Source organism: Streptomyces sp. NPDC001828, assembly GCF_042892175.1.
Classification (GTDB): domain Bacteria; phylum Actinomycetota; class Actinomycetes; order Streptomycetales; family Streptomycetaceae; genus Streptomyces.
In genome coordinates this window covers 227,940-285,113 of sequence record NZ_JBIATV010000008.1, presented here as the reverse complement: position 1 = coordinate 285,113, position 57,174 = coordinate 227,940, and the positions used below count along the sequence as shown (strand labels likewise).

At 71.1% G+C, this 57,174-nt stretch carries 48 protein-coding genes, 1 pseudogene and 2 riboswitches (2 of these 51 running past the window's edge); of the genes and pseudogenes, 26 read left to right on the top strand and 23 right to left on the bottom strand.

Going from position 1 to position 57,174, the window contains the following annotated elements; translation table 11 throughout:
• From ACFYZA_RS23350 to ACFYZA_RS23340, 3 genes are all read right to left on the bottom strand, one after another.
• Positions 1-874, bottom strand: partial view of a phosphotransferase gene (locus ACFYZA_RS23350; protein WP_388492515.1) — the 5' portion only. 155 nt of this gene lie to the left of the window's left edge; the window shows 874 of its 1,029 coding nt (coding positions 1-874); it begins with the start codon at positions 872-874; its stop codon lies beyond the left edge, outside the window.
• A gap of 295 nt (positions 875-1,169) precedes the next feature.
• Entirely contained in the window at positions 1,170-2,237 is a 1,068-nt protein-coding gene (locus ACFYZA_RS23345) for a DUF4344 domain-containing metallopeptidase (RefSeq protein WP_388492513.1), read from the bottom strand.
• Positions 2,238-2,772: 535 nt separating this feature from the next.
• Positions 2,773-3,885: a tyrosine-type recombinase/integrase gene (locus tag ACFYZA_RS23340; protein ID WP_388492706.1), complete on the bottom strand. Its 1,113-nt coding sequence runs from the start codon at positions 3,883-3,885 to the stop codon at positions 2,773-2,775.
• A gap of 763 nt (positions 3,886-4,648) precedes the next feature.
• On the opposite strand from ACFYZA_RS23340, the gene ACFYZA_RS23335 reads away from it, so the two are divergent.
• From ACFYZA_RS23335 to ACFYZA_RS23315, 5 genes are all read left to right on the top strand, one after another.
• On the top strand, positions 4,649-5,221 hold the full coding sequence (locus ACFYZA_RS23335; protein ID WP_388492512.1) for an EF-hand domain-containing protein: 573 nt from the start codon (positions 4,649-4,651) through the stop codon (positions 5,219-5,221).
• A 119-nt stretch (positions 5,222-5,340) separates the two neighbouring features.
• Positions 5,341-6,120, top strand: coding sequence for an HAD family hydrolase (locus tag ACFYZA_RS23330; protein ID WP_388492510.1), 780 nt, complete (start codon positions 5,341-5,343; stop codon positions 6,118-6,120).
• Positions 6,104-6,712, top strand: a complete 609-nt coding sequence (locus ACFYZA_RS23325) for a hypothetical protein (RefSeq protein ID WP_382586237.1) — start codon at positions 6,104-6,106, stop codon at positions 6,710-6,712. Before ACFYZA_RS23330 ends, ACFYZA_RS23325 begins: the two co-directional genes overlap by 17 nt.
• Before the next feature lie 20 nt (positions 6,713-6,732).
• Positions 6,733-7,827, top strand: coding sequence for an NAD(P)-dependent alcohol dehydrogenase (locus ACFYZA_RS23320; RefSeq protein WP_388492705.1), 1,095 nt, complete (start codon positions 6,733-6,735; stop codon positions 7,825-7,827).
• A 79-nt stretch (positions 7,828-7,906) separates the two neighbouring features.
• Entirely contained in the window at positions 7,907-9,100 is a 1,194-nt protein-coding gene (locus ACFYZA_RS23315) for a cytochrome P450 (protein ID WP_388492509.1), read from the top strand.
• 46 nt (positions 9,101-9,146) lie between these two features.
• Here ACFYZA_RS23315 and ACFYZA_RS23310 read toward each other — a convergent pair whose 3' ends face one another.
• The 4 genes from ACFYZA_RS23310 to ACFYZA_RS23295 all read right to left on the bottom strand — a co-directional run bounded on the left by ACFYZA_RS23310 (position 9,147) and on the right by ACFYZA_RS23295 (position 13,659).
• On the bottom strand, positions 9,147-11,375 hold the full coding sequence (locus ACFYZA_RS23310) for an MMPL family transporter (RefSeq protein WP_388492508.1): 2,229 nt from the start codon (positions 11,373-11,375) through the stop codon (positions 9,147-9,149).
• 167 nt (positions 11,376-11,542) lie between these two features.
• Positions 11,543-12,091 carry a DoxX family protein gene (locus ACFYZA_RS23305; protein WP_382586229.1) on the bottom strand — a complete coding sequence of 183 codons (549 nt, stop codon included), beginning with the start codon at positions 12,089-12,091 and terminating at the stop codon, positions 11,543-11,545.
• A 234-nt stretch (positions 12,092-12,325) separates the two neighbouring features.
• Positions 12,326-13,267 carry a M56 family metallopeptidase gene (locus ACFYZA_RS23300; protein WP_388492506.1) on the bottom strand — a complete coding sequence of 314 codons (942 nt, stop codon included), beginning with the start codon at positions 13,265-13,267 and terminating at the stop codon, positions 12,326-12,328.
• On the bottom strand, positions 13,264-13,659 hold the full coding sequence (locus ACFYZA_RS23295; protein ID WP_382586223.1) for a BlaI/MecI/CopY family transcriptional regulator: 396 nt from the start codon (positions 13,657-13,659) through the stop codon (positions 13,264-13,266). Before ACFYZA_RS23295 ends, ACFYZA_RS23300 begins: the two co-directional genes overlap by 4 nt.
• Positions 13,660-13,784: 125 nt before the next feature.
• On the opposite strand from ACFYZA_RS23295, the gene ACFYZA_RS23290 reads away from it, so the two are divergent.
• The 3 genes from ACFYZA_RS23290 to ACFYZA_RS23280 are packed head-to-tail and all read left to right on the top strand — an operon-like array spanning position 13,785 to position 15,732.
• A complete protein-coding gene (locus ACFYZA_RS23290; protein WP_388492503.1) occupies positions 13,785-14,459 on the top strand; it encodes a DedA family protein in 675 nt (224 codons plus the stop codon).
• The gene (locus ACFYZA_RS23285) at positions 14,459-15,040 is read left to right on the top strand and encodes a phosphatase PAP2 family protein (RefSeq protein ID WP_388492501.1); all 582 of its coding nucleotides are present in this window, start codon (positions 14,459-14,461) and stop codon (positions 15,038-15,040) included. The genes ACFYZA_RS23290 and ACFYZA_RS23285 overlap by 1 nt, the downstream gene beginning before the upstream one ends.
• Positions 15,037-15,732: a phosphatase PAP2 family protein gene (locus ACFYZA_RS23280; protein WP_388492499.1), complete on the top strand. Its 696-nt coding sequence runs from the start codon at positions 15,037-15,039 to the stop codon at positions 15,730-15,732. Before ACFYZA_RS23285 ends, ACFYZA_RS23280 begins: the two co-directional genes overlap by 4 nt.
• A gap of 70 nt (positions 15,733-15,802) precedes the next feature.
• Here the strand turns inward: ACFYZA_RS23280 and ACFYZA_RS23275 are convergent, their stop codons facing one another.
• Both ACFYZA_RS23275 and ACFYZA_RS23270 read right to left on the bottom strand, forming a co-directional pair.
• Positions 15,803-16,003, bottom strand: a complete 201-nt coding sequence (locus ACFYZA_RS23275) for a hypothetical protein (RefSeq protein ID WP_382586212.1) — start codon at positions 16,001-16,003, stop codon at positions 15,803-15,805.
• Positions 16,004-16,347: 344 nt separating this feature from the next.
• Positions 16,348-17,583 carry a hypothetical protein gene (locus ACFYZA_RS23270; RefSeq protein WP_388492498.1) on the bottom strand — a complete coding sequence of 412 codons (1,236 nt, stop codon included), beginning with the start codon at positions 17,581-17,583 and terminating at the stop codon, positions 16,348-16,350.
• A gap of 304 nt (positions 17,584-17,887) precedes the next feature.
• Here ACFYZA_RS23270 and ACFYZA_RS23265 point away from each other — a divergent pair, with 304 nt between their 5' ends.
• From ACFYZA_RS23265 to ACFYZA_RS23255, 3 genes are all read left to right on the top strand, one after another.
• Positions 17,888-18,892 carry an SPFH domain-containing protein gene (locus ACFYZA_RS23265; RefSeq protein ID WP_388492497.1) on the top strand — a complete coding sequence of 335 codons (1,005 nt, stop codon included), beginning with the start codon at positions 17,888-17,890 and terminating at the stop codon, positions 18,890-18,892.
• Complete coding sequence (locus ACFYZA_RS23260) at positions 18,889-19,788, top strand: hypothetical protein (RefSeq protein WP_388492496.1); 900 nt, start codon at positions 18,889-18,891, stop codon at positions 19,786-19,788. The genes ACFYZA_RS23265 and ACFYZA_RS23260 overlap by 4 nt, the downstream gene beginning before the upstream one ends.
• A 97-nt stretch (positions 19,789-19,885) precedes the next feature.
• Positions 19,886-20,143: a hypothetical protein gene (locus ACFYZA_RS23255; RefSeq protein WP_382586200.1), complete on the top strand. Its 258-nt coding sequence runs from the start codon at positions 19,886-19,888 to the stop codon at positions 20,141-20,143.
• Between the two features lie 24 nt (positions 20,144-20,167).
• On the opposite strand, the gene ACFYZA_RS23250 is transcribed toward ACFYZA_RS23255, so the two are convergent.
• The 3 genes and pseudogenes from ACFYZA_RS23250 to ACFYZA_RS23240 all read right to left on the bottom strand — a co-directional run bounded on the left by ACFYZA_RS23250 (position 20,168) and on the right by ACFYZA_RS23240 (position 22,202).
• Complete coding sequence (locus tag ACFYZA_RS23250) at positions 20,168-20,992, bottom strand: SAM-dependent methyltransferase (RefSeq protein WP_388492494.1); 825 nt, start codon at positions 20,990-20,992, stop codon at positions 20,168-20,170.
• Between the two features lie 126 nt (positions 20,993-21,118).
• Positions 21,119-21,331, bottom strand: a pseudogene (locus tag ACFYZA_RS23245) (hypothetical protein); the annotation flags it as partial.
• A 7-nt stretch (positions 21,332-21,338) separates the two neighbouring features.
• Positions 21,339-22,202, bottom strand: coding sequence for an ABC transporter substrate-binding protein (locus tag ACFYZA_RS23240; protein WP_382586194.1), 864 nt, complete (start codon positions 22,200-22,202; stop codon positions 21,339-21,341).
• 360 nt (positions 22,203-22,562) lie between these two features.
• Between ACFYZA_RS23240 and ACFYZA_RS23235 the strand changes: the two genes are divergently transcribed.
• Complete coding sequence (locus ACFYZA_RS23235) at positions 22,563-23,075, top strand: hypothetical protein (protein ID WP_388492493.1); 513 nt, start codon at positions 22,563-22,565, stop codon at positions 23,073-23,075.
• Between the two features lie 62 nt (positions 23,076-23,137).
• On the opposite strand, the gene ACFYZA_RS23230 is transcribed toward ACFYZA_RS23235, so the two are convergent.
• Complete coding sequence (locus tag ACFYZA_RS23230) at positions 23,138-23,812, bottom strand: chaplin (RefSeq protein WP_388492492.1); 675 nt, start codon at positions 23,810-23,812, stop codon at positions 23,138-23,140.
• Between the two features lie 297 nt (positions 23,813-24,109).
• On the opposite strand from ACFYZA_RS23230, the gene ACFYZA_RS23225 reads away from it, so the two are divergent.
• Complete coding sequence (locus ACFYZA_RS23225) at positions 24,110-24,910, top strand: hypothetical protein (protein WP_388492491.1); 801 nt, start codon at positions 24,110-24,112, stop codon at positions 24,908-24,910.
• A gap of 15 nt (positions 24,911-24,925) precedes the next feature.
• On the opposite strand, the gene ACFYZA_RS23220 is transcribed toward ACFYZA_RS23225, so the two are convergent.
• Together ACFYZA_RS23220 and ACFYZA_RS23215 are read right to left on the bottom strand one after the other, a co-directional pair.
• Positions 24,926-25,645: an MgtC/SapB family protein gene (locus ACFYZA_RS23220; RefSeq protein WP_388492489.1), complete on the bottom strand. Its 720-nt coding sequence runs from the start codon at positions 25,643-25,645 to the stop codon at positions 24,926-24,928.
• Between the two features lie 109 nt (positions 25,646-25,754).
• Positions 25,755-27,278: a helix-turn-helix domain-containing protein gene (locus ACFYZA_RS23215; protein WP_388492488.1), complete on the bottom strand. Its 1,524-nt coding sequence runs from the start codon at positions 27,276-27,278 to the stop codon at positions 25,755-25,757.
• Positions 27,279-27,914: 636 nt separating this feature from the next.
• Between ACFYZA_RS23215 and ACFYZA_RS23210 the strand changes: the two genes are divergently transcribed.
• From ACFYZA_RS23210 to ACFYZA_RS23200, 3 genes are all read left to right on the top strand, one after another.
• Positions 27,915-31,211, top strand: coding sequence for an RHS repeat-associated core domain-containing protein (locus ACFYZA_RS23210; protein ID WP_388492703.1), 3,297 nt, complete (start codon positions 27,915-27,917; stop codon positions 31,209-31,211).
• A 16-nt stretch (positions 31,212-31,227) separates the two neighbouring features.
• Positions 31,228-31,356 carry a hypothetical protein gene (locus ACFYZA_RS23205; protein ID WP_382586174.1) on the top strand — a complete coding sequence of 43 codons (129 nt, stop codon included), beginning with the start codon at positions 31,228-31,230 and terminating at the stop codon, positions 31,354-31,356.
• Between the two features lie 78 nt (positions 31,357-31,434).
• Positions 31,435-31,626: a hypothetical protein gene (locus ACFYZA_RS23200; protein ID WP_382586172.1), complete on the top strand. Its 192-nt coding sequence runs from the start codon at positions 31,435-31,437 to the stop codon at positions 31,624-31,626.
• Positions 31,627-31,677: 51 nt separating this feature from the next.
• Here ACFYZA_RS23200 and ACFYZA_RS23195 read toward each other — a convergent pair whose 3' ends face one another.
• Positions 31,678-32,289, bottom strand: coding sequence for a class I SAM-dependent methyltransferase (locus tag ACFYZA_RS23195; protein ID WP_382586169.1), 612 nt, complete (start codon positions 32,287-32,289; stop codon positions 31,678-31,680).
• An 82-nt stretch (positions 32,290-32,371) separates the two neighbouring features.
• Here ACFYZA_RS23195 and ACFYZA_RS23190 point away from each other — a divergent pair, with 82 nt between their 5' ends.
• A complete protein-coding gene (locus tag ACFYZA_RS23190; RefSeq protein ID WP_388492486.1) occupies positions 32,372-33,061 on the top strand; it encodes a TetR/AcrR family transcriptional regulator in 690 nt (229 codons plus the stop codon).
• A gap of 29 nt (positions 33,062-33,090) precedes the next feature.
• On the opposite strand, the gene ACFYZA_RS23185 is transcribed toward ACFYZA_RS23190, so the two are convergent.
• The 6 genes from ACFYZA_RS23185 to ACFYZA_RS23160 form a co-directional block, all read right to left on the bottom strand.
• Positions 33,091-34,701: an FAD-dependent oxidoreductase gene (locus ACFYZA_RS23185; RefSeq protein WP_388492485.1), complete on the bottom strand. Its 1,611-nt coding sequence runs from the start codon at positions 34,699-34,701 to the stop codon at positions 33,091-33,093.
• A 66-nt stretch (positions 34,702-34,767) separates the two neighbouring features.
• Positions 34,768-35,736, bottom strand: a complete 969-nt coding sequence (locus ACFYZA_RS23180) for a diiron oxygenase (RefSeq protein WP_382586160.1) — start codon at positions 35,734-35,736, stop codon at positions 34,768-34,770.
• A 65-nt stretch (positions 35,737-35,801) separates the two neighbouring features.
• Positions 35,802-37,319, bottom strand: a complete 1,518-nt coding sequence (locus tag ACFYZA_RS23175; RefSeq protein WP_388492482.1) for a flavin-containing monooxygenase — start codon at positions 37,317-37,319, stop codon at positions 35,802-35,804.
• Between the two features lie 270 nt (positions 37,320-37,589).
• Positions 37,590-39,203: a Na+/H+ antiporter gene (locus ACFYZA_RS23170; RefSeq protein ID WP_388492481.1), complete on the bottom strand. Its 1,614-nt coding sequence runs from the start codon at positions 39,201-39,203 to the stop codon at positions 37,590-37,592.
• A gap of 109 nt (positions 39,204-39,312) precedes the next feature.
• Positions 39,313-39,756, bottom strand: a complete 444-nt coding sequence (locus ACFYZA_RS23165; protein ID WP_388492701.1) for an STAS domain-containing protein — start codon at positions 39,754-39,756, stop codon at positions 39,313-39,315.
• Between the two features lie 85 nt (positions 39,757-39,841).
• Positions 39,842-41,251 (bottom strand): hypothetical protein, encoded by a 1,410-nt coding sequence (locus ACFYZA_RS23160; RefSeq protein ID WP_388492480.1) that lies wholly within the window; start codon positions 41,249-41,251, stop codon positions 39,842-39,844.
• A 131-nt stretch (positions 41,252-41,382) separates the two neighbouring features.
• Positions 41,383-41,458, bottom strand: a riboswitch (cobalamin riboswitch).
• Between the two features lie 52 nt (positions 41,459-41,510).
• Positions 41,511-41,668, top strand: a riboswitch (cobalamin riboswitch).
• 99 nt (positions 41,669-41,767) lie between these two features.
• Between ACFYZA_RS23160 and ACFYZA_RS23155 the strand changes: the two genes are divergently transcribed.
• The 9 genes from ACFYZA_RS23155 (at position 41,768) to ACFYZA_RS23115 (ending at position 56,264) form a co-directional block, all read left to right on the top strand.
• Entirely contained in the window at positions 41,768-44,551 is a 2,784-nt protein-coding gene (locus tag ACFYZA_RS23155; RefSeq protein ID WP_388492479.1) for a prenyltransferase/squalene oxidase repeat-containing protein, read from the top strand.
• Positions 44,548-45,462, top strand: coding sequence for a hypothetical protein (locus ACFYZA_RS23150; RefSeq protein WP_388492477.1), 915 nt, complete (start codon positions 44,548-44,550; stop codon positions 45,460-45,462). Before ACFYZA_RS23155 ends, ACFYZA_RS23150 begins: the two co-directional genes overlap by 4 nt.
• Positions 45,463-45,466: 4 nt before the next feature.
• Entirely contained in the window at positions 45,467-46,663 is a 1,197-nt protein-coding gene (locus ACFYZA_RS23145; RefSeq protein ID WP_388492476.1) for an energy-coupling factor transporter transmembrane component T, read from the top strand.
• Positions 46,660-48,342 (top strand): ABC transporter ATP-binding protein, encoded by a 1,683-nt coding sequence (locus tag ACFYZA_RS23140; protein ID WP_388492474.1) that lies wholly within the window; start codon positions 46,660-46,662, stop codon positions 48,340-48,342. Before ACFYZA_RS23145 ends, ACFYZA_RS23140 begins: the two co-directional genes overlap by 4 nt.
• Before the next feature lie 68 nt (positions 48,343-48,410).
• Positions 48,411-49,181, top strand: a complete 771-nt coding sequence (locus ACFYZA_RS23135; protein ID WP_388492699.1) for an ECF transporter S component — start codon at positions 48,411-48,413, stop codon at positions 49,179-49,181.
• An 83-nt stretch (positions 49,182-49,264) separates the two neighbouring features.
• Positions 49,265-49,744 (top strand): DUF4430 domain-containing protein, encoded by a 480-nt coding sequence (locus ACFYZA_RS23130; RefSeq protein WP_388492473.1) that lies wholly within the window; start codon positions 49,265-49,267, stop codon positions 49,742-49,744.
• Between the two features lie 300 nt (positions 49,745-50,044).
• Positions 50,045-50,980 carry a tyrosine-type recombinase/integrase gene (locus tag ACFYZA_RS23125; protein WP_388492471.1) on the top strand — a complete coding sequence of 312 codons (936 nt, stop codon included), beginning with the start codon at positions 50,045-50,047 and terminating at the stop codon, positions 50,978-50,980.
• Between the two features lie 655 nt (positions 50,981-51,635).
• Complete coding sequence (locus ACFYZA_RS23120; RefSeq protein ID WP_388492470.1) at positions 51,636-52,883, top strand: hypothetical protein; 1,248 nt, start codon at positions 51,636-51,638, stop codon at positions 52,881-52,883.
• A 327-nt stretch (positions 52,884-53,210) separates the two neighbouring features.
• A complete protein-coding gene (locus ACFYZA_RS23115) occupies positions 53,211-56,264 on the top strand; it encodes a hypothetical protein (RefSeq protein WP_388492468.1) in 3,054 nt (1,017 codons plus the stop codon).
• Between the two features lie 268 nt (positions 56,265-56,532).
• Here ACFYZA_RS23115 and ACFYZA_RS23110 read toward each other — a convergent pair whose 3' ends face one another.
• Positions 56,533-57,174 carry the 3' portion of a hypothetical protein gene (locus tag ACFYZA_RS23110; RefSeq protein WP_388492466.1) on the bottom strand. It continues 501 nt past the right edge of the window, so 642 of the gene's 1,143 nt are visible here — the last part of the coding sequence; its start codon lies beyond the right edge, outside the window — the gene reads right to left on this strand; its stop codon occupies positions 56,533-56,535.

The following is a 57,174-nucleotide window of genomic DNA, read 5'->3' as shown; positions in this document are numbered from 1 at the left end:
ACAGCCGCTCCACACCGTCCGCCAACTCCTCGGCGGTCAGAGGGAGGAGCGAGCGGTAGCCGGCTACGAACGCGGCGACGCGCTCCAGGTCGAACCGGCCGTCCACGCCGAACTGCACCTGTGCCGTGCGCGCGACCTCCTCGGCGTAAGGGCGTACCGCAAGCCGGTCCCAGTCCAAGATCGCCACCACGTGGGCGTCGTTCCACAACAGATTGCGGTATTGGAAGTCGCCGTGTGTCCATCCGTACGGGCCAACCGGCACGCTGCTCACCGGTCGTGCATCTGCGTGCTTGTCCAAGAGGATCTTGCGCTCCTGCAGAGCGTGGGCTGCCGCCTGGTCGAACGAGTCGGCCGAATCCTGCGGGATCAGCGTCAGCAGGCGATCGGCGGCTGCGGCGGCCTGGTCGGAGGCGGTGACCTTCGCCGTCGGCGACTGCTCCGGCAACGGCCCGGGCCCATGCCCCTTGAGACTGTCGTGGAGCCGAGCCAGCAGCACACCCAGCTCGTGAGCCTGCCCGGCAGCCAAGGCGATACCCGGCATGTGGACACCTTCCACCCACGGAAGTACGCAGTAGTGGTGGTCTGCGACCTCCACCACATGTTTTCCATCCAAAGTGGAGAGCGGCGCCGGGACAGGCAGTCCGTCGGCCGCCAGGTGAGACAGGACGCCCAGGTTCCGTCGCACCTTCGCCACGGGCATATCCGTGATCCGCTTGACCGCATAGCTGGCTCGCTCGGTGTCGATGCGCCAGTTGAGATTCATCAACCCCTCGGCCAGGAACCAGTGTTCGCGCACCTCGGGAAGGTCGAATGCCGCGGCAAGGTCCGGGAGAGCGCCGAGGAGAACGCGGTCGTGAAGTGTCTCGTCCGTCACCCGGCGCACCCTACGCCAGACCGCGCGGCCGTCTGCCGCATTCCACCATTCAGCCGCCGGCACCCCACGCCGCTATCCGCGGGATGCAGAGCACCAGCGGGCCTGGAACAACGCGGTATGCCTGCCCGGCCCACGCCATGAAGCTCAGGGCAAGGGCTACCTCCGACGTAATCAGCACCCACTGGACGACCACGCCAACAGCGACTTGCCGCGTTCGGCCACAGTGCCGCCCGGGGCTGCTCTGCGGACAGCAATAGCTGGGTGACTTCGTAGCTGTCGCAGGTGATTATCGCCCCTACTCCGGCTCCTCTCGCAGGAGGGGCTGCAGGCGGGTCATCCAGGCTGTGCGAGCCTCGGCCCATGCCTGTGGGCATGCGGTGGCGCGTGCGGAGGGCAACCGGCCCATGATTGTGAGGTCTTTGTTGTGGTCGGGGGCAAAGCCATAGAGGTAGCAGAGGTGATTTGCTGCGCGTACCGGGTTGGGGGAGTGCTCGTCTTTGCTGTCGGTTTGGTCTTCCGTGGCGGTGGTGAGTTCGTATGCTTCGGCGGCGGTGCGGAGCTGGCGTTCGCCGGTGGGATCGGTGCGCAGGAGCATGAGGGCGGCGAACTGGTCGGCGGCGTCTTCTTCCTGGCGGTTGGTGAGGGGCAGGTCCAGGAGGTCGATGAGGGCGTGTCCGGCTTCGTGGTAGAGGGTTTCGGTGGCGATGGCGGCGGTTTCGTCGTCGGCCGGGTGCCGTCCGGCGCTCTGGAAGAGGGCGCGGTCTTCGGTGGTGTCGTCGTAGCAGAGTTCGATGGTGTGGGTCTGCGGGTCGTAGGCGGACCCTTCTCCGTTGCAGGAGCGGCTGGCCACGATTATCAGCTGGTTGAGGGTGAGCAGGGTGTTGAGGGCATCTGTGGCGGTGGCGGCAATTTGTCGGTCGCGAAGGAATGACGCGGATGGCCGGTCGGCGGCGGTGGGTTCCTCATAGCGGATGGTGAAGCCGCTCCCGCTGGGACGGGCGGCCTCGGGGGCACGTCTGTCGCCGCCGTTCGTCGTGCAGGAAAGCAGGAGCGTCGCGCTCAGCCCTGCTCCGAGGATGTGCCGTATGCCTCGTGGTGCCATGACCGCATTCTCGGGCACGGCCTTGAAGTCCTCTACCAGCTTCCCCTTACGTGGAGTTGGCTGTGGTGGGCTGACTTGCGCATGGGGTGAAGACGTTTGTGCACCCTTCGACTTCGTGAGGAACTCCTGGAGCTGACCCACCAGAGCATCACCGAATACCGGCTCCCCAGCGCCGGCGAAGTCATGCCCCCTGCTGCAGGTCGCACCCTCCAAGACCGACAGCGAACGACTCCTGCTGGTCAGCCCGGAACTGGCGGACATCCTTTCCACCATCATCCGCCGCCTGCGAGGAAGCAGCCGCGCGATCCCGCTGGTCGCCTCCTACGACGTCCACGAGCGGGTCTGGAACCCGCCGATGCCGCTGCTGTTCCAACGCGATATCGGCACCGAACACCGCGCTTTCACTCCGACCGCGCTCCGCAAGCTTCTGATCAACGCGCTGGCCACCACGGGCCTGACCGATGCCGGCGGCGAACCGCTCGTCATTCCCCGCACGACTTCCGCAGGATCTGTGCTGGCAGCACGAGGGCGGGTGCGAGGGCGAGGACAGGTCGCCCTTCCAGGTGATACGAGCCCGAAATCTGGCCCGGGTCACCGCCGAGGGGCTTCCGCACGATCTACGATGCGATTGCGGCTTGACCACCGCTCCCCGGAGGCGATTCGGCCCTTGTACCGGCACTCCGAAGGCCAGCAGACGTGCTCTCGCGCGAGCGGAATCCCGCCATCGCCCCGCTTGGACCACCCCCACACCGACGGCCCCTCCGTCGGTTGTCCGGCGAGGCCGAGGAGCGACGAATCAAGCCGCTTCCCAGAGGCCGGCATCCAGAATACGGGCGGCCTTGGTGATGCTTCCCGGCATCAGGTGCCGATACGTTCGGTAAGTCTCCTCGATGGACTTGTGGCCCATCCACTCCGCCACGTCGGTGATGGGTATGCCGTTCCCAAGCGCATTCGAGGCGAAATAGTGCCGGAAGCTGTACATACCGACGCCATTCTCCGCGGGGAGGTCTGTGAAGAGCTTCTGCACACGACGGCGTTCCATCGGCTCCGTGTAGTGGCCGCTTGGGCCGCGTAGCAGGTAGCCGTCCTTGGTGGTGCCGTGCTGCTCCTCGTAGCGTTCCAACGCCTCCTTCACCGAGCGCGGGAGCGGAACCTCCCTGAACTCGCCCGCCTTGCGGTGCTTCAGCTTCGCCGGCTTGTGCGTGTTGGAGTGGATCTGCTCGTGCACCCGGTAGACGTCGTCCGCCACAACGTTGTTGACGTTCACCGCCCGGGCCTCACCGTTGCGCAGGCCGCAGCCGACCATCATGACGATCTCAAGCGCGAGGTGCTCGTCGGCGACAGTCAGCGCCTTCTTCACATAGGCGAGGGACGGGATAACCACCTTCTCGCGAACGTACTCCGGCTCTTGGACGCCCTTCACCGGGTCGTCTGCCATGGCACCTTTGCCGTAAGCGTCTCGCAAGATGGCCTTAAGGGTGCGGAATATGTTCACCTGATTCCCGCGACCGACCTTGTCGGCCTCCAGTACGTCCAAGAAGCGCTCGACGACGATCGGCGTGACCGAGTTCAGCTTTCGCGATCCGAGGCGGGGAACGATGTGCACATTGATCGAACTGTCGACGTGCTCGCCGGTGGAGTACTCCGTCATCTTGCGCTGCCGAGGTCGCCACTGCTTGGCGTATTCCTCGACCGTCTGCTGGCCCAGCTCGCGGCGGGCCTCGGCGACGGACGGCGCCGTGCTCTTCTTCTCTTTGTAGACCTCCGTGAGACGCTCGATCGCGTCGTCCTGCGTGTCGTACCCAGACTCTTCGCGCTGCTTGCCGAGCGCGTCCCTGAAGCGAATCGTGTACGGGTGCGGGCAGCGGGTGGGCTTGGCGCAGTCACATTCCTTGAAGAAGGAGCCCATGCCGCGGGCGAGCTGTCGAGCCACGTGTCGAACCTTCCGAGCGGGAGCGAGGAACCATGCACAGGCGCTGCGCGGAGGGCGGAAGGTCAGCAAGCGGAGACAGGGCTGCGACGCAAGCTGACCTTTTACTGACCTGAGGGCCCTCTACCATACCCCTGACCTGCACAGACGTCTAAATGCTAGATCTTGGACTTGAACATGGTGCGCAGCACTGTGGACTCCCGTATGACGGCTCCCCGCTAGCTTTCTGCAGGTCAGGGGCGTCGGTCACTGTACCTCGGCGTGCCTTGGAATCGAAGACTCCGTAGCACATCGATCGCCTTGGCGAACGGGACCCTCACCCTTGCCGCCGCCGGGGGCGCACGGGACGGGAACGGGACACCGGCCCGGCGTCCGCCGGCCTGTCACCGGGATCGTCCAGCGATGCGGCATCAACACACAGGTTCGGCAGCCGGCTTGCCGCTATCCAGCCAGGCCGCACCACGCGGAGCGTCTCTCCGGACCGGCCCGTGCACCGGCGGCCTGCGGCGGTCGCGGTCATCGGGTGGAGGAGCTGGACGGGGAGCAGTCGGGATTCGGCCAGGAATGGGCTTATCCGTTAGGTATTCCCTGGATCGTACGCTTTCCATTCGTTCGAGCTAACAGCCCTCCGCGAGTGCGTGGGCGGGCGGCGTCCATCCCTACGCTGACGTGGTCCGCCCTTGATCCAGACGGCCGCCCGGCAGGCGGCCGTCCCCCTGACGCACCCGAAAGGCGCCCACCCATGACCTCAGCAGTCCAGAACGACCTCCAGGACCACAAGTTCGACATGTGTTTCGGGCACGCCGACCAGAACAAGGACGGCGTGGTCGACTCCGCCGACATCCTCACCTTCGCGGCCCGCGTGATCGCCGCGGTCAACGAGCCGTTCGACAGCCCCAAGTCCACGGAAATGCTGCGCGTGTGCCAGAACTGGTGGGAGGGGATGGCCTCGGCGCTCGACACCAACCAGGACGGGAAGATCGACCCCCAGGAGTACCGCGTCGGGATGCGCCGGCTCGTCGGTTCCAAGTCCGCCTTCGAGGCCGCGAGCCGGCCCGTGGCCACCGCCATCTGGAAGCTCTGCGATCGCGACAACGACGGCGAGGTGACGGCCGAGGAGTTCAGTGCCGTCCAACTCGCCTTCGGCACCACGCCGGAGAACGCCCGCATCGGCTTCGAGAAGCTCGACCTCAACGGCGACGGTTCGCTCTCTGTCGATGAACTCACCATCGCCTTCCGCGACTTCTACACCAGCACCGACCCCAGCACCAACGGCAACTGGCTCTTCGGCGCGGACTTCCAGACCGCTCGGTGACCCGCTGACCGAGCACCGACGGGCATCCGGTTCCTGCCGCGTGCCCGTCGCCCTCTCCTCGCCCGCCCCGCGCGGCGGGCATCCACCTCAGACCCATGCGGCGGGACCGGGAACACCGAATGAAGCTTGCGGCATTGGACGTCGACGGCACGCTCTACGACGGGACGCTCGGCTTCGCCCTGCTCGACGAACTGCGGGCCGGCGGACTCGTCAGCTCCTCGGCCGTGCGGCACGTACGCGACACCATGCGGGAGCACCGGCGCTCCGGCGGCCGGTTCCGCGACACCACCGGCCCGGCGAGTGACGCCTACGCCCGTGCCGTCGAAGGCGTGTTGCCGCGGGACGCCGTGCTCGCCTCCTGTCGGGTCTGGCCTCGTGTCCGTCACCGTCTGCTGGCCTGCGCCGTGCCCTTGGTCGAGAGTCTGCGCGGTGCGGGCTTCACACCCGTCCTGCTCTCCGGCAGCCCCCAGGAGATGATCGACCGGGTCGCCACGGACCTGGGCATTGGCCACCGGTTCGGCATGCGGCTCGCCACCGGCCCGGGCGGTCGCTGGACGCGCCGCTTCACCAGTCTGCCGGCCGTGCCCGAGGCCAAGGCCCGGTTGCTGTGCGCACTGGCCGAAGGCCTCGGCGCCGATCTGGCGTGTGCGGTGGCCGTCGGCAACAGCGCGTCGGACCGTGCCATGCTCGCGGCCGTCGGTCACCCCGTCGCCTTCGAGCCGGACGAAGCGCTGCTGGCCGTGGCCCGGGACAGCGGCTGGAGCATCACCGACCGGCACACGCTCGTCCCGCTCCTGAGCACGCCGGCGTTCCAGTCACCCCCCGCCTCCCGGCGGGCTCCCGCGGCCTCGCCCCTTCGCACCCACTCGGAGAGAAACCTTCATGCGCACACCTCATGACCTGGGCCCCCGGCTGGCCGAACGGAAGGTCGACGTGTGCTTCGCGCACGCCGACCGCGACCAGGACGCCCTGATCGACCTCGCCGACGTGTCCGTGCTGTTCACACGGATCCTCGTCTACGTCGGAGAACCACTCGGCAGCCCGAAGGCGCGCGCGGTGCACGCCGCGTCACAAGGGTTCTGCGACCACGTGGCCTCCCTGACCGGCTGGGCCCCCGACCGCAGGATCACCCCGGCGGAATGGCGCGAGGCCATGGCGAAGGCGCTCGCCAACGGACGCGCCGACTACGACGCCCACTTCCGGCCGGTCGGCGAATCCGTCTGGGCGGCGGTGGACCGTGACGACGACGGTGTCGTACGGCGACCGGAGTTCATCGCGTTCCAGCGCGGCATGGGAACCTCCGACCCCAACGTCGAACTGGCTGCCCACCGCATGGGGCTGCACAGCGACAGTTCCGCCCTGCTGCTCGCCGATGTGCTCGACGCGCACCGGGAGTTCTACACCAGCACGGACGCGGAGTCCGCCGGGAACTGGCTGTACGGAGACGTGTGGTCGGAACAGTTCTGGGACGGCACCCGGAGCAGGGTGTGACGACCACCCCCACGAACAGCGTGAAGGCCAGGGCCGCCGTGCTGCGTTCCCGCGGCCTCCCCTTCCGTGTCGAGGACCTGTGGCTGAACGGCCCCGGGCCCGGCGAGGCACTGGTCGAGATCTCGGGTACGGGCTTCTGCCACACCGACCTGCTCCCGCGTACCGACCGTCTCGACATCGCGCTGCCGCTGGTCGCGGGGCACGAGGGGGCGGGCACGGTGGTGGCGACGGGCCCGGCGACCCAGGGCGTGACCGTAGGCGACCACGTGGTCATGTCCTTCGACTCCTGCGGGACGTGCCGGGCCTGTATCGCGGCCCGGCCGGCCGGCTGCGCGACGTTCTTCTCCCGCAACCTCACCGGCCGACGGCCCGACAACGGGCCCACCGCACGCGACGCGGCCGGGGAGGAAGTCTCGACACGCTGGTTCGGCCAGTCCTCCTTCGCCAGCCATGCCGTGGTCCCCGCGCACCTCCTCGTACCGGTGCCCGATTCCCTGCCTCTGGAACTGCTCGGCCCGCTCGGCTGCGGCTTCCAGACCGGGGCGGGCGCCATCATCAACTCCCTTGCAGTGCGGCCCGGTTCGAGCGTCGTCGTGGCGGGTGCGGGAGCTGTGGGGCTGGCCGCCGTGATGGCCGCGCGTGCTGTCGGAGCGACCACCGTCGTCGCGATCGACGTGCTGCCCGGGCGGCTGCGAACTGCCCAGGACCTCGGCGCGACCCACACCCTCGGTGGCCGCTCGGCGGATCTCACCGACCAGATCCTGGAGCTCACCGACGGCGGCGCCGACCACGCCGTCGACACGACGGGGCATCCCGCGGTCATCACCAACCTCCTTCGTTCCCTGCACAGTTGTGGAACCTGCGGCCTGGTGGGCGTCCAACAGGGGGATCTGACCATTGATCCCCTGCTCCTCGCCTCCGGGCGCACGGTCAAAGGCATCATCGAAGGGGACGCCGTACCACGGCTGTTCCTGCCACGGCTGATCGCGCTGTGGCAGCAGGGGCTGTTCCCCTTCGACCGCTTGATCCGGACCTACCCGCTCCATGAGATCGACCGCGCGGAACGCGACGCGGCGAACGGCGAGGTGGTCAAACCCGTACTGATCCCCGGCTGAGCAGCGGCGGCCGGTCCGACCGGATCCGCCCCCGGCCGCAACACACCTGTCCAGGCGCAGCAATTCCACGGAGGCTCCCATGCTCACGGCCCGCGTCGCCCTCGATCCCCACCTGGACCTCCGGGAACAGGCACGGCGGCTGAGGGCCCACGGCAGCGTTGTCCCGGCCTCGTGGCCGGGCGGCGTGGAATGCTGGGCCGTCGTCGGATACGCGGAACTGGAAGCGGTCCTGACGCAGCCCCTCTTCGCCCGCTCCCCCAGTCACTGGCGGGCCCTGCGGGACGGCGAGATCCCCGCGGACTGGCCCATGACCGACCACCTCAGCAGACAGTGGATGCTCACCTCCGACGGCGCCGAGCACTCCCGGCTCCGCAGGGCCGCGTCAGGCGCCTTCGCACCACGCCGGGTCGCGATGCTCCTGCCTTCCGTGGCCGCCGTGGTGAACCGTCGGCTCGACGGCATCGATCCTGCGGCCCACCCGGTGGACCTGCGCGAGGAGTTCGCGCTGCCCCTCGCCCTGGACACCTTGTGCGCCCTTCTCGCGATCCCCGTCGACGAGCGCCCCGCGGCCACCGCACTGGTCTTCCGCGCGCTGTCCCGCGCGGCGCTCACTCCGCAGGAGTCACAACAGCTCAGCGCGGAGATCCACACCTACCTCGACCGCTTGCTCGGCAGGCCGGTTGAACCGGGTGAAGAAGGCGGCCTGGTGGCCGACTTGAGGAGATCCGCCGACTCCGGTGACGGGCTGAGTCATCAGGAGGCCCGTGACACCCTGTGGCTGTTCCTCGCCGCCGGCTTCGACACGACGGTGGCCGCCCTCGTCAACGCGGTGCGTGCCCTGCTGGAACATCGCGGCGCACTGGACCGCGTCCGCTCCGGCGAGGTGTCCTGGGACCACGTCGTGGAGGAGGCGCTGCGCTATGACGCGAGCGTCTTCTCCCTTCCCTTCGCCTTCCCGCGCGAGGACGTCACACTCGGCGGGCGGCACATTCCCGCCGGTGACGCGCTGCTGCTGTGCTACTCGGCGGCCAACCGCGACCCCGCCCGCGAACGCGGCGACTCCTTCCAGCTCCCGGGCGAAGGCGGCCCGCACCTCGCGTTCGGGCGCGGCCCGCACTTCTGCCTGGGCGCGCCCCTCGCCCGCCTCCAGCTCCGCACCGCTCTTTGCGCCCTCTTCGCCCGCTTCCCCACGCTCCGCCTGGCGAGCCCGCCGGGACCGCCGACTCCGTCGCTGATGATCAACACGGTCACGTCGCTCCTGGTGTCGGCCTGACCTCGGCGTCGGGACGACGCCCGCCCCGGCGGCCGACGCGCGCGGCCTACGCGACGGGTTTCGGGGGCCGCGCGGGCGCGGGACCCTCCGGGTCGAGTCGGGGCAGGAGGCGGTCCAGCCAGGCCGGGATCCACCAGTTGGTGCGGCCGAAGAGGTACATCGTCGCGGGCACGAGCAGCAGGCGGACGACGGTCGCGTCGACGATCACGCTCACGCCGAGGCCGAGCGCGAGCATCTTCACCACGACGTTCGGGGAGAGCATGAAGGCCAGGAAGACGCTGGTCATGATGAGCGCCGCGCAGGTGATCACGCGTGCCGTGGCGGCGAGGCCGGTGGCGACGGCGAGGTGGTTGTCGCCTCGGTGCAGCCAGGTCTCACGGATGCGGGCCAGCAGGAAGACCTCGTAGTCCATCGAGAGTCCGAAGATGATCGCGAACATCATCATCGGCACGTAGGACTCGATCGGCACCTTCTCGCCGACGCCCAACAGGGCGCCGCCCCAGCCCCATTGGAAGACCGCGACCACCACACCGTAGGCCGAGGCGATGGAGAACAGGTTCAGCACGGCGGCCTTGAGCGCGACCAAGAGGCTGCGGAAGACGCAGAGCAGCAGCACGAACGCGGCGGCGACGACCACGCCGATGATCAGCGGCAGTTTCGCCACGAGGGTGTCGGTGAACGTCTGCCCGGAGACCGTGGGGCCGGTGACGTAGCCGGTCGCGCCGGTGCCGGAGAGGGCGTCGGGCACGGTGTGGTCCTGGAGGGTGTGGATCAGGTCGGTGGTGGCCCGGTCCTGCGGCCCGGTGGCCGGGGTGACCGTGCTGACCAACAGGGCGTGGTCGGGGCTGGGTTGGGGCGGTGTCACCGATGCGACGCCGGGGACGGCCGTCAGGTCGTGTTGCAGGGTGCCGGCGAGGGCCTGGCTCTGGCTCGGGTCGGCGGCCTGCTGACTGTCGAGGTTGGTGACGACGGTGAGCGGCCCGTTGGCACCGGGGCCGAAGCCCTGGCTGATGAGGTCGTAGGCCCGCCGGTCGGTGCTGGAGGTGGGCTGGGCGCCGGCGTCGATGTGGCCCAGGTGCATCGAGCCGACCGGAATGGCGAGGACCCCGAGCAGGACCAGGCCCGCCGCGAGGAAGAGCCAGGGGCTGCGGCCGACCCGCGCGGCCCAGCGGTGCCATACGTCGTTGGTGCCGGTGGGTTCGGCGACCGGCGTGCGGACGTGCAGGCGGTCGATGCGGCGGCCGAGCAGGCCGAGGAGCGCGGGGGTGAGCGTGACGGACGCGGCCGCCGCGACGATCACGGTCAGCCCGGCCGCGGCGCCCAGGGTGCCGATGAAGCTCATGCCGGAGACGTACAGGCCGGCGAGCGCCATGGCCACGGTCGCGGCGGCGACCAGGACGGACCGCCCGCTGGTGGCGACGGTGCGGCCGACCGCCTCGGCGGGGTCGAGGCCGTTGCCGTCGCCGTCGCTCCCGTCGGTGCCGAGCAGTGCCCGGTAGCGGGTGGACAGGAAGAGGGCGTAGTCGATGCCGACGCCCAGGCCCATCATCGCGGCCAGCGTCGGGGCGGCCTGCCCGAAGCTGAACTGGGCGGCGAGCAGGCCGAGTCCGGCCAGGCCGACGGCGAGGCCGAGCACGGCGGTCACCAGGGGCAGCACGGCGGCGGCGACGCTGCCGAAGCCGATCAGAAGCACGAGGAGGGCGACGCCGAGACCGATGACCTCCGAGGTCAGGTCGGCGGCCTTCGGCGCGGCCAGCTGCCCGAGCGGATCGCCGTATTCGACGGTCACGTGGTCGGCGCGCAGCGGCTGGACGGCGGTGTCGACCTTGCCGATGTACGAGCGGTCGAAGCCCGCGGGGTTGCTGGTGAACGTGACGCCGATCTGGGCGATGTCGCCGTGTGGCGACACGGCGCCGGGGGTGGTGAGCGGGTCGCTCACGGCGACCACGTCGGGGAGGTGCTTCAGGTTGTTCACGGCCGCCTCGACGGACGTCTGGTGGTCGGCGACCGAGCCCTGGTCGGACTTGATCACGACCGGGGCCGTGGTGCCCGACGTGCCGCCGTGGGCCTTGAGCAGGTCCGCGCCGGTCTGGGTGCTGGTGCCGGGCAGCGAGAAGCTGTCGGCGAAGCTGCCGCCCCACCGTGCGTCGGCCACGCCGACCGCCACGAGCAGGACCAGCCAGGCGACGATGATCCGCCAGGCGTGCCGGGCGCACCAGCTTCCGAGGCGGTGCAGCAGTCCGGTACCGCGCTCGGCGGCCGAGTCGTTCTTCATGGTCGTGACCCTGTCTGCCGTGCGAGGGGACCTTTGGCGCACTGTCCGGCGGGGTGGAGGGGCGGTGAAGCGGGGGGGGCGGGCCGCGCGCGAGGCTGGCCGGGTTTCGAGGGGCGTGCCGGGCGTGCTCGGCGGGACGGGCTGGGCCCCGGCCCTGGGTGCGCGCCTCAGTCGAAGCTCTCGACCCCGTCCTGCTCCTGGTCCTGCTCGCGCTCCTGGTTCCTGGCGCGGCGTCCGACCACGGCCGCGGCCGCCACCGCGCTGCCGAGGAAGGCGAGGGCGACGGTCCAGGGCTGGTCCAGTACGTGGTCCGTGGCGTGGTCGAGCGAGTAGCGCCCCGCGCCCGCGAGGCCGATCGCGGCGGCGGTGAAGCCGAGGAACGCCGGGTACTCGAAGCCGCCGCCCTGGGCGAAGAAGCCCGCCGGCGCGTGGACGGAGACGGCGCCCGCCATGGCGCCGGCGGCGGCTGCTCCGGCGGCGGGGGTGGCGAGGCCGAGGGCGAGCAGGGCGCCGCCGCCCATCTCACCGAGCCCGGCGGCCACCGCGCTCTGCTTGCCGGGCTTGAACCCCATGTGTTCCATGGCTGCCGCGGTGCCTTCGAGCCCGCCGCCGCCGAAGCAGCCGAAGAGCTTCTGGGACCCGTGCGCCATCAGGACCGCTCCGGTGCCGACCCGCAGCACGAGCAGTCCGAGGTCGCGTCGGTTGAGGCAGGTCATGGCATCTCCCTGGGCGTGCGGCGGTGGACTCGGGATCCACTCTCCGGGGCACCCGGCGCCGACCCGCAGCGTTGCTGGGCCGTACGGGTCACGGGCCCTAGTGGCGACGCACCGGCCGCACGCCTCGGCCCCCGGCCGCAAGGGTCAGGCTCTGGCGGTGACCACACCCCGGCCCCCGCCCCGGCCGCACCCGCGCGGCGCTCGGCGGCGCCTCGCTCGGGCCGCGGCTCGCGCTCAGCGAGGCGCCTCCCCCTGGGCTATCTCGATGCCTCCGTGCAGATCCGCCGCGGCTTCGACCGCCGAGATCGCCGAGGCGCACAGGCAGCCGAGCACGACGGCCGCTATGAGCCGGGCGCCGCGCGAGCGGGGCAGCCGGGCCACGGGGCGCCGGTCGAGCAGGGCCGCGACCCTGCGCGGCACCGGCCCGGCCGCGGCGGCCAGCACCGCGCGCGGCCGGCTCGCACCAGGAGCTGCGGCCCGGGAGGCGAGGGCGGCGCGGCCGATCGCGCGCGCGGCCAGCTTGCGGTCGCCCACGGCCCCGGCCGCGTACTCGTCGGCGGCCCGCTCCAGGGCGAAGGCGAGCGGGGCGCGCAGCGAGCGCAGCGACGGGTGGCAGTGCGCCGCGAGCTCGGCGGCGGCGAGGAACAGGTGGTGGCGGCCCGTGAGGTGGGCCCGCTCGTGCGCGAACAGGGCCTCCCGCTCGGCGGGCCCCAGGGCCCGCAGCATGCCGGTGGTGACGACGATCCGGCCGGGGCGGCCGGGCAGTGCGTAGGCGTCCGGAGCCGGGTCGCGCAGCACGGCCAGCTCGCCGGTGCCGGGGGTCAACTGGGCGTGGGCGCCGCGCAGTTCGGCCAGGTGGCGGCGGGCGGTGCGGACCAGGGCCACGCCCGAGGCGGCGACGAGCCCCGCCGCGGTGGCCGCGGCCGGGAAGGCGAGCCACGCCGGAAGCGCGTCCAGCGGGGACGTCAGGTCTTCGAGCGAGGCGAAGAAGGGCAGCCGCAGCGCGCCGGCCAGCGCGATCAGGCCGAGGGCGGCCGTCGAGCAGGCGGCGAGGCCGGTGGCCGCGATCGCGAGCAGCCAGGCGGCGGGCCGGGGCGGCAGTGCCTCGGCGAGCCTGCGGGCGGCGGGCGCCGCGAGGAACGGCACGAGCAGCGGGATCCAGACCGAGAAGATCATTGCCCGTCGCCTCCGGACTCGTCCAGGAGGGAGCGAAGCAACTGCTCGTCCTCGTCGCTGAGCTGGGAGACGAACCGGGCGAGGACCGTGGAGCGGTCCTCCTCCTTGGCCAGCTCGGTGTGCATCCGGCGGGCGGTGAGCCCCGGCGCGTCCTCGGTGGGGGTGTACGCGTAGCCGCGCCCGACGCGCGTGCGGGTGACGGCGCCCTTGTCGTGGAGGCGGGAGAGGATCGTGGTCACGGTGGTGCGGGCCAGGCGTCCACCGAGCCCGGCCTGGACCTCGGCGGGGGTGAGGGGCCGGTCGGCGGCCCAGAGTGCGGCGAGGACCCCGGCCTCCAGTTCGCCCGCCGGGCGTCGCGCGTCCCCGTGCCCGGCGTCTCCCGTGACAGTCATGGAACACTCCTCCCGCTTCATTCGTCTACAGTGCTGTAGACCGTCTACATCACTGTAGCCAGCCGGGCCCTGCGCGTCCCCCGTGGATGAGCGGCCCGACCACCATTATGGGAGGGCCCACTGACATGGCTGTCGTACCCCTGTTCGCGGCCGCGGCCCCACAGGCCGTGAACGTCCTCGACGCGGGATCGCTGCTGTCCGCGTTCGGGGCCCTGGGCATCGCCGTGGTGCTGTTCGCCGAGACCGGTCTCCTCGTCGGCTTCCTGCTCCCGGGCGACTCCCTGCTCTTCACCGCGGGCCTGCTGTGCGTGCCTGGCGGCAACGGGCCCGTGACGCTCTCCCTGCCGCAGGTCCTGCTCTGCTCGGTGGTCGGCGCGCTGGTCGGCGCGCAGGTGGGCTACTGGATCGGCCGTCGCGGCGGCCGCGCCCTGCTGGCCCGCAGCAGGTCCCGCAAGCTCCACGAGGGAGCGGCCCGCGCCGAGGAGCTGCTGGCCAAGTACGGGCACGCGAAGGCGATCGTGCTGGCCCGCTTCGTGCCGATCGTCCGCACGGTGCTCAACCCGCTGGCGGGCGCACTCGGCGTACCGGCCCGGGTCTTCGCGCTCTGGCAGGTCGCCGGTGGCCTCCTGTGGACCTGTGCGCTGGTCCTCGGCGGTTACGCGCTCGGCTCGTCCGTGCCGAACATCGACCGCTACCTGCTGCCGCTCGTCGCGCTGGTCGTGGCCGTCTCGCTCATCCCGGTCGCGCTGGAGATCCTGCGCGCCCGCCGCTCGCGTACGGCCCATGAGGACGCCCGCTGATGCACTTCGACGACGGCCTCTACACCTGGGTCACCGACCTCGCGCGCGGCGCGCCCGGGCCGCTGGACACGCTGATCTCGCTCTGGTCGGACTACGGTCTCGCGCTGTTCGCCGTCCTGATGGTGCTCGCCTGGTGGCGGGCCCGCCCGCTCGGCACCGTCCGCACCGCCATGGCGCTGGCCGCGCCGTTCGTCGTGATCGCGGCGTACGCGGTCAACGACCTCTTCAAGGCGGTCGTCCACGAGCAGCGGCCCTGCCAGACGCTGCACACCCTGACCGTCGAGGCATGTCCCCCGCTCGGCGACTGGTCGTTCCCCAGCAACCACGCGGCGATCGCCGCGGCGGCCGCGGCGGCGATCCTCCTCACGGACCGGACGCTCGGCGCGATCGCGGTCCCGGCCGCGCTCCTGATGGCCGCATCGCGCGTCTGGATCGGGGCCCACTACCCGCACGACGTGGTGGTCGGCCTGGCGGTCGGCGCGGTCGTCGGCCTCGCCCTCACGCTCGCCGCCCGCCGGGCCGCGCCCTTCGTGGAGCGGCTCGGCGGCACCCGACTGCGGCCGCTGGTGACCGCTCGATGACGCCGGCCCGGCGCACGGGCACCGCGGCCGGCGTGCTGCTGCTCCTCCTCGCGCTGCTCACGGCGTTCGTCGCCGTGCGCCACGGGGCGCCGCTGCCCGGCGATCCGGCCCTGCACCGGTGGCCGCTCGACCACCGCCCGCCGGTCGCCGTGGCCGCCGCCCGTGCCGTCACGGCGACCGGCACGGGGGTCTTCCCCTACGTCCTGGCCGTCGTCGCGGGCCTGATCGCGGGCCGCGACAGCGTGCGGCGCCGGTACGCGGTGGCCGGGGCGCTCGCGGTACTCCTGCTCGGCCAGGCAGTGCGGTACGGCCTGATGGTGGTCGTCGCCCGCCCGCGCCCGGCCGCCCTCGACTGGGCGACCACCGCATCCGGCCACTCCTTCCCCTCCGGTCACACCGCCACGAGCGCGCTCACGGCGGGGCTCCTGATCTGGGGGGTGCTGCTTCGCTCACGCCTTTCCGCCGCCCGGTTCACGGTCGCGCTGATCGCCCTGTGGGCGGTCGCCGTCGGTCTCTCCCGGGTCTATCTCGGGGTGCACTGGGCGAGCGATGTGCTGGGCGGCTGGCTGTTCGCCGCCCTCTGGCTCTGCCTCGCGTCCTTGGCCACGGCCCCTTACGTACGCGCCCTGCGGACGGACCCCTCCGACGTCCCGGAGGATCCGGCCGCCCCGGCGCCCACTCAACTCCCTTGAATCTCGTGCCCGTTGAGGCGCCAAGCGCCAACTTCCCTTCCCCATAGGCTCGTTCGCCCCCTCTCCGGATTCAGCAGGCGGCCATGCAGGCCCCGCAGTAGCGGTCGGTGTCGCTCAAGTCCGGCTTCGGCGGCGTCGCCGCCTCGTGGCGGTCGAGGCTGCGGCCGCACAGGGTGGTCGGGTCGTCGGCGCTCATCACGTGCCACAGGAGGGCGTCGCGCCGCTCCGCGCCCGCCCGGTCGAGAACCGCTTCCGCCCGCAGTTCACGCATGGTGTCTCCCTCCGCCCCGGGCCGCGCCGGGACCGCCTCGCGCTCTGAGTGCCGCGGCCGGCCGGTGTGCCCGGCCGCGCGGAGCCGGCGCACGCGCGCGCCGGCCGACCCGGCCGGGCCCGCTTCCCTGCACCGAGCAGACCCCGGCGCCGGGACGCCCGCCTCCCGGCGCCGCCCGAACCGCCCCGCCGAATCCGGCGTGTTGCGCTTGACGGCAGGCATCGCCGCAGGGTGCGACGGCCAGACGGCGTCGGGGCAAAGTGCGGAACAGGGCGCCCGTACGAGTGAGCACGGCCGGGCGGCCGTCAACTGGGCTCCCCGCGCGGCATCTTGACCCCCTCCGGTCAGGCCGCCTTGAAGAAGGCGTTCCAGCCGCCGGGAGGCGCCTGGCCCACTTCGAGCGAGCGCAGCCGGTCGAGCACTTTGGGGTCCTGCGCGTCGAGCCAGTCGACGAACTGGCGGAACGACACCAGGCGCACGTCCGGCCTGCCGGCCATCCCCTTCAGCGCCTCCTCGACGGCGTCCATGTAGATGCCGCCGTTCCACTCCTCGAAGTGGTTGCCGATGTAGAAGGGCGCGCGGTTGGTCTCGTACGCGCGCTTGAAGCCCGCCATGTACGAGGCGGTCGCCTGCGCCCGCCAGGCGGGATAGCGGGACGTCATGCCCTTGGTGGTGTTCTTCGACTGGTTGGCGAGGATGTTGTAGTCCATCGACAGGACGTCGAAGGAGTGACCGGGGAACGGGATGCCCTGGAGCGGAAGGTCCCATACGCCGTGACGCTTCTCCGGCCACATCTGACGGCCTCCGGGCGACGAGGCGTCGTAGCGCCAGCCCCGCCCCTTCGCGGTGGGCAGCAAGTTGTCCTGGCCGAGCAGACAGGGCGTACGGCCGCCGACGAGTTCCCGGTGGTAGTCGAACGGCAGCGGCTCCTCGTCCGCCCAGCCGGTGTTGGTGCGCCATTCGGTGACGAAGGAGACCGCCTGGTCGATCTCGCTGTTCCACTGGGCCGGGGTCCAGTTGGCGACCGATCCCGAGCCGCCGCAGAAGTGGCCGTTGAAGTGGGTGCCGATCTCATGGCCCTCCGTCCAGGCCTGCCGGGTGTACTTCAGCGTCTCCCTGACGTGCTCGTCGCTGAGGTAGCCGATGTCGGACGCGCCCACGGGGTTGTTCGGCGGCTGGTAGAGGCGCTTCTTCGACTCCGGGAGCAGATACAGGCCGGAGAGGAAGAACGTCATCCCCGCACCGTGGTTCCTGGCGAGTTCGAGGAAGCGCGGGAAGAGCCCGTTGCCGACCTCGCCCGCGCCGTCCCAGGAGAAGATCACGAACTGCGGCGGAGTCTCGCCGGGTTCGAGCCGGACGGGCTTGTCGGGCTGGTTCGGCTGCCTGCCCGTGTCCGCCGTCGAACCGTCACCGATCAGCCTGGCCTGCGACTTCGCGGGTTTGCCCGGCCCCTGTCCCTGTCCCGGCCGACTGGAGCCGGCGGAGGCGCCACCCCCCGGTGATCCGCATCCGGCGAGCCCCACCGCCGCGGCGGCCCCAAGTCCCGCGCCCAGCAATCCCCTTCGACCGATGTCCCGCATGCCAGCTCCCGTCACTCATCCCACGGACGTGAGATGTGTAGACCGGATAGTCCTTAATTAACCCGATATCCACCTACATTGAGCCGCCCGCCATGCCACAGAGACCCCGACGTCACCACGCGTAACCATCCGCCCACCCTCCGCTCGCACGTCGGACGGGACGGCCTGAATGGCACTGGCCCCGTCTCGGCGCGGACCCCCTTCAACTCGCGCCAGATCGGCCCGGCTTCCTCCCTTTCTGTCATCTTGACGATAAGAGCGTCCGGCCTCTATCGTCTAAATGACGAAAAGAAAGGGGGCCACCATGGCCGACATCTCGCGGCGCCTGGGCCGGCGTCATCTGCGGTCCGCGCCCACCTCGTACGTCCGGCACCAACGGAACGGCCGGCCGGCCCACGACGGCGTGGGACTCAGCTTCTGGTTCAGACCGCTCAGTGCCGCGCTGTCCGAAGTGCCGGTCAACGACCGGGAACTGGCCATGGCCTTCCACGCCCGCACCGCCGACTTCCAGGACGTCACCGTGCAGGCGACCGTGACCTACCGGATCAGCGAGCCGGGCACCGCCGCCGACCGCCTCGACTTCTCGATCGACCCGGACACCGGGATCTGGCGGGGCGACCCCCTGGAGCAGCTGTCGACGCTGCTCACCGAGACGGCACAACAGCACGCCCTGGACGTGCTGGCGCGCACCGACCTGTCGGCCGCGCTCGCCGACGGCGTGGCCGCGGTACGGGAGCGGATCGCGGCCGGGCTCGCCGCGGAGCCCCGGCTGCCCGCGACCGGCATCGAGGTGGTCGCGGTGCGGGTCGTCGCCATCCGCCCCGAGCCCGAGGTGGAGCGGGCGCTGCGGACCCCGGCGCGGGAGCGCATCCAGCAGGAGGCGGACCGGGCGACGTACGAACGGCGGGCCGTGGCCGTCGAGCGGGAGCGCACCATCGCCGAGAACGAGCTCGCCAGCCGCATCGAACTGGCGCGCCGCGAGGAGGAGTTGGTGGAGCAGCGCGGCACCAACACCCGCCGGGAGGCCGAGGAGGCGGCGGCCGCCGACGCGGTACGCACCGAGGCGGAGGCCGCCCGTACGCTACGGCTCGCGCAGGCGGAGGCGGCGGCCGCCCGTGCCTCGGGCGAGGCCAGGGCAGCGGCCCAGGCGGCCTGGCTCCAGGTGCACGGCGAGGCCGACGCGGCCACCCTGCACGCCCTGGCCGCGACCCGGCTGGCCGAGAACCTGCCCCGGATCGACAGCCTGACCCTGTCCCCCGATGTGCTCACCACGCTGCTCGCCCGGCTCGGACGGGGTGAGCGGCCGTGAGTCTGGCCCCGCGCGCGGTCCTGGTCCACCGCACCTCGGAGTACGAGGAGTTGCTGGCCCGGCACGGCACGCACGGCCAGGCCGACTTCTTCCTCGCCTCGCGCGGCCGGAGCATCCGCGAGGTGGCCGAGCGCCATCACCGGGCACTGCGCGCGCTGGCCGACGTGGCCGCGGCCGTTCCCTCCCAGTGGCGCCAGGCGCGGGTGGAGCGCGCCGATCTCGACCGCTTCCTGTTCGCGCCGGAGGACGTCGTGGTGGTGGTCGGCCAGGACGGTCTGGTCGCCAACGCCGCCAAGTACCTGTCGGGTCAGCCCGTGATCGGCGTCGATCCGGAGCCGGGCCGCAACCCCGGTGTGCTGGTGCGCCACCCGGCGTCCGCCGCTGCGGCGCTGCTGCCCGCGGCGGCCGCGCCCGGCTGCTCGGTCGAGGAACTCACGATGGTGGAGGCGCTCACCGACGACCGTCAGCGGCTGCTCGCGCTCAACGAGATCTACCTCGGAGCGCCGGGCCACCAGACGGCCCGTTACCGCATCGGGCCCGACGACCCGGCCGCCACCGCCGAGGCACAGGCGTCCTCCGGCGTTCTGGTCGGCACCGGTACGGGGGCCACCGGCTGGCTGCGCTCACTGTGGCAGCAGCGCGCGGACGCCCCCGTGCTGCCCGCCCGGGTGGACGCCCGTCTGGTGTGGTTCGTGCGCGAGGCGTGGCCATCGCCGGTGACCGGGACCTCGCTGGTCGAGGGGGAGTTGTCCGGCTCCCGGCGGCTGCGGATCACCGTCGAGTCCGACCGGCTCGTCGCGTTCGGGGACGGCATGGAGGGCGACGCGCTCGATCTGACCTGGGGCCAGTCGGTGAGCGTCGGCGTCGCGGACACCGCGCTCCGCCTGGTGGGTTGAGGGCCGATCGGCCGCGCGTCAGCGGGCCGTGAGCCTCGATTGTCAGTGGCATGCGGCATCGTGAACAGTGAGCCCGTACTCCGAGGGAAGGCTGCCGATGACCGCCACCGCCGTGATGACGTCCCATGAACGCTCCGCCGCCCAGGCCTATCTGCGGCTTCTGAGTACCGTGCGCGCCGCCCTCGACGCCCCCGTGGACCGGCCGGGGGCTCCCGTCTCGCTCGACGGCGTCATCGCCGAGGCGGACGAGGCGCTGGCGCGTGCCGGGCTCGCGGGCAATGAGGCGGTGTTGTTCGCCCTGGTGGGCAGCCTGCACACCGGCGGGGCGCCCGCACCGGGGCAGCCCCGCCGTTGAACGCGGCGCCGGCCGTTCGCCGGGTCAGCTCTTGAGGCCGACACCGCCGTACATCGCGACCTCGTCGGGCAGCGTGTCGCCCGCCTCCGGGCGCCAGCGCGAGCACGACACGATGCCGGGCTCCAGCACGTCGAGCCCCTCGAAGAACCCGGCCACCCGATCCGGGGTGCGCTGGGTCAGCTTCGGCGTGCCGTGCTCGTTCCAGAACGCCACGGCGGCGTCCACATCGGGCATGGCCGGGCTGGTGATGGTGTGCGAGAGCACGAGGTAGCTGCCCGGGGCCAGTTCCTTCATGAGGTCGCGCACGAGGGCGCGGGCCTCGTCCTCGTCGGGGATGAAGATGACGACGCCGAGCAGCATCAGCGCGACCGGCCGGCTCAGGTCCAGGGTCTTGGCCGCGTGTTCGAGGATGCCCGCGGTGTCCCGCAGATCGGCGTCGAGGTAGTCGGTGCGGCCCTCCGGGGTGCTGGTCAGCAGGGCGCGGGCGTGCGCGAGGACCAGCGGGTCGTTGTCGACGTAGACGATCCGCGCGTCGGGCGCCAGGCGCTGGGCGACCTCGTGGGTGTTGTCGGCGGTGGGCAGCCCGGTGCCGACGTCGAGGAACTGGCGCACCCCCCGGTCGGCCACCAGATGCCGCACGGCTCTGCCGAGGAACAGCCGGTCGGCCAGGGCGTAGTCGCCGATGCCGGGATGCAGGGCGCGGATCTGGTCGCCCACCTCACGGTCGACGGGGTAGTTGTCCTTGCCGCCGAGCCAGTAGTTCCAGATGCGGGCGGTGTGCGGCTGCGCGGTGTTGATGCGGTCGCGCACGTGGTCGGGCGTCGACGAGGGTGCGGGATTATCGGTCACGGGTGTCTCCTGGAGATGCGGCGCTGCGTCAACGGCCAATCTAGATACTCGCGTTGCGAACTGTCACAGAGAACGTGCCGTAGCGCACGGGTGTCTCATGCCGGGCAGCGCGTGCGAGTCGCCGGATCAGCGCCCGAGGCGCACCGGGATCTCCTGCCAGCCACTGGCGATGAAGGAGGGCACCTGCATCAACTCGGTTGTTTTCACCGCCAGTTCGAGATCGGGGAAGCGGTCGAAGACGGCCGGGAGTGCGGTGAGGGCCTCCACGCGGGCGAGCGGGGCGCCGGGCGGGCGTGGGCGCGGCACGGGCGGGGCCGTGCATCTCCGCACGCCCCGCCCGGCGCCTTCACACTCCTTCGAGGGCGTCCGCGACGGCGCCGAAGAAGGCGGCGTGGGCGCGGGCGCTGCAGGGGGATTCCGGGTTCCAGGCAAGGATGCGGGCGCCGGCCTCCAGTGCGCGCCACGAGGCATCGGAGTGCAGGGTGTCGAGCGGGGCCGCGTTGGACCTGACGTCGGCGAGGACGATGTCGGGCCGAAGGCCGGCCGCCGTGGCCCAGGGCGCGGTCAGCCAGTTCGCCCCCGGCCCCTCCCCCGGCTCGACCAGGTCCACGCCGTACTCGGTGAGGCCGCGCAGCTCGGGCCAGGCGCCCGGCCGGGCCAGGTGGACCTGGTCGGGACCGGCCGGCGAGAGCGCGAGGACCCGCGGTCGCGGGGTCCGCCCGGCGGCCCTGCGCAGCCGTTCGGCCGTGGTGGCGAGTGCGGTGGTGTCCTCTTCCGGCGCCCCCAACGACCGTGCCAGATCGGCGAATCGGCCGCGTATGTGCGCCAGGGAGCGGGCCTGGCCCACGTCGAGGACGGCCACCGGCACCCGCTCCTCCAGGTGCTTCGCCGTCTCGGGGTCGAGCCCGTACACCTGGCCGCCGCCGTAGCTGACGGCGACGACGAGGTCCGGCCCGGTCGAGAGCAGCGCGTCCACGGTGAGGCCGTCTCCCGCTCCCAGGTAGCGGACCTCGTCCAGCGGCAGCGCGCCGGTTTTCGCCGGGTCGGGGTCCGCCCCGTCGTGGAAGGAGCCGAACACCGCCGCCGGAAGGATGCCCAGGTCCGCCAGGGTGGCGCCGGCCTGGATGTAGGCCACCGGGCGGGACGGCGGTGCCGGCGCCGTCGACAGCTGCCCACGGTCGTCCGAGAATCGCCAGGCGCTCTGCTCCATGACGTCATCCGCCCCCAATGCGGTCGCGTTGCCGGCTCGTGCGTAGCCGTTTCCCCCGCTTGCCTGCCCAACGCCCGGGATCATCAAGCCAGTTCCCGGCACGCGACCCCAACCCGCTTCTCGTGCAGGCGCCTTGAGGAGGGCAGGGCACCAGCACGGAGTCCGCCGTTTCCGCCGGAGCCCCGCGCACGCGGCGCTCCGGCGCGGCGCCGCACGACACGCGGCCCCGTCTCCCGGCTGTACTGGGCGAATTCGCCCCCGTACGGCCCTGCCCGCCGAACCGGACAGGACCGAGCGATTCGAGCCGTACCCCGCGCGGGTGGGCGACGGCGGGCCGGGCAGCTTCTAGTCTGCGAACCCATGAACACGACGCGCCTCGCAGGTCTCGGCCTCGCCGCGGTCCTGTCATGTACCGGAGCCCTGTTGTTCTGCGTGGGCACCCCCGCGGAGGCCGACACCGCGGACCTGACGTTCAGTACGGACAGGACCGCGGTCATGCCGGGCTCCACCGTCGAGCTGACCATGACGCTCACCAACACCCAGTCGACCGAGATCAGGTTCGTCTACCAGACGATCCGCCCGACCTGGGGCACCGAACGGCAGGCGGACCTCAAGTACGCGCTGGTCTCCTGCGAAGCCGGGGGGTCCGCCTGCCAGGACACCGACCGGCTCGGCCTCGACTACGCGGTCCCGCTGGCTCCCGGCGCGAGCCGCACGGTGACCCTGACGTACCGCGTCGCCCCGGACTCCGCGTGCGGGCGGACCCTGGGCTTCTCCTCGTACCTCTACTACGAGTACGGCAGCGGCCTGTTCTCCACGAGTGATACGTACGGGAGCCCGGAGGTCAGGGTCGACTGCCCGGCCCCGCACTGAGGCGTGCCGCCGCATGGTCGTGGCCCCGGCATCGATGCCGGGGCCACGACCGCTGGGGCGCGCTATCGCGTGGCGCCGCGGAACCGGCGGTAGAGGACTCCGCCGCCGAGGAGCAGCGCGGCGGACGCGGGGACGGCGAATCCGACACCGTCGGCGCCGGTGTGGGCGAGCGCCTTCCCCTGCGGCACGGGGAGCGCGGGGGCGGCCGGGGGTGCCGGGACCGGGAGGGGCTTCGCGGGCGGCGCGGGGGCCGGCGGCGGGGCGGGGTGGTGGCGGACCGGCGGTGTGGAGCCGTTCGTCGAGGTGTTGCCGACGGACGGGTTGAGCACACCGACGACACCGATCGAGTTCCCGGAGATGTTGACGGGGAGATCAACAGGGAGCTGGAGACCGTTGCCCGTGAGCACGCCCGGCGAATCCTTTCCGCCGCCGGAGGCGGAGGCACCGCCGCCGTTGCCCGCGCGCGGGGAGCCCGCCTTGGCGCCGTGGGGGGCGCGCGAGGCATTGGCGCAGGTGTTGCCGGCGCTGGGGTTGAGCAGTCCGAGCACATCCACGGTGTTCCCGCACACATTGACGGGGAGATCGACCGGAAGCTGTACCGCGTTGCCCGCGAGCACCCCCGGGGAGGAGTCGGCGCTTCCGCCGGCGTTCGAGTCCGCGTAGGCGTAGCCGGTCGCGGCCAGTACGCCGCCCGTGGCCACCGCCGTGACCAGGCCCTTCATGGCGACCCGTCTCATTGGTTTCCTGCCTTCCGGAGTTCGTCACGGACTACTCGCCCGCACCGCCATCAACGGCGACGGGGCCGGATGGGTTATGCCTAATACGCCTTTCACCCCATCGAGTGGCCTGATTATCGATTTGAACCCCGGCGGTCACTTCTGCTCTGATTTCCGCCGGTTCGGTAACCCGCGACAAGGCGCCGCACACCAGGTCGAATGGGTCGGGGGGCGGCCCCTCTCCCCCGCGCGCCCCATGGCAAGATCCTCCGAAGGCCGGTGGGGAGTCCCTGGCCGGAGCGGGTGTGGGGGTGGACGGTGCGCGGGGACACGAAACCCCGGGAGCGGACGGGCGGGCCGGAACCGGCCCCCTCGCCGGTCCGCCATCCCGTCGTCGTCCCGACGGCCGGGCCGCCGCCCCGAGCCGAACGCCGGCTCAACCGGTTCGCACGCTTCCTCGGACGGCATCTGCTCCGCGAGTTCCGCGTCATCGTCGCCGAACCGGTGCGCACGCTCGTGCGGCGGGGCCTTCCCGGCGTCCTCCTGGCGGTGTTCACGGCCGTCGCGGTCCTGACGCTGCACCAGGTGGACCAGTCCAGGACCGGGGCGACGCTGGTGCGGCTCACCTCGCACGTGCGGGGCGACATCCCGCTCCCGCTCGTGCTGCTGCGGACCCCGCTGTCGTTGTTCGTCCCGGCCCGTGACATGCCCGCACTGCCCGGCATCCCCGTGCTTTTCCTCTGCGTCGCGCTGGCCCAGCTGGTGCTCGGGCGCACCAGGACCATCGTGGTGGCCTACGCCGTCTCGCTTGCGGGCACGCTCAGCGCCCGCGTCATGATCGCGGCGGGGCCGCGGTGGTGGGGGCTTCCCCCGGAGGCGGCGCAGGTGATCGACACGGGGGCGTCCGCCGCGGTGGTGGGGCTCTTCGCCCATATCGCCACGGTGAAGCGGGCGCCCGTCCTGTTCCTGTGCGCGGTCACCCCGACCGTGCTCAGATCCATCCACAAACCGAACCTGGCGGGCCGCGAGCACCTGGTCGCCATCACGGTCGCGGTGCTCCTCGGCCTGCTCGCCACCCGCCGCGATCGCGCACCGCGCGAGGGCCGGGGCCCGGCCTGAGCCGGGCCCTCCGGCTCACTCGTCCTCGTTGCCGCCGGGCATGACGGCCACCACGCCGGCCACATCGGCGAACCGGGCGGTGAGAACGGCCGGGTCGGCGCGGCCCACCGCCGAGATCAGCACCTCCGCCGGGTCCCCGGTGCCGCCGGCCCGCAGCATCTGAAGGCCCGCCACGCTGAACCCGGCGCGCTCGCACTGCTCCATGAGTTCGCGCAGCAGCCCCGGCCGCTGCTCGTACGCGATCCGGAAGGTCGACGCCACCGAGCGCATCTGCGGCAGCCGGTGGACCAGCGGACGCACCAGATACGCGGCGACGAAGTACGCGGCGGTCGCCAGTATCGACAGCAGCGGAAGTCCGGCCGCGGCGGCGGCGCCCACGGCCGCCGTCAGCCAGATCGTCGCCGCCGTGGTGAGCCCCTGGACCGAACCCCGGTGCACGAAGATGACCCCGGCGCCGATGAAACCGACGCCCGACACGATCTGCGCGGTCACCCGGGACGGGTCGAGCTCGATGGTCCCCGCGCTCAGCACGTCACCGAACCCGTACTTGCTGACCAGCGTGAACAGGGCGGAGCCGACGCCGACCGTGGTGTACGTCCGCAGCCCCGCGGCCTTCTGGCGGATCTCCCGCTCCAGGCCGATGGCCGCGGAGAGCAGGAACGCCAGACCGAACTCGCCCGCCTGGACCCAGCCCTGCCCGCTCGGCTCCAGCACCCCGGCCACCACCTGCGTCATCCCTGCCCCTTCCCACTCGGGCCGCGCCTTCACACGAACAGGCTCTCCCTACCCATACAGCCACATTCCATGACGCCCCGCCCCGCGCCGAAGCGCCCAGATCCCCGGGTCAGCGACAGCGCAGCGCGGCGTACAGGTCCAGCTTGTGCTCCAGGCGCGAGAGGTCGCGGCCGGTGAGGACCTCGATCCGCTGGATGCGGTAGTGGACCGTGTTCACGTGCAGATGCAGGGAGGCCGCCGTGCGCGCCCAGGACCCGTTGTGCGCGAGGAAGGACTCCAGGGTCTCCCGGAGCATCTGCGAGGAGGTGTGGGCGTCGTCGGCCAGCGGGCCGAGGACCTTGTCGTGATACACGGTCCGCACGTCGGCGGGGATGCCGGCGAGCAGCTCCTCCAGCGTGGCGAGGTCGTCCACGGCGGCCAGGCCGGCCCCCTCGGGCTCCCGCGTGCGGGCCGCGACGAGGGCGTAACGCGCCCCGGTCAGGCTGGAGTTGAGCCGGTCCGGGGTGTCCGCCTGGGCGCCGACGCCGACATGGAGCGGCACGAGGGGCTCGCAGGCCTGCACCACCCGCCACAACTCCCTCAGTTCCAGCGGCACTTCGGGCCCGCCCTGGACCACGGCAACCACCTCTCCGCGCGGGAGGCGGCCGAGCGCGAAGGGCCGGTCGGGGGTGTGGCGGAGCGCCTCGGCCAGGGCGTCGGCCGCCGCGGCCTGGTCGCCGTCGGCGCGGGCCGCGGCGCCGATCACGTGGAAGGGGCCGTCGGGGGAAAGCCCGCAGGCGCTCAGGGCGCCGCTCAGCGCGGGCAGGTCGGTGGCCGGCGCGTCGACGAGCCGGATCAGCTCGCCGGCCCGCCGCCGGGTCTCGTTGCGCGCCCGGTCCCGGCCGTACCGGTGGTCGGCGAGCACGTCCGCCGTCTCGTGCAGCAGCCGCGGCGGGACGGCGGACGCGTCCGCGAGGTGCAGGTGCCAGCTGTCGTACGGCGAACTGTCCGTGTCGATCAGGAGAGTGAGGCCGTCGGGCGCACGGCGCAGCAGCTCGCGGCCGCGCCGCGCGGGGATCGCCGGAGCCTCAGGGGTGCGTGCCACGGTCCGTCCCGTCGGGGTCAGGACGTAGCAGTCCGGCGTCCCGACGTGGGCGAGCGCGCGGTCGAGCAGGACGTCCGGTTCGGCCCCGGCCCGGACGAGGTCGCTGAGCTCGCTGCGCACGTTGTCGGGCAGGGCGTGGCGGTGCGAGGTGGGCCGTCGGCTGAGGTCGCCCCACTGGCGCAGGTAGACGGCCTCGGTGATGGCCCGGAAGTTGGTGCGTGAGGGCACGGCGAGCAGGGCTATGCCTTTCTCGCGGCACGACCGGGTCAGCTCCTCGGGCACGCCGCCGTGCGTCTCCTCGCCGGCGAGGAGCGCGGCCGCTCCGGCGGTGGCGAGCGCGGAGACGAAACGGCTGACCTTCTCGGTCCCGTTCCCGGGGGTCCACCACACGAGACCGCTCAGCACGACCTCGCCCGGCCGCAGAAAACGAGTCGGGTCCTCCAGGTCGGTGGCGGTCACCCCGGTGATCTCCCGGAGGAGCTGCTGCTCCTCGCCCCAGAGCAGTTCAAGATCCAGGGATTCGAGACGCAGGAGGTCTTCGACGTGCATGGGTGGCTCCTTGGTGCGGGTGCCGGGCTGGAGGCACCAGATCCGCATTCACCAGGTGAACACGAGTTTCTGCATCGTAGATGCAAGGAGAGACGGCCGATACACCTCTTGGTTGATCCTCCAGAGTCGGCTCGGTCCTCTGGTGGTTTTCCGTGTGCCGCACCAGTCGCGCCCGGCCGTGGCGGCTTGTTCACCCCCTGAGGCCGCCCCTTCACCGAGCGCCCCGTCTCCCCACCACTTGCGGGGACTTGGGGCGACGGCTCCCTTCGGCAGGGGCGCTTTCCGGCCAATGTCGTCCGCGCGGGTTTCGACGGAAGGGCGGTCCAGGCCCTCTCACCGCAGGGGGATCGCCCGCACACGCCCGTTTTCCGCGCGGGGAGCCAGTCGAAGAGGAGGGGCTCATTCCTGAGCGCATGCGTGCGAACTTCGGGGGAACGGGTCGCCATTCTGTGAGGGTCCTGTGCGAATGTGTGCGCTCCCGGTGGCCAGTGGGGCAACCGGGACTACTTCCTAACGGGGGGAAGCATGCGTTCGCGTGCCTTCGGCATGCCTTTTCGGCATGCCCGTACAACGGCCAGAAGATCTCTGATCGCATCCGTCGCGGTGCTGGGCATCGGCGCGTCCGCGCTGCCCGCCATGGCGGCCGACCCGGCCCCCGCACCGGTCTCGGTGTGGGGGCAGAGCAAGGCGCGGGCCACCATGCCGGCGGTGAAGGTCGGAAAGAACAGGCCGCCGAAGAACCAGCGCAGGACGGCGCCCGGCGCCGACGAGCGGCAGCGGGAGGCCCGGCGGAAGACAGGGCTCGGGGCGGAGCCGCAGTCCTCCTCGCCCGACGCCGCCGCACCGTCCACGAAGGTCTTCGTCCCCGAGGGGCAGGGCAACGTGCCCTGGCACCAGATCTTCGACTTCCGCATCACCGACGCCCTCGTGGGGCGCGTCGACTACTCGACCGGCAACCTGATGCTGGCCGCCACCGACTTCGACATCGCCGGCGTGGGCGACTCCCTCCAGCTCACCCGCACGTACAACTCCCTCGCCGGCCCCTACGGCCAGGTCTCCGGTCCCTGGTGGACCGGGTACGAGCGCCGCCTCGACACCTTCACCAGCGAGGTGGTCTGGTACGACTCCTCCGGAGCCACGATCAGGTTCACGAAGAACTCCGACGGGACGTTCAAGACGCCGGACGGCTACGGCCAGGACCTGAAGAAGAACGGCGACGGCACCTACACCCTCACCGACCGCAAGTCCGGCTCCAAGGACACCTACAGCGCCGCCGGTGACCTCACCAAGGTCACCGACCGCAACAACGGCACCATCACGGTCGCCGCGCACAAGGACGCCGACGGCTACATAGCCGGCTTCAAACTGACCGAGGACCGCTCGGGCCGCACCGTCGACCTCGTCCGGACGAGCGCCACGATCTGGACGGCCACCGACAACGGCGGACGCACCGTGCGGTACGACATCGACACCGACGGCCGTCTCGTACGGTCCTGGGACCCGGAGAACCAGTCGACGACGTACGGCTACGACGAGGACGGGCGCCTGGTCAAGGTGACGACGCCCGAGTCCCGTTCGACGGTGTTCACCTACGACTCGGCGAACCGCGTCACATCGATGCGCCGCTTCGTCGAACTCGGCGGGTCGGGCGGCGATGCCCCCACGTACACCTACTCCTACGACAAGGAGAGCCCCTTCGACGCCGGTAGGACGACGGTCACCGATCCGCTTCTGAACGCGACGAAGTTCGAGCACAACGGGGACGGCGAGGTCAGCAAGGTCACCGACGCGCTCGGCCACGAACGGTCCAAGTCGTACAAGGCCCATCTGACCCAGACCGCCACCGACGCGATGGGGGTGGGCACCGGCAGCGGCAACGTGACCACCTACGGCTGGGACACCCGCGGCAACCCGACCTCCGCCAAGCTGCCCACGGGCGCCACCTCCACGGTGGCGGGCTGGTCGACGAAGGCGGGCCGGGACGTGCCGGCATCGGCGACCTCGGCCGACGGCGACAAGACGGACTACGGGTACGACACGGCCGGCAACACCATCTCCGTGGCCCAGAGCGGCACCGGCGGCGGCTCCGCGACCATCGACTACAACCCGGCGACCGCGACCTGCGGCGGCTTCCAGGGCCAGCGCTGCAAGGCCACCACGAAGTTGAGCGGCACCACGAACTCGGTGACGTCGTTCCACTACGACACCCGGGGCAACCTGGACTCGGTGACACCGCCGACCCAGATCGGCAAGGTGACCTACCACTACGACGCGCTGGGCCGGGTCACCGACTCCAAGGACGGCCGCGGCGTCACCACGCTCTACACCTACGACAACCGGGACCGGGTCAAGAAGGTCGACACCGGAAGCTACGACACCGTCCTGTACACCTATGACGGCGACGGCAACCTCACCTCGCGCACCGACCGCACCGGCACCCAGACCTACCAGTTCGACGCCCTGTCCCGCGAGACGATCCGCACCCTCCAGGACGGCTCGCAGACGGTCCTCGCCTACACGGCCAACGGCAACGTCGACACCTACACCGACCCCTCGGGCGTCCTGGACTACACCTGGGACGCGGCCAACCGCCTGGCCGAACTGAAGGACCAGGCCGGCCGGCGGACGACGTACGACTACAACAACAACGACACCCGGACCGGTACCACCTACCCCGGCAACACCGTGCAGAGCGTGGAGGTGGACGCGTCCGGCCGTCCCACCACCGTCAAGACCACCTCGCCCAAGGGCACGCTGACCCATCTGACCTACACCTACGGCTACGGGACCGGCGGCGCGACCGACGGCACGAAGATCCGCACCGCGACCGACGTCCTGGCCGGACTCAAGACGTCCTACACCTATGACGTCGCGGGTCGCTTCTCCTACGCCGAGGAGGAGAAGGGCAGCACCCTCAACTCCTCCTGGCAGTACTGCTACGACCTCGCCGGCAACCTGACCTCCCAGGGCGTCGACCCCGGCTGCCCGCGCGGCACCACGTACACCGTGAACGACGCGCAGCAGATCACCGGCAAGAACGGATCCACCGCCAACTGGTCCTACGACAAGGCCGGCAACGAGACCGCCGGGGCATCCACCCCCGAGGGCACCCGCACCGCGGAGAAGTGGTCCGACTACGCGCAGCTGAAGTCGCTCGTCGTGGGCGGCACGACCTACGCCGGGCAGTACGCCTCGACCGACCAGTCCGAGCGCACGAAGCTGGGTCAAACCACCTTCCACAACGGCCCGTTGGGCCTCTCGGCGGAGACCACCGGCGGCGTCGACACCGGATTCAACCGGGAGCCCGGGGGCACCCTGAACTCCATGACGACCGGGGGCAGGGCCTACTACTACCTGACCGACGCGCTCGGTTCGGTGATCGGCCTCGCCGACCAGTCCGGCACCAAGGTCAACACCTACACCTACAGCCCGCGCGGGGTGTCGCGCACCACCACCGAGGCGGCCCCGCAGCCCTACCGTTTCGCCGGCGGCCACCAGGACCCGACCGGGCTCTACCACCTCGGCGCCCGCTACTACGACCCCAACCTCGGCCGCTTCACCCAGCCCGACCCCTCCGGCCAGGAGAAGAACCCGTACCTGTACGCCGAGGGCGACCCGGTCAACCGCATCGACCCGCGCGGGCTGCTCTCCCTCGACCTCGGCATCGAGGCCTGCGACCTGCTGTGCCTGGGCGGCGGAGTCAGCATCAACGAGGACGGCAGCGTCCACCCCTACCTCTCGGTGGGCGGCGGAACGCCCGGCGTGAGCGCCGACGCGAGCCTCGCGTCGGGCAGCGCGGACAGCGGCCTCACGGGCGAGGTGGCCTGCGGGTTCGGCCCCGCGGAGCTGTCCGTCGCCACGGACGGCTCGGAGGGCGTGGGCACCGGAGGCAGCAGCGGCAAGTGCTCGGCGAGCGCCAAGTACACGTTCTGAACAGGAGAGTGACGCGATGAACGACCTGGTGACGCTGGCTCAGAACCGGCCGGACGGACCGTCCTGGTTCCCCTACGCCTTCGTGGCGGTGGCGGTACTCGTCGGAGTCTTCCTCGTGGTCCGCCTCCTGAACAAACGCCGCTAGACACCTGGTGGGCGGCTCCCGACGCGGGGGCCGCCCACCTTCGCGCTCTTCCCGCCCCGACCACGGAACGGTGTGCCGATGCACATACTCGTAGGGATCGTCCTGCTGGCCTTCGGCCTCGCCTTCGCGGTGTTCGCCCCCGGCCTGTCCGCCTCCGGCGGCACCCGCGCGGGCCGCGCCTTCGCCCCGTCCAACACGGTGGCCTTCCGCGTCATCGGCGTGCTGGTCGCGCTGGCCGGACTGCTGTACGCGTGCGGGGTCATCGGCTGACAACGCGGGTGATCCCCACTGGCGAACCCGCCCCGCGCGACCGCTTCCGGATCAGCGGTCGCGGCGATGGACGCTGACGGCGTACCCGCCGTCGTCGTAGGGGGCCGCGTCCCAGGTGGCGAAGCGGGCGACGGGGGCGAGGCCGGCGGCGGCGCAGTGGGCGTCGTACTGCGCGAGCGTGAGGGCCGGCGGCACGGGCAGGTGGGCGGCGTCGAGGCCGAAGCCCGCGACCAGCAGGCCGCCCGGGCGCAGCGCGGCCGTCAGCCGCCCCACCACCGCGGCCTCCGTGCCCGGCGTGACCAGCGGCAGGACGTTCCCGGCGGCGACGACGAGGTCGAAGTCGCCGGGGACACCGAGCGGGGCCGGGTCGAACGCGGCCAGGTCCACCTGGAACCAGGGCAGCCGAGGCGCCCGCTCCCGCGCCACGTCCAGCATCGAGGCGTCCAGGTCGACGCCGACGCAGTCGTACCCGAGCTCGGCGAGGCGGATCATGACCCGCCCGGTGCCGCACCCCGCGTCGAGGACGCGGGCGCCCGGCGGTACCAGGGACGCGCAGAACGCCGCCTCGCCGTGTACGTCCTTCCCGCCCCGGGCCAGCGCCTCGAAGCGCGCGGCGTACTCGCCTCCGGACGTTCCACCGGTCAATTCCTGCCAACGACTCATGAGGGCGACTGTAGATCGTCGGGGCGGTCCGGCCCTCGCCCGGACCCTCGGGCGTGCTGAGCCGGTCCGATATCCTGACGAGGTGGCGGACAGAACCGGCGGAGAGCCGCAGATCGACGGACGCTCCACCCGGTGGGACGAGCACAAGGCGCGGCGCCAGGTCGACTTGGTGGACGCGGCCGTCGCGCTCATCGAGGAGGAGGGCACGCGCTTTCGCGTGCAGCGTCTCGCCGAGCGGGTGGGGCTGCCGCGATCGGTGCTCTACCGGCACTTCAAGGACCGCGCCCATCTGGACGAGTTGATCCGCCGGCGGGTGGTGGACTCGTTCCTGCGGCGGATGGAGCCCACCCTCACCTTCGAGGGGACCGTCGAGGACGCCGTGCACCGGGTGGTGGGCGCGCATCTCGACTGGGTGGCCCAACACCCGCGCCTGTACGCCTACATGGGGGTCGCGGAGCACTCGATGGGCGACGGCTCGCTGGTGGCGGACACCAAGACGGCGATCGCGCTGATGCTGAGCGACCGGTTCGGGGACGTGCTCAAGGCGCTCGGGGTGCCGCAGGCGCCGATCCGTTCGGTCGCGATCGGCATCGTGGGTTTCGTGGACACCGCGGTCAACCAGTGGGTGCGCGACGAGCGGCGTGAGCAGTCCGAGGAGGAGCTGCGCGCGATGCTGTGCCGCTCGGTCTGGGCGGTCCTCGACGCGACGCTGCGGGACCTGGGCGTGGAAGTGTCGCCGCAGCAGCGCGTGTCGGACCTGGAGCGGCACTGACCGTGCTCGGGTGAGGGCCGGCCGGGCCGTCAGCCGCGTACCGCCGGGACGGCTCGCGCCGCCGCGCGGTGCAGGGACTCGGTGTCCGTGAGTTTGACGCGGGGCCGCCCCTGGGCCTCGCCCGCCGCTCGCTCCACGCGGTCGATCGCGCGCCAGGCCGCCAGGCCCAGGCCGTTCCCCGCCGCACCCACGGTGGACAGCGGCCGGGTGAGGCGCCCGGCGGCGAAGTCGTCCAGGAGGGATGCGACCGTCTCGTGGGCGCAGGTCTTGTTCGTCCCGATGAAGCCGGTCGGGCCCCGCTTGATCCAGCCCGCGACGTAGACGCCGGGCTCGACCCGCCCGGAGTCGTGCGGAATGGTCGCGGTGTCCTCGTCGAAGGGCAGGCCGGGGACGGGACGGGCCCGGTAGCCGACGGAGCGCAGGACGAGGCCGGTCTCCAGGGTCAGGGTCTCGCCGGTGGGCCGGGCGCGGACCGTGCCGTCGTCGTCGGTGTCCAGTGTGGTGGCGGTGACCTCAAGGGCGCGTACGGAGCCGTCGCCGGTGATCCGCACCGGGCCGGTGAGGAAGCGCAGCACGATGCGGCGACGCCCCTCGGCGTGCGGACGGGCGGCCAGCTCCGACAGGAGCCGGGTCTTCTCGGTGGCGTCGGGCGCCAAATCCTCGGGCCAGCCCTCGACGCGCACGTCCACGTCCTTCAGGGCGCCGAGGGCGAGGAGTTCGGGCACGGTGAACGCGGCCTGCGCGGGTCCGCGCCGGCCGAGGAGGACGACCTCGCGGACCTTGCTGGTGCGCAGCGCGGCGAGCGCGCAGTCGGAGATGTCGGTACGGGCCAGGGCGTCGGGGTCCGCGGTGAGGATGCGGGCGACGTCGAGGGCGACGTTGCCGTTGCCGATGACGACCGCGCGTTCACAGCCGAGGTCGTGGTCGTCGTGCGCGTGGTCGGGGTGGCCGTTGTACCAGGCGACGAAGTCCGTGGCGGAGACGCTGCCGGGCAGGTCCTCGCCCTCGATACCGAGGCGCTTGTCGGTGGCGGCGCCGACCGCGTAGATCACCGCGTGGTGCTCGCGCAGCAGGTCGGCGTGGGTGACGTCGGATCCGACCTCGACCCCGAGGCGGTAGCTGAAGGCGGTCTGCGACTCGATGGCCCGGAACAGCTCCGTGACCCGCTTGGTGTCCTGGTGGTCCGGCGCGACGCCGGCCCGTGCGAGGCCGTACGGGGTCGGCAGGCGGTCGTAGACGGTGACGCGCACGCCCGGGTGGCGCAGCAGCTCGTCGGCGGCGAACAGTCCGGCCGGTCCGGCGCCGACGACCGCGACGCTCAACTCGCCCTCCGGCAGCTGGCGTTGTCTCGGCACCACGTACATGGGGGCACGGTCGGCGTGCGCGTTCTCCTTGTAGTACGAGGCGTTCAGCTCCAGGAACGGCAACTCCGCCGCGCCGAGGGCCGTGTGGGGCTTGAGCGCGTCCACCGGGCAGGCCGTCGTGCAGGCACCGCAGTCCACGCAGGTACGCGGATCGACGTACAGCATCTCCGTAGTCCCGAAGCCGGGTTCGCCCGGCGCGGGGTGGATGCAGTTGACCGGGCAGGCCAGCACGCAGGAGGCGTCGGCGCAGCAGGATCGGGTGACGACGTACGGCACGGCGGGCTGATCTCCGTTCGGGCGTTGGGGAGTTGGGGCGCGCGGCGAAGGGCGGCGCGCAGGGCGTCAGTCGGTGAGCGGGACGGGCTCGCCCCGGAAGCGTGCGGGGCGGCCGTCGATGCGCAGGGCCCGCCACAGCGGGCGGGACACCTTGTTCATCAGGCCGATGTCCTCGGCGAGCATGCGTACGTCGGAGAAGAGCTCGTGGAGCAGTTTCCGGCCGGCCTCGGACTTCCAGAAGACGTCCTTGACCACCCAGGCCGGGATGCCGACCTGCTCGGCGGACTTCCGGTCGGGGATCATGATGACGTCGCACAGACTGCGCATGATCAGCGGGAAGAGCACGGACAGGGCGCCGCGGCGGGCCTTGCCGAAGCGCGGGACGCGCAGCCGCAGGAACTCGTGCGCGAAGGAGATGTGGCGGGCCTCCTCCGCTATGTGGATCTGCATGATCCGCTGCGGCAGCGGATGCACCGGCTCCCCGCTGCGCAGGGCCGCCTTCTGCAGGTGGTCGATGGGCTCCTCGCCGGCCAGGATGCCGGTGAAGAACGCCTCGGGGTAGAGGGACCCGAACAGCGGCAGGACACGGCTGAGCTGGCGGAACCAGCGCTTGCCGCCGGCGGCGTCCACGCCGGTGCGGTTGACCAGTTCCTGGAACATCTGGGTGTGGTGGGTCTCTTCGGTGACCTCGTGGGTGAGGTACCTGAACTCCTGGTCCCCGTTGCCCAGTTGGTAGACGTAGTCCAGCGCCCCGCGCATGAGCAGGTTCTCGAACTGCATGCCCACCTTGGCGATCACCGCCCAGCGCCAGATCCCGATCCGGATCCGCGTCTCCAGCGGCTGCTCCTGGTACCAGGGGTGGGCGCCGAGCGCGTCCGCCGAGGTGAGGACCCAGCGCGGGTCGCTCGTGTCCACGGCGAACTCGGGGTCGTCCCACGCGATGTCGGTGAAGGCGTTGAAGTGGACGTTGACGGAACCCTCGGACAGGGTCCGCAGGCGCTCGTCGTAGGCCTTCCTGGTGAGGTGCGCGGTCATCTTCGTCCTCGCTTGTCTGGTGGGCCGCCCCGGCTGGAGGCGGATGGGAGGCACCGGCCCGGCGGTCAGGCGGCGCGGGTCGGTTCCTGGGGGCCTGCCGCGGTGTCCGCGCCGGACGGGCCCGCCTTGTCGAAGCGCAGCGGGGCGTCCTCGATGGGGGCGCCGCTCAGCATGGCGCGGTCGCGGTAGTAGTTGTTCCACAGCCGCCACGGGTCGCGGGTGCCCTGGCGCGGCATGGCCTTGTCGGCCCGTGCGATGTAGCCGGAGGTCAGCGCCTCGCCCATGACGGAGAACTCCGAGCGGTCGGCATCGGAGGCCACCGGGGTGGCGATGTCGTGCCCGTGGCGCCGCATGTGGGCGAGGAGGCGGGCGGTGTAGTCGGCCGCCAGGTCGGCCTTCAGGGTCCAGGAGGCGTTGGTGTATCCGATGACGAGGGACATGTTGGGCACGCCTTCGAGCAGAACGGCCTTGTAGAGCACGCGGTTCGTGACGTCCACCGGGCTGCCGTCGACGGTGAGCGCCATGCCGCCGAGAAGCCGGACGCTCAGTCCGGTGGCGGTGACGACGATGTCGGCCTTCAGCTCCCTGCCGGACTTCAGCCGGATGCCGTCGGCGGTGAACGTGTCGATGTGGTCGGTGGCGATGGCCGCCCTGCCGCTCTTGAGCACCTTGAACAGGTCACCGCCGGGGACGACGCACAGCCGCTGGTCCCAGGGCTTGTAGCGCGGGCTGAAGTGGCGCATGTCGACGCCCTTGCCCGCCCGGGCCCGCACGAGACCGAGGAGGACCTTGCGGGCGAGCCGGGGGTACTTGCGGCAGAAGGCGTAACTCCCGCGCTGCAGCGCGATGTTGCGGGTACGGGCGATCTTGTGGGTCAGCCGGGCCGGGGCGCGCAGCTTCTGCAGGAGGGAGGTGACCGGGTCGACCTCGGGCAGGGCGAGGATGTACGTGGGCGAGCGCTGCAGCATGGTGACGCTCGCCGCGTCGTCGGCCATCGCGGGGAGCAGGGTGATGGCGGTGGCGCCGGAGCCGATGACGACCACGTGCTTGCCGGTGTGGTCGAGGTCCTCGGGCCAGTGCTGGGGGTGGACGAGCGTGCCCCGGTAGTCCGCCTCGCCGGGGAACTCGGGGCGATAGGGCTCGTCGTAGTCGTAGTAGCCGGTCGCCCCGACCAGGTAGCCCGCGCTGTACGACTCGCGCTCGCCGGTCGTCTCGTCCTCGACCTCGACCGTCCACCGGCCTTCGGCGCCCGAGAAGTCGGCGCTGATCGCGCGGCGGCCGAAGCGAATGCGCTCAAGCACCCCCGCGTCGGCCGCGGCATCCTCGACGTACTGCCGGATGTCCGCGCCACCGGCGAGGATGCGGGCCTGGCGCCAGGGGCGGAAGCCGAAACCGAAGGTGGCCATGTCGGAGTCGGAGCGGATGCCGGGATACCGGAACAGGTCCCAGGTGCCGCCGACCCGGGCGCGCCGCTCGAGCACGACGACCGAAGCGCCGGGATTCGCCCGCAGGATGTGGCATGCGGCGCTGATACCGGATATCCCGGCGCCGATGACCAGGACGTCGACGTGCTGCTGCTCCATCGCGGAGACCCTCGCTCTCGCTCGTGGGCACCTGAGCGGGGCAGAGGCCGGGAGACCGCTGCCGCTCGGGGCGCTGACGCTTGCTCAGGCTCGTGGTGACCCCTCTGCGCCTCCTCGCAATTTACCTGCGACACGGCGTTTCAGATACCGCCGGTAACGTGATGTGGAACACGGTCGGCGGGGCGGTTCGCCGGTTTCGGCGTGACGGCAGGCGCGTAAGGCCAGTTGGCGGCCGTGGGCAGCCGCGCACAGCGGTCGGCGCGAGCGGGTTCACTCCGCCAACGGGACGTGCTCGAGGAGATGGAGTTCCTCGGTGTCCAGGCGCCCTTGCAGACGGCGCAGCACCGTGTCGTCGATGTCGCCCGCGTCCCGCAGCCGGATGACGACCGCCCGGCGCTCGGCGAGGAGGGCGAGGCTGAGGGCCGCGTGGTCGTCGGTGAGGCGCACCGGGTGGACGGCGAGCTCCTCGGGATCGTCCGGGATCGTGGCGCAGCGCTGCGCCACCGCGTCCGCGCGCAGTTGGTGGGAGCGCAGGATCGCCTCCCGCACGGTGGGCGCGGTCTCCAGGCGGCCGGCCAGGTCGGACAGGGCGGCGAGCGCGGACTCGAGCGCCGCCGACTCGGCGAGCCACTCCTCCCGGGCGGCCGTCCGGTCGTGCGGGATCCGCGCCCAGCGCACCACCCACGGCAGGATCAGCGCCTGCGCCATCGTCACGACGATCACCACGCCGGTGACGAAGACGATGAGCTGACGGGACGGGAAGGCGGCACCGTCGTCGAGGTGAGCGGGGACACCGAGCACCGCCGCCAGCGAGATCGACCCGCGGAACCCGGACAGGGCGCTGACGGTCAGGCGCCGGCCCGAGTACGTCGTACCGGAGGCACGGGCGGTGCCCCTGCGGACGATCCGGAAGAACGCGGCGACGCCGAAGTAGTAGGCGAAGCGGACGGCGACGAGCGTGCCGGCCACGGCGAAGCCGGTGGCGAGCGCGCGCGGGAGCTCGGCGTCGCCCATCATCCGTACCGAGTAGTCGAGTTCGACGCCGATGAGGACGAACAGGGAGCCGTTCAGGAGGTAGGTGGCGACCGTCCAGAAGTTCTGCGCCTGGACCCGCACCTCGGCCCGTACGGTGCGCGGACCGCTCTGGCTGAGCATGAGGCCGCACACCACGACGGCGACCACGCCCGAGGCGTCGATGTCCTCGGCGACGAGGTACGCGGAGAACGGGGCGAGCAGCAGAAGCACCTGGCCGCGCAGCGCGTCCGTCTGCGCCATCCGGGCCCGGAGCCACTGCACGACCGTGCCCGTGACGAGGCCGATCAGCCCTCCGCCGCCGTACCCGAGGACGAACAGCCACCCGACGTGCGGGGCGGTGATGTGCTCCGTGCCGACGGTCACGCCGACCGCGATGCCGTAGACGACCAGTGCCGTACCGTCGTTGAGGAGACTCTCGGCGCGCAGCAGCGTGACGTCCCTGCGCGGCAGCAGCCGGGCCACGACGTTGACCGCCGTCGCGTCGGTCGGCGCGACGGCCGCGCCCAGCACCCAGGCCGGGCCCCAGCCGATCCCGAGCCCGTGCGCGACGCAGGCCACGGATGCCGCCGAGGCGATGACGAGCAGCGTGGCGGCCAGTGCGACGTCGGTGAGGTGGCGGCGGATCTCACGCAGGGACGTGTTGAGGCTCTCCCAGGCAAGGAGCGCGGGCAGGAACAGCAACAGCACTACTTCGGAAGGCAGTTCCACCTTCCGGAGCGCGGGGATCAGGCCGATCAGTACGCCCATGACCATGAGCACCACGGGCGGCGCGATGCGCAGCCGGTCGCCGAGGGCGGAGCCGACAAGGACGGCGACCCCCAGCAGCACGACAAGCTCAAGACCGAGCACACGTTCCTCCCTCTGACACAGTGGTGCCCTTACTGTGCCGTGCCCCCGCGCGGAAGCCGGCCCCGTCGACCGGGTGTCGCCCGGGCCGGGTCACGGCAGCCCCCGCAGCTCAGACCCCCATGGCCGCTTCGGCGGCGGTGACCGTGTCGTAGACCCGCAGGAGCTCGTCCGCCCCGGTCACCTGGAAGATCTGCCGCAACGCCTGGGGCACACACGCAAGGACCAGCACCGTCCCGCTCCCGTCCGCCCGCCGCCACACATCCAGCAGCATGTCCAGGCCGACCGAGTCACAGAACTGGACCCGCGACAGGTCCAGCACGACGAAGCGCTCGCCCCGGGAGAGCAGTTCCCTGAGCCGCGGCCGGAACACCGGAGCTGTCACGTAATCCATGTCGCCGCCCACTCGGGCCACCAAACAGCGACTTGAGGCGATCGTCTCGACCCGAGGGGCAGGCACCACACTTTTCCCGACCGGCGCGGCAGGAGACACCGCAGCGGAATCTCGGCCGGAGCCTACCCACCCCCCTACCCCGCCCCGGGCCCCCCACCGCATCCCCACGCGATTACCGGCGCCCCCGCCCCGAAGCACGGCTACCAGCGCTGCGCACCGGGCGCCGGGCACGCCGCCGTGGTCGGGCTCAGCTGCCGTAGCGCAGCGAGATCGTGTCGCCCAGGCTGATCACGGTGTCACGGTTGGCGCCAGCGGCCGAGGCGCCGTCGACACTCGCCTTCCACGTAGAACTACCGCTGTTCGCAAGCCCGTTGACCGACGTGATGATGCCGCTTCCGCTACCGGGGGTGACGGAGGTGACACATCCGGCGGGGGTGGCGGCGCTCGTCGCCGCGTCCAGCACCGCGCCCAGGGTGAGGGTCGCGGCGGTGGGGGTGACGGCCACCGAGCAGACCTTGAGCGAGCTGCCGGTGTCCACGGTCAGGGCCAGCTTGGACGTGGTGCCCGTGGTGAAGCCGGAGGTGGCCACCCACTGCGGGGCACCGGTCGTGGTGGGGACCGGCGGTGTCGCCGTGAAGCCGCCGCCCACCACGGCGCGCAGGCCGTCGATGGAGGCATAGGCGGACGGCGAGGTGTCGCTGGGCTGGTACTTGAAGCCGCCGCCGGGCTTGAACTGCTGGGCGATCAGGAAGTCCACGGGGGTCTTCCCGGCCTTCGTGAGGAAGTCACCGGTCTGGGGGTTGATGCCGCAGGCGTTCAGGCCGGAGACGGCCCAGCCGTTGGAGTCGGTGTTGACGCCGAACATGGCGTCGAAGGCGCCGGAGGTGTTGATGAGCTTCGACTTGAGGAAGCCCTTCGCCTTGGTGATGGCGGGGTCGGTGGCCGGGACGCCGGAGACGCACAGGGAGGCCATGGTGGCGCCGGTCATGTCGATGTCACTGGCCGCGGCGAGTGCGGTCGGGTCGCCCTCGGCCTTGCTGAAGTTCCAGCCGCCGTCGTTGTGCTGGTTGGCCCGTACGGTGGTGACGGAGGCGTTGAGGAGCGTCTGCGGGATGCGCTGGACGCCGGCTTGCGTCCTGGCGCCGCCGAGCGAGAGCAGCGCGAACACGGTCCCGTTGAAGTTGCTCGACGCACCCCAGTAGCCGGGGGCGGAGTTCTGCCAGTACGCGTAGGTGTCCGCGATGAGGTTGCGGTTCGCCGAGACGCGGGCCGGGTCGATGCCGGCCGAGTAGGCGTTGACGATGCCGCGTTCGTAGTCGGTCACGACCGGCGAGGTGCTGGGCCACGCGGGAGTGGCGAGGAGGTTGCGGTAGACGGCGCGGGCGTTCTTCGTGGTGTCGCCGCCCGGGGTGACGTCGACGGCGGCGGTGCCGGCCGCGGCGAACGCGGAGAAGGCCCACTCGTTGGAGAGTCCGGCGCCGGCGTAGGAGCCGTCGGCCGCCTGAAGTGATCTGAGGTAGCTCACGCCGTTGGTCTTGGCGGTGGCTATCTGCGCGGGTGACGAAGTGGCGGAGGCGGGCACGGCCGTGAGCGCCAGGGCGCTCAGCGAGCAGGCCGCCGTCAGCAGGGCCCGGCGGGAAACGCGGGTGGAGGTCATGTCGGGTACTCCCGGGGAGAGGGGACGCCGACCGGTCCGCCGCGTCCGTCCCCTCGCACGAGGACGCCCGGCGCGCGGCAGCAGGCCGTCGTCCGAGCGCGTGGTCGACTTCCTTGATGTGACTGCCGTACGGGTCTTCGGGCTCGCCCCGGCCCCCGGCCGGTCCACACCGTTGCGCGTCAGCTCTGGATTCGCACCAGATTCCCCCATGCGGCAGCACCGGACGCTACCCCAACCTGCCGCGACTGCCCACCACTTGACTGTCTTGCCGGACTTGTGTTCTGATCCGCCCGATTCTCTTGTCAGTTCCGGGGGAAGCCGGTCGAAATCCGGCGCTGACCCGCAACCGTGGATTCGGTGGTACCTCAAGTACCCACCGGACAAGCCGGATTACCCGGACTGACTCAAGCAACAGACGCCGTCGCGGACTACGGTGTGGTGCGGATCGGCCCCTGTTCCAGCGGCGGGGCCCCTCTCCCATGCAGAACTCCGTTGCGGGTGAAGCAGGGGGTAACGGTGGGACACACCAGCAGACCAGGCCGAGGCATACGGGCCAGATTCGCCTCCGCGCTGTGCGCGGTCGCACTGACGGTCGGTGGCGGGGTGTCCTTCCTCGCCGGGGCCGCACCGGCGGCAGCCGATCCCCTGGGCGACTGCACATCCGTCAAGGGCGCCGTCGTCGCCGTCGACTTCGGACACTGGGGCGGCGGAGTCGTCCGTGGCTGTGACGCCACCCCGACCACCGGCTACGACCTGCTGCACGAGGCGGGCTTCACGACGACCGGTACCGAGCACGACGGCCCCGCGTTCATCTGCCGCCTCGGAAATGCCAAGTTCGATACGGGTACGCAGTACCCCACGCCGGATCAGGACGCCTGCAAGCTCACGCCTCCGGCCACGGCCTACTGGTCCTACTGGATCGCACCGCCCGGCCAGGACTACTGGACGTACAGCCCGCTGGGCGCGATGAGCCAGCATCCCAAGGACGGCTCCGTCGAGGCGTGGGTCTTCGGCCCCACCGACCCCAACGGCACGAGCGGCGGCCCCTCCTTCACGCCCGCCCAGGTACGCGCTCAGGGCCAGAGCGACCCGGGCGACCATCCGCCCGTCGTCGAGCCCGCCGAGGTCAACCTCACGGCCGCGGCCGGCTGGCTGAAGGGCCTGCTCCACGACGGCGACCACATCTACGACGAAGGCAGCTCCGCGCCCAACCTGTACCAGACAGCGCGCACGGCGCTCGCCCTCGCCGCGGCAGGCGGCAGGAGTGACGCGCTCGACCGGATGACCACGTATCTCGCCGCGCACACCGACGAGTTCGCCTACCTCAACGGTGTCGGTCAGGCGCCCAGCCCCACCGGCGCCGCGCTGCTCGCCCTGCTGGCCGAGAGCACCGAGCACGACCCGCACGCCTTCGGCGGCCACGACCTGCTAGGTGACCTCACCAAGAGCATGTGCACCGCCGAAGCACTGCCCGACTGCGTCGGCAAGGGCGACTTCCCGGCGGTCGGCGACGTGGCGACCCAGGCCCTCGCGGTCCTCGCACTCCAGCGGGCCGACGCCCCGGTGCCGGCCGACGCCCTCGCGCGGATCGCCGCCCATCAGTGCAAGGACGGCGGCTTCGGCCCCACCCTGCTGCGCGCCGGTGAGACCTGCTCGTCCAGCGACCCGGCCACCACCCCGTACGCCACGGTCGTCCTCCGGCGCGCGGGCGGTCACGACGACGCCGTCGCGAGCGCGCGCAAGAACCTGCGCGCGGCCCAACTGCCCACCGGCGCCTTCGGCGCCTATCCCGGCGTCACCACCGGCGACGTCACCGCGACCGGCGAAGCAGCGCAGGCGCTGCGGCTGCTCGGCGACACCACCCGCGCCGACGCCGCCGTCTCCTGGCTCGGCCGGCAGCAGACGAAGGCCGGCGGCTTCGGCTTCGACGAAGGCGCGACCGACCCGGAGATCTACCCGACCTGGGGCGCCGTCATCGCGGGCGCGCGGACCGACCTGGCGACCCTCACCACCACACGGACGGCCCCGCCCACCACTCCGCCCACCAAGGACCCGACGACCCCGCCGTCCACGGATCCGAGCACGAAGCCCACCGGTCCCTCCCCCACCGGCTCGGCGCCTCCGTGGGCCAAGGGCGAGGGTCCCGACCTCGCCAAGGGCTCCGCTTACCTCACCGACGGCTCGCGGCTGAAGCAGGGCCACTTCTACGAGAACGTCGCCGGCACCGGCTTCGCCGACTTCGGACTGACCATCGACGGGGCCTACGCCCTCGCGGCGACCGGCACCGACAACGCGGCCCTGCGCGGCATCGTGGACTTCCTCGACACCAAGGGCAAGGACGGCGCCACACCGGCACGGACCATCAACGAGTGGACCGGCGTGGGCACTTCGCACGCCGCAGGCGGCTCCATCGGCAAGGTCGCCGTCCTCGCGCAGTCCGTCGGACGCGATCCCAGGGCCTTCGCGGGGCACGACCTCATCGCCGCGCTCGGCCAAGCCGTCTGCGCGGCCCCGAGCACGGGCTCCGACAAAAGCTGCCCAGCGAAGGGGGCCTACCGCTACGCCCCGTCGGTGTTCGCCCAGTCCCTCGGCGTCATCGCCCAGCTGCGCGCGGGTGAGAAGGCCGCGGCCACCGAGCCCGTCGCCTACCTGGAGAGCCTCCAGCACAGCGACACGGGCGCCTGGCCGAGCCTGATCCCCTCGACCGGCGACTCCGAGGTCGACTCGACCGCGATGGCCGCCATGACCCTCGACCTCGTCAAGGACGACAAGGCGAAGGCCGCCGTCACCAAGGCTCTCGCCTGGATCGCGAGCAAGCAGCTGCCGGACGGAGGCTTCAAGGGCGCCTCGGGCGACTCGGTCAACTCCGCGGCACTCGCTGTCCAGGGGCTGTCCCTGGACGCGGCGAAGTACGGAGACCAGATCAAGAAGGCACGCACGTTCCTGGTCGGCCAGCAGAACAGTGACGGCGGTTTCAACGTCGCGGCCGACGGCCAGCGGGGCTCGGACGTCCGCGCCTCCACCCAGGCGCTCGGCGGGGCGATCGGCACGTCCTTCGGCACGCTGACGCGAGACCTGAGCGGCACGAAGGCGCAGGCTCCGGGCACGTCCGCGAGCGGTTCGACACCGGCCGTCGTCACCCCGGGCGGCGACGGCTCCGGCTCGTCCGGTGGCGGCGCCCTGGCGTCAACCGGCGTGCAGACGGGCGGACTTGTTCTCGCTGCGGTGCTGCTGTGCCTCGCCGGGTGGCGCACGGTCGTCGTCGCCCGGCGCCGGGCGGCCGCGGGAGGCAGGCGATGATCGCGCGCATACCTCGGGCCGTCGCCCGCGCGGCCGGCGCTCTGGCACTCGTGGTCGGCGCGCTGACCGCGGTGGCCCACCCGGCCGCCGCCGCGCCCCAGCCCATGGGGCAGTGCACCACCTCCTCGGGGGCGGTGCTCGCCGTGGACTTCAGCAAGTGGGGCGGGCCCGTCTACCGCTCCTGCGGAACCACCCCCACCACGGGGTACGAACTGCTCAACCAGGGCGGCTGGCGCACCACGGGCACCGGCCACGACGGCCCGGCGTTCATCTGCCGCATCGGCTACAGCGGCTACCAGGGCGGCAAGCAGTTCCCGCCGCCCTCCCAGGACGACTGCGTCCTCACCCCGCCGGCGTCCGCCTACTGGTCGTACTGGCACGCCGACCCGGGCGCCAACACCTGGGAGTACAGCCAGCTCGGCGCGATGCTCTACAAGCCGAAGCCGGGCAGCGTCGACCTGTGGATCTTCGGCGGCACCAACGTCGAGGGCACCGAAGGACGCCCGGCGATCTCCCCGGACCAGCTGCGTGCCCACAACGCACAGGCCACCGGCGGCGCCGTGCCGCAGGGCTCCGACGCGACGAAGAAGGCCGACCCGCTCCCTCCCGGCACCGACACCGGCCCCGCACCGGAGCACCCGGCCACCCCGTCGCCCTCGGCGTCCAGCGCTTCACCGACGGCGTCCCCCGCACCGTCCGCGTCACCATCACCGTCCGCCTCGGCAAGCGCCGAGGCCAGTGCCGCACCCTCGCCCAGTACCGGTACGAAGGTGGTCAACGCGGCACCGGCGGCCGACGCCGCCCATGATCCGGGATCGATGACACCGATCGCCCTCACCGCGGGCCTGGTGCTGCTGATCGCCGGGGGCGGCACCTACGCGGCCCAGCGCCGCCGCAGACGGTCGGAGTAGCCGCATGAACGCGCCCGCCAGAGCGCGCCCGTCCGTGTCCGGTGCCGCACCGGACACGGACGGGCGCCGCCTGCCCCGCACACTGCACCCCATGGCCTGGTGGGTGTGGGCCCTGGCCCTGGCCACCGCCGTCAGCCGCACCAACAACCCCCTGCTGCTGATCCTGGTCCTCACGGTTCTCGGCTACGTGATCACCATGCGCCGCACCGAGGCGCCCTGGGCCCGGGGCTTCAAGTACTACCTGTACCTGGCGGTTTCGGTCGTCGCGATCCGCGTGGTCTTCCGGGCCCTGTTCGCCACCGGCATCACCCCGCACGACCACTTCCTCTTCTCGCTCCCCCACATCCCGACTCCCGCCTGGTACGCGGGCATCCAACTCGGCGGCCCCGTCTCGCTGGAGGCCCTGCTCTCGGCAGCCGTGGACGGGCTGCGCCTGGCCTGCATGCTGTGCTGCATCGGCGCCGCCAACACCCTGGCCAACCCGAAGCGGGCGCTGCGCGTCCTGCCCGGCGCCCTCTACGAACTCGGTGTCGCGGTCACCGTGTCGATCAGCGTGGCCCCCCAACTGGTGCAGAGCGTCCAGCGGGTGCACCGGGCACGGCGCCTGCGCGCCGGCCGCACCAAGGGGCTGCGCGCGCTGCGCGGCATCGTCGTCCCCGTCCTCGAAGACGCCCTGGAGCGCTCGCTGCGCCTGGCCGCGGCCATGGACTCGCGCGGCTACGGCAGGGCCGGGAGCGCGACGAAGCGCTCCCGCCGGCTGACCGGGCTCCTCCTCCTGCTCGGCATGTGCGGGCTCTGCTCGGGGGCGTACGGGCTGCTCGACGCCACCGCGCCCAAGCTGCTCGGCTTTCCCTCCATGGCGGTCGGCGCGCTGCTCTGCATCGCGGGGCTGCGGCTCGGAGGCCGGCGGGTCACCCGCACGTCCTATCGCCCCGATCCCTGGCGGTTCGAGGAGTGGGCCGTGACGGGGTCCGGCGTGCTGTCCGCAGTCCTGCTCTTCACCGACGTCGGGTTCAACGCGGCCGAACTCAACCCATCCATCTACCCGTTGAGCTGGCCCACCCTGCCGCTGGTTCCGGCCGCCGCGATCCTGCTCGCGGGCGCCGCCGGGTTCATCGCTCCGCCGCCGCTGCCCGCGACCCTTCCGGCCGCACCGCAGCGCGCTGCCGCGCAGCCCTCCGAGAAAGCCGCCGCCACGTGATCACCTTCGACCATGTCACCGTCCAGTACGACGAGGCGGCCGAACCCGTACTGCGCGACGTCGACCTGACCGTCGAGGAGGGCGAACTCTGTCTCGTCGTGGGCCACACCGGTGTCGGCAAGTCGACCCTGCTGGGCGCGGTGAACGGGCTGGTGCCCCACTTCACCGGTGGGACGGTCTACGGCTCCGTGACCGTGGACGGCCGCGACACCGCGCACCACCCGCCGCGCGAGCTGGCCGATGTGGTCGGTGTCGTAGGCCAGGACCCGCTCGACGGCTTCGTGACCGACACCGTCGAGGAGGAACTGGCTTACGCGATGGAACAGTTGGCGGTGCCGCCGGAGACCATGCGCAAGCGCGTCGAGGAGACGCTGGACCTGCTCGGCCTCGCCGACCTGCGCCACCGCGCGCTGCACGAGCTCTCCGGCGGGCAGCAGCAGCGTGTGGCCATCGGCTCCGTCCTCACCGCGCACCCACGCGTCCTGGTCCTCGACGAGCCGACCTCCGCGCTTGACCCGACCGCCGCCGAGGAGGTCCTCGCGGCGATCACCCGTCTCGTCCACGATCTCGGTGTCACCGTGCTGCTCGCGGAGCACCGGTTGGAACGGGTGGTGCAGTACGCGGACCGGGTCCTCTACCTGCCGGGCGACGGCCGTGTCGTCACAGGCGCGCCCGCCGAGGTGTTCCGCACGACGGCCATCGCACCACCGATCGTCGAACTGGGCCGGCACGCCGGCTGGACCCCTCTGCCGCTCTCCGTACGGGATGCCCGCCGCGCGGCGGCGCCGCTGCGCACGCGCCTGACCGGCCGCGTGGTCCCGCCCGCCCGGCCGACGGCCTCCGGCGCACCGCGCCCGCGCGTCCTCGACGCCCGTGGGGTGAGCGTCCGCTACCGGGGCCAGGCGCTGCCCGCGGTGCGTGAGGTCGACCTGGAGCTGCGCGGAGGCGAAACGGTCGCTCTCATGGGCCGCAACGGCTCCGGCAAGTCCTCGCTGCTCTGGGCGCTCCAGGGCTCGGGACAGCGCTCGGACGGGACCGTGCGCGTGACCCCATGGAACCCCTCGGACCGCGCCGCGCCGGGCGTGGCCCGCGACCCCGGCTCGGTGTCCGCGACCCGGGCGCGACAGCTGGTGGGGCTGGTGCCCCAGACCCCGACCGACCTGCTCTATCTGGAGAGTGTGAAGCAGGAACTCGACCAGGCGGACAGCGAGTCCGCCGTGGCCGCGGGGCCCTCCGCCCGCTCGATCCTGGACCGGCTGGCACCCGGCATCGGCGACGCGGCACACCCCCGGGACCTGTCCGAGGGGCAGAAGCTGGCGCTCGTCCTGGCGATCCAGCTCTCCGCGGCACCCGGCGTCGTCCTCCTCGACGAGCCGACCCGCGGCCTCGACTACCGCGCGAAGGCCCAACTGAACGCGATTTTGGACACGTTGGCGGCCGAGGGCCGGGCGGTGGTCGTCTCGACCCACGACGTGGAGTTCGTCGCCCGCACCGCGGACCGCGTCGTAGTCATGGCCGAGGGCGAGATCGTCGCCGACGGCCCTGCCGCCGATGTCGTGGTCTCCTCACCGGTCTTCGCCCCACAGGTCGCCAAGGTGCTCTCCCCGCTGCCCTACCTGACGATCGATCAGGTGAGGACTGGGACCGAGAGTGCCCGCGTTGAAGGCGGTGTTCAGTGAGCGACGCCATCACCCGGGTGCGTACCACCGCCATCCGCGTCACGCCGCGCGCCGGCGTCGTCATCGCGATGGCGGCCTTCCTGGGCCTGGTCGCCTTCTTCTGGCCGTTCGTGGTCGCTCCGGGGAAGTTCGGCTCCCAGTACGCGCCGCCGCTCATTTTCGGAGCGCTGCTCGTCCTCGTCCTGTGCGTGGTGGTCTCGGAGATCGCCGAGGGCGGCATCAGCTCCAAGGCGCTCGCCATGCTCGGAGTGCTGTCGGCGGTCAACGCGGCGATCCGGCCGCTCGGCGCGGGGACCGCGGGCATCGAGACGGTGTTCTTCATCCTGGTCCTGGCCGGCCGCGTCTACGGACCGGGCTTCGGCTTCACCCTCGGCTGCACTTCGCTGTTCGCCTCGGCCCTCATCACCGGCGGCGTCGGGCCGTGGATGCCGTACCAGATGTTCGGCTGCGCCTTCGTCGGCATGCTGGCCGGCTTCCTGCCGCGCGCCTCGGGCCGCCTGGAGGTCCTGATGCTCGCGGTGTACGGATCCCTCTCGGGCTATCTGTTCGGCTTCCTCCTCAACCTGTCGTTCTGGCCGTTCTCCCTCGACCCCAACAGCTCGATCGCCTACCTTCCCGGCCTGCCCTTCACCGAGCAGTGGCACCGCTACCTCGCCTTCGACCTGGCCACGTCCCTCGGCTGGGACACCGGGCGGGCGGTCACCAACTTCATCTGCGTCACCCTCGCGGGACCGGCGGTCCTCACCGTCTTCCGCCGTGCCGCCCGCAAGGCCCGCTTCCAGGCTCCCATCACGTTCGCCGCCCGGCCCGACGCGAGCGTCCCGGCTGTCGAGGCGTAGCGAACGGCCGCGCCGCCCCATGCCCCGCACGGCGCAGATGCGCCCTGCGGCCCATCCCAGCCCAACCCTAGAGAGGCTCCACCATGCGCCAGACAGTCCTGCGCCACGCCGCCCTGTCCACCACCGCCATAGGTCTCGCCCTCACCGCGACCCCGGCATTCGCCTGCCCCGCCCCGAACACGAACGCACCCGTCGTCGTGACGGTCACGGTCAAGGGACCCGACGGCACGCTCTTCAACGGCAAGATCAGAACCAAGGGTCACGCCGTGACCACCACCGGCGGGACCCACACCTGCGACGGCACCAACGGCGCCAAGAACCCCGCGCCCGTCCCCACCCCGACCGCCGCCCTGGACGACGCCGCCCATCGGCGCGGCTTCACCTGGGACGGCACCTGGTACGCCTCGTTCGACGACTTCTCCGTGGACACCATCAAGAACGTGAGCGGCGGCACGTCGGCCTACTGGAACATCTCCGTCAACGGCACCCCCACCCCGGTCGGCGGCTGCCAGTTCGCCCTCAAGTCCGGTGACAAGGTCGCCTTCACCTGGACCAGCTTCTAGCCCTTCGCGGGCCCGGCGCGATGCCCTCCCCGCCGGGCCCGCTCACGCCGGCCTCTCACCGGAACCGACCCGTTGCTGCGGCACAGCAGCCCCGAGGCACGCGCCCCGAACATCCTTCCGCACCAGTGGAGTTCCCCCGGCGACGCCCCTCTCGGCGCCCGATCATCGACGACCCGAAGTGCCCGCACACCCCTCGCTCGAAACGGACAGCTGACGCCCCGAGGAGTTCGTATGCCGTGGCAACCGAAGCTGATCCGCAGCAACGCCCCGGGGCACCTCTCGCTGACGCTCGGACATCCCTTGGTCGACGACTATCTGCGCAACCTCGCGGCACACCGTCGCCCCAACACACTCCTGTCCCGGGCCTACGACCTCAAGGCGTTCTTCTCCACAGTGCCCAAGGATCCGGCCGACGTCGTCACCCGAGACGTCCTCACGTTCGTCACCGAACAGCAGAACAGGCACCACTTCTCGTCCGGAGCTCAGAGGGAGACCCGCGGCGCGCGTCTCTCAAGACGAACCATCGAGCGCCAACTGGCCAGTGTGTCAAATCTGTTCGGCTACCTGATGACCCGTGACGACCTGTCCATCGATCACAATCCGGTGCCGCCTCCCGACACTCGCCGGACCGGCCTCCCCAGCACACCACCCCTGCGCCCGCGACGCTCCTTCCCGGCCACCCCCGTACCGAAGGAAGCCGAACGGGCCCTCATGGCGCTCGCCACCGCCCGCGACCGTGCCATGGTCAGTGCCGTGCTGCGAGGCGAACTGGACCGCCGTGAGCTGCTCGGACTCCGCGTGAGCGATCTTCTACCGGAGGAGAACCACGTCCACGTCCGCGAGGCCGGAGGAAAGGCCGGACGCCTCGCTCGCGTTTCCGAGCCCTTCGTCAGTGCGGTGGACGAATACGTCGCCCGCGAGCGCCCCCGCGTCCCGCACGACTGGCTGTTCGTCGTGTTGCGAGGGCCGACGCGCGGTCGGCCGATGTCCACCGAAGCCCTGGAATCGGTCTTGAAAGGCTTTCGTCAACGTGCGGGTGGTGTCGACAACGCCATACCGCCTCCGGCCCCGGCGCCCAGCGGCATGCCGCCCCGCGACGCCCAAAGCCCTTGGGCATGGGTCGCAAGCACAGGGGACTTCGGACCCGCGCGCGTGCACCTCTCCACAGGCGTCCAGTCCAGTCTCTTCCACGCGGCCTCCCAGCCCCGGACCGAAAATCCGATAGCCGGTCGGTGAAGCCGCTCACCAGGACCGGGCCTCGGTGGCGTCACTCGATCGGCGAAAGCCGTGCCGTGGCAGCAGACGAAGAATCTACTGAGCCTGTCGCCCACGGCGAACATCTACAGCCACCTCACCCGACAGGCAGCCCGCGAGGCAGTCGACACCATCGACCGCACCCACACCGGAGCCGAGAAGACCGGCCCCGAAACGAGCCGTCCGGCGTGGCCGCGACCACCACGCGACCACATCCGCCAACTCCGCGAGGCCCTCGGCGCACTCCGCTCCCCGCGCCGCCGGCCTTCAGCACCACGGCCGACCGGCCCCAGCCTGGACGTGCGACCACACCGCGACCACCATGGCCCCGGACGCACGAAAGGCCGTCCTCCCATGGATGAGAGAACGGCCTCCGACCTGCTTGAAGCATGGTCGGGACGACAGGATTTGAACCTGCGACCCCTTGACCCCCAGGGTCGAGAATATTTTCTGGATATAGCGGACTTAATCCGCGTGCAAGCTGTGCATGGAAGCATGCACCGTGCACCACCGCGCGTACCGTGTGGTCCCCAAGATCGCTGTCCTGGCGGTGAGGATCGCTCTGGCGTCTCTGGTCACCGCAGGGTGAGGGCAGATTTGCCGGCGGACTGTCAGTGCCCGCGCATAGCCTGCCGACATGTCCTCGACTCGCGATGAGCTTCGCCATGTCATGCTCGGTTCCCTCTTTACACCTGAGGTTCCCCTGGGGTTGACCCGGGGCATCCTCATCACCTGCCACGTCTCGGCGACAGGCAAGGGCAAGCTCCACGGAATCCCCGAGTGCCGCACGCTGCGGTCAGCCGCCTCCGTGAACCAGATCGACGTCCCCTTCGACGAAGCCGTGGCGCGGCTCTGCCCGAGCTGTCGGTGGCCTCTGCCCACAGACAGCCTCATCCTGCCGCTCGGCGCCGCCGTAAGCGAAGTGGATTCACTCGCCATCTGGCTCGACCGTGAGTCCAAGAACGAGGAGGACCTCGAGGCCGAGCGTGACGCCGCCACCGCCCTCACCGCCGGCGAGTACCCGCCCCCCGCCACCGAATCCGGCGACGAGCAGGAGAAAGACGACGACGAGGCCGGGCACGACGAGGAATGGAAGCGATACGACCGCGCCCGCAACTTCCGCTCCCGCCGTCACGAGCACTGGCGTCGGCTGCACTCCTACCTGACACGGAGCAACGAGGCCGTGTCCGAGTACCCCTTCCTCGCCCCCTGGGCCGATGGTCTGCAGAGTCGCCTCGCCACGGCCCTCGACGAGGAGCGTCGGGCCTTCGCGGCCCTCGTGCAGCCGATCCGCCTGCTGGAGGCGGCTGCCGTGCGTACCATGCCCGAGCCGAAGTTCTCCCCCAACCCGGGCCTCGCCGGGTTGGGGGCGGAGGCGGAGAAGACCTTCCGGCGAGCATGGTACGAGTGGAGTCGGCGAGCCGTCTGGTCCTGGCGCCGCCTGGAAGATCAGGACTTCTCGGTCTACACCGTCGTCAGCGACGCCTTCGGACGTCGCCGTAAGGGGAAGCTCGAGGCCCACGCCGCCTTCCGCCGACTCACTGCCGACTGGATCCGTCAGGCACGCGAAGAAGCCGGCCGCCCCGTCAGTACGCCATGGCAGCTGATGGCGGTGAAGGCGCCCGCCCTCGTCAGGACCCACCACAGCGAGCCGGAACGCGACCCTCTCACCTTGTGGGAAGCAGCGGTCATCGCCACCTACCAGGTGGCCTTCAACCGGAAGGCCGGCACCACAGCGCTGCTCGTTCCCCACCTCGTCGCCGAGCAACTGCTCGAATGCGCCTCCGAGAACATGCCGGTCCAACGCCTGGCTCCCGACGGCAGCGCGCTACCGGCAGAGATGCTGCTCGATCAGTGGGACCACGCGGGGCTCAACCTCTCATGACCGCCCCTCACGTACTCAGGGGAGCCGAGCAGACGGCCAACCGTGCGGGCCGGACCGCACGCCTGGGACAACCACGCCCCGGGAGGCCGCGCTCCCACGGATGAGAGAACGGCCTCCGAACTGCGAAAAGCATGGTCGAGATGGCATGTTTTGAACCTGCGCCCCTTGACCTCCAGCGGGCCCTCTCGGCCCCGAGGCGGTCGCGCATCACGTCTGCCCGCACCGATCGTGGGTCGGCGGCTGCTCCAGCGCGCACAGAAGAACGTGGCTCACGACGTTCCCTCCGACAGCACGCCGGTTGTCAGTGGTGTGGGAAAGAATCCTTGCGTGGCGACTTACCCTGAGACCGAACGCTATATCCAGTTTCTGCTTGAGCAGTTGGCGGGCCGCAACGAGCACCATGTGTTCGAGCAGATCGTATTTCAGATTGCGCTGCGCCGGCTGAGCAGCAACATCGTGCCCGCTACCGGTCCGGTAAGTGCTGGCGGGGACCAGGGACGTGATGCCGAGTCGTACTACACGAACCTGCCACACGAGCTGCCTGGGGCAGGCGGGTTCGTCGGGCGTGCCACCACGGAGCCATGGGTCCTGGCGGCATCCGTGCAGAAGCCGCCGTTGGACGGGAAGATCCGCGACGACCTGAAGTCGATCTGCAGCCGAGGCGAACCCGTGCGCAGGGTGGCCTTCTTCGCGGTGCACGAAATCCCGGTGGCGGCACGGCACCGGTTGCAGCAACATGCGCGGGACACCTATGACGTCGCCCTGGACGTGTTCGACGGGCAGGCTGTGGCTGGCATGCTCGCCCAGGGCGACCTGGTCTGGGTCGCCCAGCGGTTTCTGGATCTGCCCTCGGCGATGATCCCGGACGAGCCAGCCGAGGCACATCCGGACTGGTACCGCTCCACCCTGACCGCTTTGCGGGAGCGGCCGGGTAAGCGTCTGACGCCGGGAGCCCTGTCCGAGGTCCGGGACGGTTTGCGGCATGCGACCTTCGACGACGAGGCGCGAGTGGACCTGGCCGAGTGGCTCGGCTACGTCGGGGAATTCATCGACGCTTGGGACGGAGAGCTCGCTCTGCGGGCGCGCTACGAACGAGTGTTGGCTGTTCTGCGCGGGAAGAACAGCTTGGACGGTGTCGAAGCGGATATCCGGGAAGTCATCGACGCCGCCCTGTCCTCGGAGCGTGTCGCGCTCCTGGATGACGCGGGCCAACTGCTGCTGTACTGGGGCGGTGCCTGGCTGCGTCACCTGGGTACGGCGAACGCCCAGGAACTGCGCGAGTTGAACCTCCGCCTGCGGCAGCGTGTAGCCGTCGTGATCGAGGCCACCGACGCCGCTGTCTACCCCGTACGCAAGGCGTCGCTCCTCGACGTGGCCGCCCGCCTGTGTCTGCACCCGCGTTGGCCGCAGGTCACACGCCCGGCCGCAGGGGCGCTACCCACCCCGCAGGAGACGACACGGCTGCGGCGGGCGGGTGAGATCGTGCCCACTGTCAGCTCGGCCAACCCGCTGGTGGACGTCACCGTGGCGATGGACTGTCTGGAACAGCTGGTCGACCTGCTGCCGCAGGCCCCTGCCTTCCCAGTCGACGGTGTGAGCGAGACGTTCCAGATCTTCGCACCCTCCCTCACCGAAGACCCACGCTACGAGAAGATCCGTGACGCGCTGGACGCCGCGCAGGCGGACCTCGCAGGCGACAGCAGTGTCGCCGCACGCTGCCGAGACCGTGCGATGGCATTCCTTCGCGCGGGCAGACCGCTGGACGCGCTGCACGAACTACACGAGGTCAAAATCAACTGGTGGCACGGCGACACCCTGCGCGGCGCGCTCCTCACCATGCGCATGATCGGAAAGATCTACGGCGACCTGGACCTGCAGCAAGCCGCCCGGCAGTACGCGCTAACCGCCGCCGCCGTCGCCGCCTCACCCGCAGGCCAAGAACATCAAGACCTGCTACCCGCCGCATTAACCCAAGCCATGGCCCATACCCACGCGGCTGGCCACTGGGGCGACGCCCTCGCTCTCGGCGGACTCGCCTTCATGGCCCACCACCTGTTCGCCGAAACCCCCGAGGACTACCCCTCTCACAGCTACATCCAGCAACTCGACTTCCACGCCAGCATGGTGATGCTCAGTGCAGAGCGGTTCCGCCCCGCGCTCATGCCGGTCCTGCGTGAGCTCACCGATGCGGACTACCTAGCCGACCTGGACGAACACCTCCCGCTGATCCGGCCAAGCTTCACGCAAACCGAGCAGCAGTTCATCCAGAACGCAGACGACCAGCTCACCGGAAGACCGTTTTCGGACGTGGGAGCGCACCGGGATATGAACTTCGCAGCCCTAGGCACGACATGGCGTATCCGGTGCGACAACACCCGCGCTACCGTCCTGGCAGCCGAGCGTTTCACCGCCGCGGTACAGATCTCGCTCGCGGAACTCGCCCCACACGATCCCCTGTTCTTCCCCCAGGACATCCTCGTCCGAGTGATCACGGGCACACCACTGGGCGGAGGAGACAGAGTCACCTTCCGGCCCAACAATCACGCCATCGACTGCACTGTCATCCTCAGCCCCTACAGCGCCTCAACCGACCACACAGCCTTCGAACGTGAACTGTCCACCACGGTGGTGCACCTGCTGGCCCACCTCAGCGCCAGGCCCACCGAGGCGTTCATGTCCCTGGTGAAGACAACATTCGCCCGCGGACTCCTGCACAAACTGATCAGCGGTCGCCCCTACGACGAAGCCGCCGGCTTGCTGGCCGAGGCCCACTACAACACCCTGCGGCAATCCGCCATGCCACCGTGGTCGGACACGGCATTCCAGGCCCCCACCGCCCCGCAACTCGCCCAGCCCACAACGCCGGGACCCGGCTACGACCGCACCAGAGCACTCGACATGATCCGCGACAACTACACCGACCTGCCCCAGGTACTCAGCGAGACACTGCCCCGTGTCCTGGCCGACCCCGGCATTCGCTCAGCACTGCAGGAACTGCGCGAGGAAGGATGGCTCGACTGGCAGATCCTGCTGACCCTGGCCAACATCGCCGCTAACCTGCGGCCGCAGCAGGCCAGCCCGGGCAGCATCCCCCGGGACTATCCCGCCCGCTTCTTCCGAACGCCGGAAAGCCATTACGCAACCCCACTGCCCCTGAACGCCTTCACCGCTGACAGCCTGCGTGCGCAGATGGACGTAACTCTCCTGGCCATCGCCCAACGCCGCTGGAAATTGGGCTCCGCCATGAGGACCCCCAACCTGCAGGCGTTCAAAGAGCTGTTGGCCTCGCGCTACGGCTACGCGACAGATGATGTTCCGCACCACGACCTGCTCAATGGCGCCCCGGACGAGCGCGGGGCCCTGTTTCCTCCGGGCACCTGAGGTGGTTCACCGATGTGCCGGGCGACGCACTGGAAGACGGCCCGTTCGCCCAGGCCGACCCCCGCCACGACTCGATCCAGCCGACCTCCGTGTCGCTGTGAAAGTGATCCACCCCGCGCAGGCCGAGAACCCTCAGTTTCAGGCCCCCGCTTCTGCCGAAAAGTCCTGGCTTGGATGGTGCGGATGATATGCCTGTACTGGATTTGGAGGTCGTCGAGGACATCGGCGTAGCCGGATTCCATCGCCCGGAGCTCCTCGGCGGGGCTTCTTACCCGGCAGTCCGGGGGCTGCGCGAGCGTGCCTCACACCGTCTAGGGATGCGCGATCGCGACCATGCATCCAGGATGCTGGCGACGTGACTGGTATGGTCGGCGAGCCCCTCATACAGAAGGCGGGCGTCCACGTCGGGGAAGTAGGCGTCCAGCAAGCCGTAAAACGGTTTGTGGAGGAACAGTTGCTCGTGCACGTTCCGCGGGGGTACGTAGTGGACCAGGGTGTTCCGAAAGCCGCTGTGAGCCTGCAAGATCAGACCGGTCATTGGGGCGTCCAGGATCTCCCTCAGCACGGAGCGGTCGGGAGTTCGCAGGCCAGCTCCGTACTCCTCATCCAGCTTGGCGAGACTGGAGAACACATGGTGGAGCGTGATATAGCGCAGCTTCCAAAGACTGATCGCAGAGTGCTCTGCCTCCTCGGATAAGAGGACATCAAGGGTGTTCAGCGCGCAAGTCATGGCCGTCAAAAATGCTTTGACCTCCTCAGGCAAAGAGGGGTCGAAACTTCCTCGGTAATGCCTCTTGGCCCGCACGTCTTGCATCCTCAAGTCTGACTTGCGTACCGTGTCGAGGCAGGAAGGCCCTTCCCACGGCAGTCCGCCGGATATGGCCCTCACGTAGCGTCCAATTTCCGCAGC

Coding starts and splice junctions, on each gene's coding strand:
- ACFYZA_RS23345 (WP_388492513.1), bottom strand. CDS start 2,237: ATGTCCGCCAGTTCCGGGCTGACCAGCAGGAGTCGTTCGCTGTCGGTC.
- ACFYZA_RS23340 (WP_388492706.1), bottom strand. CDS start 3,885: ATGGGCTCCTTCTTCAAGGAATGTGACTGCGCCAAGCCCACCCGCTGC.
- ACFYZA_RS23335 (WP_388492512.1), top strand. CDS start 4,649: ATGACCTCAGCAGTCCAGAACGACCTCCAGGACCACAAGTTCGACATG.
- ACFYZA_RS23330 (WP_388492510.1), top strand. CDS start 5,341: ATGAAGCTTGCGGCATTGGACGTCGACGGCACGCTCTACGACGGGACG.
- ACFYZA_RS23325 (WP_382586237.1), top strand. CDS start 6,104: ATGCGCACACCTCATGACCTGGGCCCCCGGCTGGCCGAACGGAAGGTC.
- ACFYZA_RS23315 (WP_388492509.1), top strand. CDS start 7,907: ATGCTCACGGCCCGCGTCGCCCTCGATCCCCACCTGGACCTCCGGGAA.
- ACFYZA_RS23310 (WP_388492508.1), bottom strand. CDS start 11,375: ATGAAGAACGACTCGGCCGCCGAGCGCGGTACCGGACTGCTGCACCGC.
- ACFYZA_RS23305 (WP_382586229.1), bottom strand. CDS start 12,091: ATGACCTGCCTCAACCGACGCGACCTCGGACTGCTCGTGCTGCGGGTC.
- ACFYZA_RS23300 (WP_388492506.1), bottom strand. CDS start 13,267: ATGATCTTCTCGGTCTGGATCCCGCTGCTCGTGCCGTTCCTCGCGGCG.
- ACFYZA_RS23295 (WP_382586223.1), bottom strand. CDS start 13,659: ATGACTGTCACGGGAGACGCCGGGCACGGGGACGCGCGACGCCCGGCG.
- ACFYZA_RS23290 (WP_388492503.1), top strand. CDS start 13,785: ATGGCTGTCGTACCCCTGTTCGCGGCCGCGGCCCCACAGGCCGTGAAC.
- ACFYZA_RS23285 (WP_388492501.1), top strand. CDS start 14,459: ATGCACTTCGACGACGGCCTCTACACCTGGGTCACCGACCTCGCGCGC.
- ACFYZA_RS23280 (WP_388492499.1), top strand. CDS start 15,037: ATGACGCCGGCCCGGCGCACGGGCACCGCGGCCGGCGTGCTGCTGCTC.
- ACFYZA_RS23275 (WP_382586212.1), bottom strand. CDS start 16,003: ATGCGTGAACTGCGGGCGGAAGCGGTTCTCGACCGGGCGGGCGCGGAG.
- ACFYZA_RS23270 (WP_388492498.1), bottom strand. CDS start 17,583: ATGCGGGACATCGGTCGAAGGGGATTGCTGGGCGCGGGACTTGGGGCC.
- ACFYZA_RS23265 (WP_388492497.1), top strand. CDS start 17,888: ATGGCCGACATCTCGCGGCGCCTGGGCCGGCGTCATCTGCGGTCCGCG.
- ACFYZA_RS23255 (WP_382586200.1), top strand. CDS start 19,886: ATGACCGCCACCGCCGTGATGACGTCCCATGAACGCTCCGCCGCCCAG.
- ACFYZA_RS23240 (WP_382586194.1), bottom strand. CDS start 22,202: ATGGAGCAGAGCGCCTGGCGATTCTCGGACGACCGTGGGCAGCTGTCG.
- ACFYZA_RS23235 (WP_388492493.1), top strand. CDS start 22,563: ATGAACACGACGCGCCTCGCAGGTCTCGGCCTCGCCGCGGTCCTGTCA.
- ACFYZA_RS23230 (WP_388492492.1), bottom strand. CDS start 23,812: ATGAGACGGGTCGCCATGAAGGGCCTGGTCACGGCGGTGGCCACGGGC.
- ACFYZA_RS23220 (WP_388492489.1), bottom strand. CDS start 25,645: ATGACGCAGGTGGTGGCCGGGGTGCTGGAGCCGAGCGGGCAGGGCTGG.
- ACFYZA_RS23215 (WP_388492488.1), bottom strand. CDS start 27,278: ATGCACGTCGAAGACCTCCTGCGTCTCGAATCCCTGGATCTTGAACTG.
- ACFYZA_RS23210 (WP_388492703.1), top strand. CDS start 27,915: ATGGCGGCCGACCCGGCCCCCGCACCGGTCTCGGTGTGGGGGCAGAGC.
- ACFYZA_RS23205 (WP_382586174.1), top strand. CDS start 31,228: ATGAACGACCTGGTGACGCTGGCTCAGAACCGGCCGGACGGACCGTCC.
- ACFYZA_RS23200 (WP_382586172.1), top strand. CDS start 31,435: ATGCACATACTCGTAGGGATCGTCCTGCTGGCCTTCGGCCTCGCCTTC.
- ACFYZA_RS23195 (WP_382586169.1), bottom strand. CDS start 32,289: ATGAGTCGTTGGCAGGAATTGACCGGTGGAACGTCCGGAGGCGAGTAC.
- ACFYZA_RS23180 (WP_382586160.1), bottom strand. CDS start 35,736: ATGACCGCGCACCTCACCAGGAAGGCCTACGACGAGCGCCTGCGGACC.
- ACFYZA_RS23175 (WP_388492482.1), bottom strand. CDS start 37,319: ATGGAGCAGCAGCACGTCGACGTCCTGGTCATCGGCGCCGGGATATCC.
- ACFYZA_RS23165 (WP_388492701.1), bottom strand. CDS start 39,756: ATGCGGTGGGGGGCCCGGGGCGGGGTAGGGGGGTGGGTAGGCTCCGGC.
- ACFYZA_RS23160 (WP_388492480.1), bottom strand. CDS start 41,251: ATGACCTCCACCCGCGTTTCCCGCCGGGCCCTGCTGACGGCGGCCTGC.
- ACFYZA_RS23150 (WP_388492477.1), top strand. CDS start 44,548: ATGATCGCGCGCATACCTCGGGCCGTCGCCCGCGCGGCCGGCGCTCTG.
- ACFYZA_RS23145 (WP_388492476.1), top strand. CDS start 45,467: ATGAACGCGCCCGCCAGAGCGCGCCCGTCCGTGTCCGGTGCCGCACCG.
- ACFYZA_RS23135 (WP_388492699.1), top strand. CDS start 48,411: ATGGCGGCCTTCCTGGGCCTGGTCGCCTTCTTCTGGCCGTTCGTGGTC.
- ACFYZA_RS23130 (WP_388492473.1), top strand. CDS start 49,265: ATGCGCCAGACAGTCCTGCGCCACGCCGCCCTGTCCACCACCGCCATA.
- ACFYZA_RS23120 (WP_388492470.1), top strand. CDS start 51,636: ATGTCCTCGACTCGCGATGAGCTTCGCCATGTCATGCTCGGTTCCCTC.